The 54,671-nt window shown below is 62.5% G+C and carries 57 protein-coding genes and 3 tRNA genes (1 of these 60 running past the window's edge); 24 read left to right on the top strand and 36 right to left on the bottom strand.

The window, feature by feature from the left end; translation table 11 throughout:
* Window positions 1-491 precede the first annotated feature (491 nt).
* Entirely contained in the window at window positions 492-656 is a 165-nt protein-coding gene (locus B3C1_RS20430) for a hypothetical protein (RefSeq protein WP_008483189.1), read from the top strand.
* A 25-nt stretch (window positions 657-681) separates the two neighbouring features.
* Here the strand turns inward: B3C1_RS20430 and B3C1_RS04400 are convergent, their stop codons facing one another.
* The 7 genes from B3C1_RS04400 to pxpB are packed head-to-tail and all read right to left on the bottom strand — an operon-like array spanning window position 682 to window position 5,828.
* Window positions 682-1,278, bottom strand: coding sequence for an arylesterase (locus tag B3C1_RS04400; protein WP_008483190.1), 597 nt, complete (start codon window positions 1,276-1,278; stop codon window positions 682-684).
* A 10-nt stretch (window positions 1,279-1,288) separates the two neighbouring features.
* A complete protein-coding gene (pcp, locus tag B3C1_RS04405; RefSeq protein WP_008483191.1) occupies window positions 1,289-1,927 on the bottom strand; it encodes a pyroglutamyl-peptidase I in 639 nt (212 codons plus the stop codon).
* A complete protein-coding gene (locus tag B3C1_RS04410; RefSeq protein WP_008483192.1) occupies window positions 1,924-2,865 on the bottom strand; it encodes a DUF979 domain-containing protein in 942 nt (313 codons plus the stop codon). Before B3C1_RS04410 ends, pcp begins: the two co-directional genes overlap by 4 nt.
* The gene (locus B3C1_RS04415; protein ID WP_035481150.1) at window positions 2,855-3,568 is read right to left on the bottom strand and encodes a DUF969 domain-containing protein; all 714 of its coding nucleotides are present in this window, start codon (window positions 3,566-3,568) and stop codon (window positions 2,855-2,857) included. The genes B3C1_RS04410 and B3C1_RS04415 overlap by 11 nt, the downstream gene beginning before the upstream one ends.
* Window positions 3,565-4,302, bottom strand: coding sequence for a 5-oxoprolinase subunit PxpA (gene pxpA, locus B3C1_RS04420; protein WP_035481202.1), 738 nt, complete (start codon window positions 4,300-4,302; stop codon window positions 3,565-3,567). The genes B3C1_RS04415 and pxpA overlap by 4 nt, the downstream gene beginning before the upstream one ends.
* Window positions 4,292-5,203, bottom strand: a complete 912-nt coding sequence (locus B3C1_RS04425; protein ID WP_008483195.1) for a 5-oxoprolinase subunit C family protein — start codon at window positions 5,201-5,203, stop codon at window positions 4,292-4,294. The genes pxpA and B3C1_RS04425 overlap by 11 nt, the downstream gene beginning before the upstream one ends.
* A complete protein-coding gene (gene pxpB / locus B3C1_RS04430) occupies window positions 5,196-5,828 on the bottom strand; it encodes a 5-oxoprolinase subunit PxpB (RefSeq protein ID WP_008483196.1) in 633 nt (210 codons plus the stop codon). The genes B3C1_RS04425 and pxpB overlap by 8 nt, the downstream gene beginning before the upstream one ends.
* 140 nt (window positions 5,829-5,968) lie before the next feature.
* Here pxpB and B3C1_RS04435 point away from each other — a divergent pair, with 140 nt between their 5' ends.
* Both B3C1_RS04435 and B3C1_RS04440 read left to right on the top strand, forming a co-directional pair.
* Entirely contained in the window at window positions 5,969-6,658 is a 690-nt protein-coding gene (locus B3C1_RS04435; RefSeq protein WP_008483197.1) for an ABC transporter ATP-binding protein, read from the top strand.
* Complete coding sequence (locus B3C1_RS04440; protein WP_008483198.1) at window positions 6,645-9,131, top strand: ABC transporter permease; 2,487 nt, start codon at window positions 6,645-6,647, stop codon at window positions 9,129-9,131. Before B3C1_RS04435 ends, B3C1_RS04440 begins: the two co-directional genes overlap by 14 nt.
* Here B3C1_RS04440 and B3C1_RS04445 read toward each other — a convergent pair.
* On the bottom strand, window positions 9,128-10,441 hold the full coding sequence (locus B3C1_RS04445) for an NAD(P)/FAD-dependent oxidoreductase (protein ID WP_035481153.1): 1,314 nt from the start codon (window positions 10,439-10,441) through the stop codon (window positions 9,128-9,130). The two genes, B3C1_RS04440 and B3C1_RS04445, sit on opposite strands and share 4 nt — an antisense overlap.
* Window positions 10,428-12,410, bottom strand: a complete 1,983-nt coding sequence (gene lodA / locus B3C1_RS04450; protein WP_008483200.1) for a CTQ-dependent lysine 6-oxidase LodA — start codon at window positions 12,408-12,410, stop codon at window positions 10,428-10,430. Before lodA ends, B3C1_RS04445 begins: the two co-directional genes overlap by 14 nt.
* A 238-nt stretch (window positions 12,411-12,648) precedes the next feature.
* Here lodA and B3C1_RS04455 point away from each other — a divergent pair, with 238 nt between their 5' ends.
* The 5 genes from B3C1_RS04455 to B3C1_RS04475 are packed head-to-tail and all read left to right on the top strand — an operon-like array spanning window position 12,649 to window position 17,618.
* The gene (locus tag B3C1_RS04455; RefSeq protein WP_008483201.1) at window positions 12,649-13,083 is read left to right on the top strand and encodes a protein tyrosine phosphatase family protein; all 435 of its coding nucleotides are present in this window, start codon (window positions 12,649-12,651) and stop codon (window positions 13,081-13,083) included.
* Window positions 13,083-13,283, top strand: a complete 201-nt coding sequence (locus B3C1_RS04460; protein WP_008483202.1) for a YgaP family membrane protein — start codon at window positions 13,083-13,085, stop codon at window positions 13,281-13,283. The genes B3C1_RS04455 and B3C1_RS04460 overlap by 1 nt, the downstream gene beginning before the upstream one ends.
* Before the next feature lie 9 nt (window positions 13,284-13,292).
* Complete coding sequence (locus B3C1_RS04465) at window positions 13,293-14,225, top strand: efflux RND transporter periplasmic adaptor subunit (RefSeq protein WP_008483203.1); 933 nt, start codon at window positions 13,293-13,295, stop codon at window positions 14,223-14,225.
* Entirely contained in the window at window positions 14,218-17,322 is a 3,105-nt protein-coding gene (locus B3C1_RS04470) for an efflux RND transporter permease subunit (protein ID WP_008483204.1), read from the top strand. Before B3C1_RS04465 ends, B3C1_RS04470 begins: the two co-directional genes overlap by 8 nt.
* 29 nt (window positions 17,323-17,351) lie before the next feature.
* The gene (locus B3C1_RS04475) at window positions 17,352-17,618 is read left to right on the top strand and encodes a metal-sensing transcriptional repressor (RefSeq protein ID WP_008483205.1); all 267 of its coding nucleotides are present in this window, start codon (window positions 17,352-17,354) and stop codon (window positions 17,616-17,618) included.
* Window positions 17,619-17,646: 28 nt separating this feature from the next.
* On the opposite strand, the gene B3C1_RS04480 is transcribed toward B3C1_RS04475, so the two are convergent.
* Genes B3C1_RS04480 through B3C1_RS04490 form a run of 3 tightly spaced genes read right to left on the bottom strand, consistent with a single transcriptional unit; the run spans window position 17,647 to window position 19,139 of the window.
* A complete protein-coding gene (locus tag B3C1_RS04480; RefSeq protein ID WP_035481208.1) occupies window positions 17,647-18,252 on the bottom strand; it encodes a DUF1294 domain-containing protein in 606 nt (201 codons plus the stop codon).
* 26 nt (window positions 18,253-18,278) lie between these two features.
* The gene (locus B3C1_RS04485) at window positions 18,279-18,719 is read right to left on the bottom strand and encodes a hypothetical protein (protein ID WP_008483208.1); all 441 of its coding nucleotides are present in this window, start codon (window positions 18,717-18,719) and stop codon (window positions 18,279-18,281) included.
* A gap of 3 nt (window positions 18,720-18,722) precedes the next feature.
* Window positions 18,723-19,139 (bottom strand): hypothetical protein, encoded by a 417-nt coding sequence (locus B3C1_RS04490; RefSeq protein WP_008483209.1) that lies wholly within the window; start codon window positions 19,137-19,139, stop codon window positions 18,723-18,725.
* 220 nt (window positions 19,140-19,359) lie between these two features.
* Between B3C1_RS04490 and B3C1_RS04495 the strand changes: the two genes are divergently transcribed.
* Entirely contained in the window at window positions 19,360-19,608 is a 249-nt protein-coding gene (locus B3C1_RS04495) for a DUF6489 family protein (RefSeq protein WP_008483210.1), read from the top strand.
* Between the two features lie 4 nt (window positions 19,609-19,612).
* On the opposite strand, the gene B3C1_RS04500 is transcribed toward B3C1_RS04495, so the two are convergent.
* The 5 genes from B3C1_RS04500 to B3C1_RS04520 form a co-directional block, all read right to left on the bottom strand.
* Window positions 19,613-19,903: a helix-hairpin-helix domain-containing protein gene (locus B3C1_RS04500; protein WP_008483211.1), complete on the bottom strand. Its 291-nt coding sequence runs from the start codon at window positions 19,901-19,903 to the stop codon at window positions 19,613-19,615.
* A gap of 24 nt (window positions 19,904-19,927) precedes the next feature.
* Window positions 19,928-20,296 carry a pYEATS domain-containing protein gene (locus tag B3C1_RS04505; RefSeq protein WP_008483212.1) on the bottom strand — a complete coding sequence of 123 codons (369 nt, stop codon included), beginning with the start codon at window positions 20,294-20,296 and terminating at the stop codon, window positions 19,928-19,930.
* A 4-nt stretch (window positions 20,297-20,300) separates the two neighbouring features.
* Window positions 20,301-20,891 carry a hypothetical protein gene (locus B3C1_RS04510; protein ID WP_008483213.1) on the bottom strand — a complete coding sequence of 197 codons (591 nt, stop codon included), beginning with the start codon at window positions 20,889-20,891 and terminating at the stop codon, window positions 20,301-20,303.
* A gap of 73 nt (window positions 20,892-20,964) precedes the next feature.
* Complete coding sequence (locus B3C1_RS04515; RefSeq protein ID WP_035481159.1) at window positions 20,965-21,654, bottom strand: phytanoyl-CoA dioxygenase family protein; 690 nt, start codon at window positions 21,652-21,654, stop codon at window positions 20,965-20,967.
* Window positions 21,655-21,702: 48 nt separating this feature from the next.
* A complete protein-coding gene (locus B3C1_RS04520; protein ID WP_008483215.1) occupies window positions 21,703-22,101 on the bottom strand; it encodes a hypothetical protein in 399 nt (132 codons plus the stop codon).
* Window positions 22,102-22,451: 350 nt separating this feature from the next.
* Here B3C1_RS04520 and B3C1_RS04525 point away from each other — a divergent pair, with 350 nt between their 5' ends.
* Entirely contained in the window at window positions 22,452-24,179 is a 1,728-nt protein-coding gene (locus tag B3C1_RS04525) for a hypothetical protein (protein ID WP_156804448.1), read from the top strand.
* Between the two features lie 46 nt (window positions 24,180-24,225).
* Here B3C1_RS04525 and B3C1_RS04530 read toward each other — a convergent pair whose 3' ends face one another.
* From B3C1_RS04530 to B3C1_RS04550, 5 genes are all read right to left on the bottom strand, one after another.
* The gene (locus tag B3C1_RS04530) at window positions 24,226-25,173 is read right to left on the bottom strand and encodes an MBL fold metallo-hydrolase (RefSeq protein ID WP_008483217.1); all 948 of its coding nucleotides are present in this window, start codon (window positions 25,171-25,173) and stop codon (window positions 24,226-24,228) included.
* A 38-nt stretch (window positions 25,174-25,211) separates the two neighbouring features.
* Window positions 25,212-25,748, bottom strand: coding sequence for a hypothetical protein (locus tag B3C1_RS04535; RefSeq protein WP_008483219.1), 537 nt, complete (start codon window positions 25,746-25,748; stop codon window positions 25,212-25,214).
* An 85-nt stretch (window positions 25,749-25,833) separates the two neighbouring features.
* A complete protein-coding gene (locus tag B3C1_RS04540) occupies window positions 25,834-26,214 on the bottom strand; it encodes a hypothetical protein (protein WP_008483221.1) in 381 nt (126 codons plus the stop codon).
* 9 nt (window positions 26,215-26,223) lie between these two features.
* The gene (locus B3C1_RS04545; protein ID WP_008483223.1) at window positions 26,224-26,574 is read right to left on the bottom strand and encodes a hypothetical protein; all 351 of its coding nucleotides are present in this window, start codon (window positions 26,572-26,574) and stop codon (window positions 26,224-26,226) included.
* 133 nt (window positions 26,575-26,707) lie between these two features.
* The gene (locus tag B3C1_RS04550; protein ID WP_008483224.1) at window positions 26,708-27,601 is read right to left on the bottom strand and encodes a TIGR01777 family oxidoreductase; all 894 of its coding nucleotides are present in this window, start codon (window positions 27,599-27,601) and stop codon (window positions 26,708-26,710) included.
* 120 nt (window positions 27,602-27,721) lie between these two features.
* Here B3C1_RS04550 and B3C1_RS04555 point away from each other — a divergent pair, with 120 nt between their 5' ends.
* Window positions 27,722-28,759 (top strand): AI-2E family transporter, encoded by a 1,038-nt coding sequence (locus B3C1_RS04555; protein ID WP_008483225.1) that lies wholly within the window; start codon window positions 27,722-27,724, stop codon window positions 28,757-28,759.
* Here B3C1_RS04555 and B3C1_RS04560 read toward each other — a convergent pair.
* A complete protein-coding gene (locus B3C1_RS04560) occupies window positions 28,729-29,313 on the bottom strand; it encodes an LON peptidase substrate-binding domain-containing protein (RefSeq protein WP_008483226.1) in 585 nt (194 codons plus the stop codon). The two genes, B3C1_RS04555 and B3C1_RS04560, sit on opposite strands and share 31 nt — an antisense overlap.
* Before the next feature lie 69 nt (window positions 29,314-29,382).
* On the opposite strand from B3C1_RS04560, the gene B3C1_RS04565 reads away from it, so the two are divergent.
* Window positions 29,383-30,000, top strand: coding sequence for a lysoplasmalogenase (locus tag B3C1_RS04565; protein ID WP_008483228.1), 618 nt, complete (start codon window positions 29,383-29,385; stop codon window positions 29,998-30,000).
* A gap of 30 nt (window positions 30,001-30,030) precedes the next feature.
* On the opposite strand, the gene B3C1_RS04570 is transcribed toward B3C1_RS04565, so the two are convergent.
* From B3C1_RS04570 to gloB, 3 genes are all read right to left on the bottom strand, one after another.
* The gene (locus tag B3C1_RS04570) at window positions 30,031-31,506 is read right to left on the bottom strand and encodes a S10 family peptidase (protein WP_237750964.1); all 1,476 of its coding nucleotides are present in this window, start codon (window positions 31,504-31,506) and stop codon (window positions 30,031-30,033) included.
* A gap of 109 nt (window positions 31,507-31,615) precedes the next feature.
* A complete protein-coding gene (locus B3C1_RS04575; RefSeq protein ID WP_035481167.1) occupies window positions 31,616-33,202 on the bottom strand; it encodes a lytic transglycosylase in 1,587 nt (528 codons plus the stop codon).
* Window positions 33,203-33,231: 29 nt separating this feature from the next.
* Entirely contained in the window at window positions 33,232-34,017 is a 786-nt protein-coding gene (gene gloB, locus B3C1_RS04580; protein WP_035481169.1) for a hydroxyacylglutathione hydrolase, read from the bottom strand.
* Between the two features lie 53 nt (window positions 34,018-34,070).
* Here gloB and B3C1_RS04585 point away from each other — a divergent pair, with 53 nt between their 5' ends.
* On the top strand, window positions 34,071-34,814 hold the full coding sequence (locus B3C1_RS04585) for a class I SAM-dependent methyltransferase (RefSeq protein WP_008483233.1): 744 nt from the start codon (window positions 34,071-34,073) through the stop codon (window positions 34,812-34,814).
* Here B3C1_RS04585 and B3C1_RS04590 read toward each other — a convergent pair.
* Both B3C1_RS04590 and rnhA read right to left on the bottom strand, forming a co-directional pair.
* Window positions 34,765-35,535 (bottom strand): HAD-IIA family hydrolase, encoded by a 771-nt coding sequence (locus B3C1_RS04590; protein ID WP_008483234.1) that lies wholly within the window; start codon window positions 35,533-35,535, stop codon window positions 34,765-34,767. The genes B3C1_RS04585 and B3C1_RS04590 overlap by 50 nt on opposite strands.
* A 1-nt stretch (window position 35,536) precedes the next feature.
* A complete protein-coding gene (rnhA, locus tag B3C1_RS04595; protein WP_008483235.1) occupies window positions 35,537-36,001 on the bottom strand; it encodes a ribonuclease HI in 465 nt (154 codons plus the stop codon).
* A 75-nt stretch (window positions 36,002-36,076) separates the two neighbouring features.
* Between rnhA and dnaQ the strand changes: the two genes are divergently transcribed.
* The 5 genes from dnaQ (at window position 36,077) to B3C1_RS04620 (ending at window position 38,445) form a co-directional block, all read left to right on the top strand.
* Complete coding sequence (gene dnaQ / locus B3C1_RS04600) at window positions 36,077-36,808, top strand: DNA polymerase III subunit epsilon (protein WP_008483237.1); 732 nt, start codon at window positions 36,077-36,079, stop codon at window positions 36,806-36,808.
* Window positions 36,796-38,004: a hypothetical protein gene (locus tag B3C1_RS04605; RefSeq protein WP_156804450.1), complete on the top strand. Its 1,209-nt coding sequence runs from the start codon at window positions 36,796-36,798 to the stop codon at window positions 38,002-38,004. The genes dnaQ and B3C1_RS04605 overlap by 13 nt, the downstream gene beginning before the upstream one ends.
* A gap of 80 nt (window positions 38,005-38,084) precedes the next feature.
* Window positions 38,085-38,161, top strand: a tRNA-Asp gene (locus B3C1_RS04610).
* Window positions 38,162-38,226: 65 nt separating this feature from the next.
* Window positions 38,227-38,303, top strand: a tRNA-Asp gene (locus B3C1_RS04615).
* A gap of 65 nt (window positions 38,304-38,368) precedes the next feature.
* Window positions 38,369-38,445: transfer RNA gene (locus B3C1_RS04620), tRNA-Asp, on the top strand.
* 319 nt (window positions 38,446-38,764) lie between these two features.
* Here B3C1_RS04620 and B3C1_RS04625 read toward each other — a convergent pair.
* The 5 genes from B3C1_RS04625 to fadE form a co-directional block, all read right to left on the bottom strand.
* Window positions 38,765-41,887, bottom strand: coding sequence for an efflux RND transporter permease subunit (locus B3C1_RS04625; RefSeq protein WP_008483239.1), 3,123 nt, complete (start codon window positions 41,885-41,887; stop codon window positions 38,765-38,767).
* A gap of 11 nt (window positions 41,888-41,898) precedes the next feature.
* Window positions 41,899-43,035, bottom strand: coding sequence for an efflux RND transporter periplasmic adaptor subunit (locus B3C1_RS04630; protein ID WP_008483240.1), 1,137 nt, complete (start codon window positions 43,033-43,035; stop codon window positions 41,899-41,901).
* Between the two features lie 223 nt (window positions 43,036-43,258).
* Window positions 43,259-43,909 carry a hypothetical protein gene (locus B3C1_RS04635; protein ID WP_008483241.1) on the bottom strand — a complete coding sequence of 217 codons (651 nt, stop codon included), beginning with the start codon at window positions 43,907-43,909 and terminating at the stop codon, window positions 43,259-43,261.
* A gap of 117 nt (window positions 43,910-44,026) precedes the next feature.
* Window positions 44,027-44,470, bottom strand: coding sequence for an azurin (azu, locus tag B3C1_RS04640; protein WP_008483242.1), 444 nt, complete (start codon window positions 44,468-44,470; stop codon window positions 44,027-44,029).
* Window positions 44,471-44,661: 191 nt separating this feature from the next.
* Entirely contained in the window at window positions 44,662-47,127 is a 2,466-nt protein-coding gene (gene fadE, locus B3C1_RS04645; RefSeq protein ID WP_336391104.1) for an acyl-CoA dehydrogenase FadE, read from the bottom strand.
* A gap of 149 nt (window positions 47,128-47,276) precedes the next feature.
* Here fadE and lpcA point away from each other — a divergent pair, with 149 nt between their 5' ends.
* The 3 genes from lpcA (at window position 47,277) to B3C1_RS04660 (ending at window position 49,532) form a co-directional block, all read left to right on the top strand.
* A complete protein-coding gene (gene lpcA, locus B3C1_RS04650) occupies window positions 47,277-47,858 on the top strand; it encodes a D-sedoheptulose 7-phosphate isomerase (RefSeq protein WP_008483244.1) in 582 nt (193 codons plus the stop codon).
* 271 nt (window positions 47,859-48,129) lie between these two features.
* Window positions 48,130-48,663 (top strand): hypothetical protein, encoded by a 534-nt coding sequence (locus B3C1_RS04655; RefSeq protein ID WP_035481173.1) that lies wholly within the window; start codon window positions 48,130-48,132, stop codon window positions 48,661-48,663.
* 92 nt (window positions 48,664-48,755) lie between these two features.
* A complete protein-coding gene (locus tag B3C1_RS04660) occupies window positions 48,756-49,532 on the top strand; it encodes a class II glutamine amidotransferase (protein ID WP_008483247.1) in 777 nt (258 codons plus the stop codon).
* Here B3C1_RS04660 and B3C1_RS04665 read toward each other — a convergent pair.
* The 3 genes from B3C1_RS04665 to purM are packed head-to-tail and all read right to left on the bottom strand — an operon-like array spanning window position 49,522 to window position 51,886.
* Entirely contained in the window at window positions 49,522-50,232 is a 711-nt protein-coding gene (locus tag B3C1_RS04665; protein ID WP_008483248.1) for a DUF3108 domain-containing protein, read from the bottom strand. The two genes, B3C1_RS04660 and B3C1_RS04665, sit on opposite strands and share 11 nt — an antisense overlap.
* Window positions 50,211-50,849 (bottom strand): phosphoribosylglycinamide formyltransferase, encoded by a 639-nt coding sequence (gene purN / locus B3C1_RS04670; protein ID WP_008483249.1) that lies wholly within the window; start codon window positions 50,847-50,849, stop codon window positions 50,211-50,213. Before purN ends, B3C1_RS04665 begins: the two co-directional genes overlap by 22 nt.
* Window positions 50,846-51,886, bottom strand: a complete 1,041-nt coding sequence (gene purM / locus B3C1_RS04675) for a phosphoribosylformylglycinamidine cyclo-ligase (protein WP_008483250.1) — start codon at window positions 51,884-51,886, stop codon at window positions 50,846-50,848. Before purM ends, purN begins: the two co-directional genes overlap by 4 nt.
* A 156-nt stretch (window positions 51,887-52,042) precedes the next feature.
* On the opposite strand from purM, the gene upp reads away from it, so the two are divergent.
* The 3 genes in view from upp to B3C1_RS04690 are tightly spaced (at most 52 nt apart) and all read left to right on the top strand, a layout consistent with a single transcriptional unit that may run on beyond the window.
* Window positions 52,043-52,669, top strand: a complete 627-nt coding sequence (gene upp, locus B3C1_RS04680; protein WP_008483252.1) for a uracil phosphoribosyltransferase — start codon at window positions 52,043-52,045, stop codon at window positions 52,667-52,669.
* Between the two features lie 52 nt (window positions 52,670-52,721).
* Complete coding sequence (locus B3C1_RS04685; RefSeq protein ID WP_008483253.1) at window positions 52,722-53,966, top strand: uracil-xanthine permease family protein; 1,245 nt, start codon at window positions 52,722-52,724, stop codon at window positions 53,964-53,966.
* Between the two features lie 51 nt (window positions 53,967-54,017).
* Window positions 54,018-54,671, top strand: the 5' portion of a protein-coding gene (locus B3C1_RS04690) for a DUF2066 domain-containing protein (protein WP_008483254.1). The gene runs 348 nt beyond the window's last position; the window shows 654 of its 1,002 coding nt (coding positions 1-654); its start codon is at window positions 54,018-54,020; the stop codon falls past the right edge of the window.

Consider the following 54,671-nt stretch of genomic DNA (forward strand, 5'->3'; position numbering starts at 1 on the left):
TGCTCATACACAGAAAGCACAATGCTATATGCCTTAAAGGCCCGCAGATCGGAGCAGTCCTTGGCGCCGCCTTCCGGGTCGGCCATCCTGGCCTCGCGCTCGGCAGCGCAGAAGCAGTGCTTCTGCTTCGAGCCTCGCCCCGCCTAGCTCCACCAAAACCAAAGGCCGCTCGAAAGAGCGGCCTTTTTCTTTATGGGTGTTTTTCGCCTAAGCCCAGGCCAAGGCGTCACTGACGCCTTTTTATGTGCGCTCACCCCTCCGGCTTACAGAGCCAGTGCTGCACCTGCCTCTGTGCCTTCCCCTTGCGGTTCATCCCCATCCCTAACCTTGGGCCACGCAGGCCCTTTTGAGGCGTCCAAGGGGCCGCAACAGAGCGTTTCTTTTCAACCCCTTACCCTTTGCCATCCCGGATGCTTTTATTGATCCAGCCCGTGGAGAAAAGCCGCTTTGGGCAATAACATGGAATATAACCAAGTGGAAAGGGGAAGCCGATGGAGGCGTTCTGGGTATCCTTCGGGATCTTTTGTGTCGGGCTGGTGCTGTTGGGGGTGGGTTTTAGCCGCCGCCAGGGCAACGGTGGTGTGCTGCTGATGTGGCTGGGCACCCTGTGCATGCTGGGTATCATCTGCTACCGCATCCTGGTGGCCATCGCCTGAAAAAGGGGCCCTTGGGGCCCCTTTTTTATTGCAAGCTGTCCTTGATGTCCTGCCAAACCGCTTCCATCAGCAGCGGCTGAGCCTGGGCGGTGGGGTGTATGCCGTCGGCCTGGAGCATGCCGTCGCCAAGGTCGATATCCCGGCCGAAAAAGGGCAGCCAGCGGGCCTGTTTTTCCTCGGCCACTTCCTTGAAGGCGGCTTTGAAGCTGTCCAGGTAGCGGGGGCCATAGTTGGGGGGCAGCCAGATCTCCATCACCATGGCGTCGGCACCGGCCGCCTGGCTCAGGCCCACCATCTTGGCCAGGTTCTGCTTCATGGTGGCGATGGGGTAACCGCGCAGACCGTCATTGCCCCCCAGTTCAATCAGCACCAGCTCGGGTTTGTGCTTGGCCAGCAGTGCCGGCAGCCTTCTCAGGCCCCCGGCCGTGGTCTCGCCGCTGATGGACGCATTGACCACCTGCCAGTCTGCTGCCTCGGTTTGCACCTTGTCCGACAACAGCCTCACCCAACTTTGCTCGGCCTTGAGGCCATAGCCGGCACTTAACGAGTCCCCCATCACCAGCAGGGTTTTGGTCCAGCCCAGGGGGCTTATCAGCAACAGCAACAACAACAGCTTACGCATAAGGGCTCCGTCAGTGGGTGGTACCGGCGCTCAGGTGCAGTTCCTCACCGCCGGCCAGCAGGCTGTCTATCAGGCAGCCAAGGGCGGCAACCTGCTGGGCCAGGGGCATGGCCGGGCTGCCCGGGTGGCGCTCGGCCTGCTGCGGCAAATAGGGCAGGTGCACAAAGCCGACCTGGGGCTGCCAGGGCAGGGCCTGGGCCAGGTGGCAGGCCCCGTAGAAAAGATAATTACACACATAGGTGCCGGCGCTGAAGGACAGCTGCGCCTCCAGCCGGTTTGCCTTCAGCTCTGTCAGCAGCCGCTTGACCGGCAGGGTGGAAAAGTAGGCGGCAGGGCCCTTGGGGTTGACCGGCACGTCTATGGGCTGGTGGCCGGCGTTATCGGGGATACGGGCGTCGATAAGGTTGATGGCCACCTTCTCCAGGCTGATGCCGCGCCGGCCCCCGGCCTGGCCTACCGCCAGTATCACCTGGGGCTCAAGGGCCCTGACGGTGTCTTCCAGCACCTGTAGACTCTGGCCGAAGGTGCAAGGCAGCATCAGGCTGGTGACGGCGTCCCGGTAGCCGGCCAGGGCCTTGACGGCCTCCCAGGAGGGGTTGATGGGTTCGGCATCGAAGGGTTCAAAGCCGGTTAACAGGATTTGGGTCACAGCAGCCACCATAACAGCAGGATATTGGCGATGAGCAGCAGCAGGGCCGTGGGCACCTGGGCCTTGATCACCGCGTGTCGGTCATCCAGTTCCAACAGGGCCGCCGGAACCAGGTTGAAGTTGGCGGCCATGGGGGTCATCAGGGTACCGCAATAACCGCTGAACATGCCGATGGCGGCCATCACGGCGGCGTTACCCTGGTACTGGTCGATAAGAAAGGGAATGCCGATACCGGCGGTGATCACCGGAAAGGCGGCAAAGGCATTGCCCATGATCATGGTAAACAGCGCCATGCCGAGGGCATAGGCGACAATGGCCCAAAAGCGCATGTCGTCTCCCAGCACCTGGCCCACCAGGGCCGCCACGGCGTCCCCCACCCCGGCCTTGGCAAAGAGGATGCCGAGGGTGGCCAGCATTTGCGGCAGTAACAGGGCCCAGCCGATGGCGTCCATCAGCCGGCTGTTTTCCCTAAGGCCCTGCACCGGCGCTTCGCGGGTCAGCCAGCAGGCCAGGGCAAAGGCCACAAGGCAAGCCAGGCCCAGGCTGATAAGGGTGGGATTGCCCACAAGGGGCAAACCCTGGTGGGCGGCCAGCCAGGGCAGGGACAGGCTGCCGGCCAGGGTCAGCAAAGGGATGGCCAGGGCCGGCCAAAACAGTTTATGGCCCAGGCGTTTGGCACTTTGCTGGCGCTGCACCGCATCGGGCTCCAGTGCCTTTTTCGGTTTCACCAGGTTAAGGCCCCCCACCAGGCCCATGGCTAGCACCAGGGCGCCGCAAAGGGCCGGGGGCAGCCAGTGGCCAATAAGGAAAAGGCCGCCGTAAAGGCCCCAGAACAGCGCCGAGGGCCAGCGTTTGGGGTGGGCTTTGTCCAGAGCTGTCAGCACCCCATTGGCCAGCAGCAACAGCCCCGCCAGGGCGAAAAACCACTCAATCTGCACCGGACGCTCCTTGCAGGCGCCGGCGCTGGCGGGCCAGTTGCCGGTCCAGGTAGAGCACCCGGCAGCCGTGGATAAAGAGCGCGCAAAGGGCGGTGGGAATGCCCCAGAAGGCAATGTGCAGGGGCTCGACGGCGATGCCGTTTTCGGTCAGGAAGCTGTGCATCAGGATCACGGCGCCAAAGGCCACGAAAATGTCTTCACCGAAGAAGAGGCCGACGTTGTCGGTGGCGGCGGCCATAGCCTTGAGGCGCTGTTGCTCGCCATGGCTCAGGGGGCCAAGGGCCTTGCTGGCCGCCCCTTCCACCATGGGGGCCAGCAGCGGCCTAACCATCTGCGGGTGGCCCCCAAGGCTGGTCAGCCCCAGGGCAGCGCTCAGCTCCCGCACCAGCAGGTACAGGGCCAGCAGCCTGCCGGCCGACACCCGCTTGAAGCGGCTTATCCACTGGCCGGCGTGTTCTCTTAGGCCATGGCGCTCCAGCAAGCCTATTACCGCCAGGGGCAGCACCAAGATAAGGGACAGGGTACGGGTACTGAGAAAGCCTTCTCCCAGGGCGCTGAGGATACCGCCAAAGGGCAGGGCGGCGGCCAGGCCCGTGACCACCCCGGCCAGGGTCACCACCAGCAGCGGATTGGCCCGTAGGGCAAAACCGACGATCACCACCGCCACCCCCAGCAGTGGCCAGTAAGAGACGGCGTCCATCAGGGCGCCCCTATCTGCACGCCAAGGGCGTCCAGGCAGCCCCGTAGCCGCTTGGCCAGGGCCAGGGCATGGAGGTTATCCCCATGCAGGCACAGAGTTTGGGCTTTTAGGGCCACCCATTGGCCCCCCAGGGCCTGCACCTGGCCTTGTTGCACCATGGCCAGCACCTGGGCCTGGACCTGGTCGTCATGGTCCAGCACGGCGCCGCTTTGGCTGCGCGGTTGCAAGCTGCCATCGGCCAGGTAGCGCCGGTCGGCGAAGACTTCCGACACCGCCGTCAGCCCTGCTTTTTCGGCTTCCCTAAGGCTGTGGCTGCCGGCCAGACCGTAGAGCTTGAGGCCAGGGTCCAGGGTTTTGACGGCGGCGGCGATGCAGGCGGCCAGGGCCGGGTCTTTGGCGGCCTGGTTATAGAGGGCGCCATGGGGTTTGACATGGTGCAGCCTGGCGCCCCTGGCCTCGGCCATGGCCTTGAGGGCGCCGCACTGGTAGAGCACCAGATCGGTGACGTCGGCGGGACTGAGGGCCATGGGTGTGCGGCCGAAATTGGCCCTGTCGTCAAAGCTGGGGTGGGCCCCTATGGCGACGCCATGAGCTATGGCCAAGTCCAGGGTACGGGCCATGGTGGCCGGGCCTCCGGCATGAAAGCCGCAGGCGATATTGGCGGAGCTGATAAGAGGCATCAGCTCGGCGTCAAAGGGGGCCTCTTCCCCCAGATCTGCGTTGAAATCAATGCTCAGCAATGAAGGCCTCCAGGTGTGCCAGGTAGTCGAGCTGCTGCTGCCAGGCCAGGCGGGCCTCTGCGGCGGTGGCCGGAATAAAGCCGATATGGCGGCCCGGGCCCAGTTGCCCCAGTTGCCACAGGTCGGCGGCAATCACCATGCCCAATTTGGGGTAGCCGCCGGTGGCCTGGGCATCCATACCGAGGATGATGGGCTGGCCGTTGCCGGGCACCTGCACAGTGCCCGGCAGCACCCCGTGGGAGGGCAGCTCGTCCCCCACCAGGCGGTTGAGTTTGGGGCCGGACAGGCGATAACCCATGCGGTTGGACAGGGAGCCTATGGTCCAGTCCGAATGCCAGAATAGGCCATGGGCCAGCTTGTCAAAGCTGTCGTATTCGGAACCGGGCAGCACCCGCAACCGCCCTGTGCCCGGGGTGCGCACCAGCAGCGGGCCGGCGAAGTCCCCGGCGGGGCGCCAGTCCAGCTCGTCGCCGGTGGCAAGGGGAGCATTAAAGCCCGACCCCAGGTCGGTACTGGCCGACCCCAGCACATGGGGCACCACCAGCTCGCCCGCCAGGGCCAAATAGGCGCGAAAGCCGCGTTTGGGCTGGCGAAAGTGCAGGATTTGCCCGGGCTCCACCTTGAAGCGCCAGCCCGGGGTAATGGGTTCGCCGTTGAAGCTGGCCCCCAGATCGGCGCCGGTCAAGGCCACCCAGCCACTTTGCTGGAAGCGCAGCTGGGTTTGGCCGAAGGTGATCTCAAGGGCCGGGGACAGCGGCGGTTTTTTCAGCAGCAGGTTGGCCACCTGCAAGGCCAGCATGTCCATGGCGCCGCTGGCGGGCACCCCCTGGCTGCGATAGCCGGGGCGGCCACCGTCCTGGATGCAGGCGAGGATCCCCGCTTTTAGGACTTCAATCACGGCTCACCTCGAATTGAATTTGATCCCCCGGTTGCAGCAGCGCCGGCGGAGACTGGTTGATGTCGAACAAGGGGGTGTCGGCATAGCCGATGATCTGCCAGCCGCCGGGGCTTTGGCGCGGGTAGAGGCCGGTTTGCTGGCCGGCGATGGCCACGGCCCCGGCCGGCACCTGTACCCTGGGTTCGGCCCGGCGCGGCATGGCCAGGCGCTTGTCCATGCCGGTGAGGTAGGCAAAACCGGGCATAAAGCCGATGAAAGCCACCTCGTAGGTGGCCTTGGCGTGGCGTTCGACAACGGCCTGCTCGGTCAGGCCGCTGTATTCCGCTACCTGGTGCAGATCCGGGCCCTGGTAGCGCACTTTTATCTTATGAAGCTGGCCGGCCGGGGCTGCCTCGGGGCGCTTGTCCCACAGCGCCAGGGCCTGCTGGGCCAGGGCGGGGATGTCGGCCAGGGGGCTATTTAGCACCAGGGTCAGGTTGCCCATGCCGGGCACTGCCTCACTCAGGGCCGGGGACTGGGCCAACTGCCGGGCCAGCCAGTGCAGCTGGCGCTGTGCGGCCGGGTCGGCTTCTTCCAGAGTTAACACCAGGGCCCTGTCTCCCAGGGCGGACCAGGTCAAAATCATAATGATCCCTCAAATGTCATGGCCTTAACCTAGCGATAACGCCGGCCAATTGCATCCCTGCTGCGACCAACCGCCAGCCTCTTGGCGTTAGATCCAAAGGCGGTTAAGGTCAGTATCAAGGAAGAAAAAGGAACGCCTCCATGACCCAAGCTGTAATCGAAGTTCGCCAGTTGGCCAAGGCCGTCACCAGTGCCGATGGCAGTGCCCTGCCCATCCTCAGCGGTGTGGAACTGGCTGTAAAGGCAGGAGAAACCCTTGCCATCATGGGGGCCTCCGGCTCTGGTAAATCTACGCTATTGGGGCTGTTGGCGGGGTTGGACCAGCCCAGCCAGGGCACTGTGGCCCTGGCTGGCAAAGACATGGCCAGCCTCAGCGAAGACCAAAGGGCGGCGCTCAGGGCCGACCAACTGGGCTTTGTGTTCCAGCAGTTTTTGCTGATCCCAAGCCTGAGCGCCCTGGAAAACGTCATGATGCCCGCCGAACTTCGGGGGGACAAAGACGCCCGGGCCCGGGCCAAGGATCTGTTGGAACGGGTGGGCCTTGGCCAGCGTCTTGGCCATTTTCCGGCCCAGCTCAGCGGCGGCGAGCAGCAAAGGGTGGCCATAGCCAGGGCCTTTATCACCAACCCGGCCCTGCTGTTTGCCGACGAGCCCACCGGCAACCTGGACACCCACACCGGCAGCCATGTGGCAGATCTGCTGTTTGCCCTTAACCGCGACTTTGGCACCACCCTTATCCTGGTCACCCACGACCCGGTGCTGGCCCGCCGCTGCCAGCGGGTACTGAGCCTCAAGGACGGCAAGCTGGAGGCCCTGGATGATGCGGCCTGAGCTGGTAGGGCGTTTTTTCTGGCGGGAGCTGAAAAGGGCCGACGTCCTTATCATGCTGGCCGCCATAGTGCTGGCGGTGGCCAGCGTGGTGTCCCTGGCCCGTTTTTCCGAGGTGCTCAACCAGGCCTTTAACCGCAAGGGCGCCAGCTTCCTGGCCGCCGATCTGGTGCTGCGCCACAGCCAGCCTTTGGACGCCGCCCTTGAAAAGCGCATCGAAGACAGCCCCTTGGCAAAGAGCCGCCAGACCCGCTTTACCACCATGCTTATCCAAGGGGATGCCATGGCCCTGGGGGCCCTGTACGCGGTGGATAAAAACTACCCCCTGCGGGGCCATGTCAAGGTGGCGGGCAGCCCCTTTGGCGAGGTCAGCGAGGTCCAGGGCGGCCCGCCCCCTGGGGAAATCTGGCTGGATAACCGCCTGGCCCAAGCCCTGGGGGCCAACAAGGGCGACAGCATAGAGGTGGGTTATGCCACTCTCAGCCTCAGCCGCTTTTTGATTGAAGCCCCGGACGTGGGCCTTAACGTCTTTGCCGCCGCCCCTCCCGGGCTGATGAACCAGGCCGACCTGGCCGCCACCAAGGTTATCCAGCCCGGCTCCCGGGTGGGCTGGCGCTGGCTGTTCAAGGGCAGCCCCAAGGCCCTGGCGGACTTTGAGGCAAGCCTTGACGATGCCTTGCCGGCCGGCGCCGAATTTACCGACATCACCAGGGCCAATTCCCCCATCAGCGTCGCCCTGCAAAGGGCCGAGCGCTTCTTGTTGCTGTCGAGCCTGATGGGGGTGCTGCTGGCGGCGGTAGCCATAGGGGTGGCGGCCCGGCGTTTTTGTGACTCCCACGTCGACACCGTGGCCCTGATCAAAGCCCTGGGGGGCACCCGCCGCCAGGTGGTGTGGCTCTTTACCGGCCAGCTGCTGCTGGTGCTGGCGGCCGGCTCCCTGCTGGGCCTGGGGTTGGGGCTGGGCTTGGTGCAGCTGTTGCTGGCCCAATACGGCGCCCTGTTGCCGCCGGATTTACCTGGGGCCAGCTGGGAACCGCTGTGGCTGGGGCTGGCGGTAGGGGCCATCTGCACCTTGGCCTTTGCCGCCTGGCCCTTGTGGCGGCTTTTGCAGGTGCCGCCCATCCGGGTGTGGCGGGAAGGGGCAGGGCAGGGGGATCAGGGCCGCGGCCATTACCTGCTGGTGCTGCTGGCGCTGTTTGGCGCCATCGGCCTTTTCACCCGTGACCTGAAACTGACCCTGGCGGTGGCGGCCGGGGTTGGGGTGGCGGTGCTGGCGGTGGCCCTGGCCAGCCTGCTGCTGCTAAAGGCGCTGGGGCGCAGCCGCCACCTGGGGGGCGCCTGGCGACTGGCGGTGGCTGGCCTTGAGCGGCGCCGGGGCGCCAGCCTGGTGCAGCTGGGCAGCTTTACCCTGGCCTTGATGCTGATGATACTGGTGCAGCTGATCCAGTCGGATCTGCTGGCCGATTGGCAAAAGAGCCTGCCGGAAGACGCCCCCAATTATTTCGTGGTGAACGTGGCCCCGGAGGAAGTGGAGGCGGTGCAGGGCTTCTTGCAGCGCTACGGCAGCCAGGCCTCGGATCTCTATCCGGTGGTGCGGGCTCGCCTTACCGCCATCAACGACCAGGCCACGGTGGAGCCGGAAGCCGGCGCAGAGCCGGCCCAGCGCGGCGGCCGGGTCGGCATCGACCGGGAACTGAACCTGACCTGGCGCCAAAGCCTGCCCCCCAACAACCAGCTGCAAGAAGGGAGCTGGTGGCAGCAAGGGGCCGGCGACCAGGTGTCGGTGGAGTCGGGGGTGGCCGAGCGGCTCAAGCTCAAATTGGGGGACCAGGTAACCTTCCGCCTGGGCTCCCAGGACTTCTCGGCCAAGGTCAGCAGTATCCGCAAGGTGGACTGGCAGTCGATGCAGCCCAACTTCTTTATGATTTTCAGCCCCTCGGTGCTGGCCGATTTCCCGGCCAGCTACATTGCCAGCTTCCACCTCGAGGCCCAGCACAGGGCCGAGCTTGGCCAGCTGCTGCGTAGCCACCCCACCCTGACCCTGATTGACGTGGACGCCATCATCAACCAGATCCGCAGCCTGATCAGCCAGGTGGCTTTGGCCCTGCGCTTTGTCTGGCTGCTGGTGGTGGCGGCTTCGCTGCTGGTGCTGCTGGCGGCGGTGCAGGCTAGCCTGGACGAGCGGCGCCGGGACCTGGGGGTATTGCGCACCCTGGGGGCGTCCGACCGCACCTTGCTGCGGGCCCTTGGCCTGGAATTTTTGCTGCTGGGGGGCCTGGCCGGGCTCTTGGCGGGGCTCACCAGCCAGCTCAGCCTCTACCTGCTGCAAACCCAGGTGCTGGATCTGCCGGTGAACCTGCACTGGCCCCTGTCCTTACTGGCCTTGGTGGGGGGCGCCCTGGGGGTGGCCATTCCGGCCCTGCTGCGGCTTTGGCCGTTACTGAGGCGCACGCCGCTGCGGCTTATCCGCAGCTAGGCCGGGGCCAGCAGCTCTTCCATCGCCAGCAGCAGCCGCTCCACCGGCAGGTCCGGCTGCTCGGCGCTGAGACCGGCCAGCAGCTGGTGGGCCGGCTGGGGGCTGGCCGCCAGCTCAAGGAGCCGTCTTGCCACCTTGTCCGGCACGAACAGCGACTCCTGGGCTCTGCCTCTGCCCACCAGTGTGGTGGGGGCCAGCTGCGGCTGGGCGGTACGAAAGCGCCAAAAGTCTGCCCTGGGCCAGCGCTGCTCGGCCTGGTAAATGCGCCAATGGTTGCCAAGGTACTGGCCAAAATCCTGGGCTACGGCGTCGTGGTAGGCCTTTTTGAGCTTACCGTCGCCGAACAGGGCGTCGGCGGCGGCCCTGGCCGCCTGAATGCCGGTGGCCAGGGCCCGGGGTATGCCGGAGGCGGACAAGGGATCGTGGCTGGCCACGGCGTCGCCAGCGGCAACGATGGGAGCCTTGTCTGGCGGCGGCGTGACCCGCGCCGAATAGGCCGGAGAGGCCCTGGGGGTCGGCTGCGGGCCATCTAAGCTTACCAGCCGGCGCAGGTGGCGGGTGCCGGCCAGCAGCGCAAACCAGGCATCGCCCTTGGCCAGGCGCTGCTGTTGGATGAGCCCCTGGTCGCTCATCAAGGACACCGCCAGCCTGCCGTCCGGCAGGGGCGAGCCATACCACCAGCCGTATTCGCAGGCCTCCACCAGGGTGAAGGCCTCGGTCTGCTGGCCGTCGGCCCTTGGCAACCAATTGGCCAGGCCCATCAGGTTGTCGTACCTGACCCTGACCGCCCCGGCTTGCAGCGACCAGGGGGAAGCCCGGCCGGCGGCGTCAATCACGTAACGGCAGGTCAGGTGCCGGAGCTGCCCTTGGGCATCCGTTACCTGTACCTGCCAACCTGCCTCAGTGCGGGCCAGCTGCTCGACCCGGCTTTGAGTCCACAGCTCGCCCCCTTGCTGCTGCACGGCATCGGCCAGCAGTTGTTCGAAGGCCCTGCGGTTCAGGCCCCAGCCGCTGCCGTGCAGGGTGAAAATAAAGTCCAGGCAATGGAGCTCGTCGCTGCCCCAGGCCGCCTGGTTGCCCCAGATGTTGAGTTGTTGCTGGCCGCTGAACGCCTCCCAGACTCCCAGGTAACGCAGCAGCTCCCGGGTGCCGGGGGACAGGGCCTCGCCGACCTTGTCCTGTTGGTAGTCCCCCCTTTCCACCACCAATACCTTGATGTCGGGCCGTTTTCTAAGGGTAAGGGCGGCGGCGGCCCCGGCAGGGCCGCCACCGATGATAAGGACGTCAAAGTCCGGCTTACTTGCTGGCATAGGCATTATTGAGGGCCGCCTGGGCCAGTTGGCTGTAGTTGCGCTCCGTTTCCACCAGGTAGGGAATGGCCTCGGTGCCACGGTTGATGATAAAGCCCAGCATGGACCAGGACTGGATCATCTGGCTGGCGGAGTTGATGCCGCGCTGGTATTCCACATTCTGGCCGGCGGGGATCACCGGTTGCTGGTCGATGTTGCTGACATAGGCGTCCAGCACCTGCTCGTGGGCCTCCAGGGCACCGGTAACCACGTTGAAAGGGCTTTGTGGCGGCCACCAGTAGACGTAGAAGGCCGGGGGCACCTCGATGCCGGAGCCGTCGGCCAGCTGGTTGACGTGGATGTCGGTGATGTTGGGGGTTTGCACCGTGCATTCGTGGAAGTCGGCCATCCAGGGAATGGCCATGCGCTTGGTGAGGTCCCCGGGCTCGCAGCCGCCACCGGCGGTTTCGTCGGCGCTGATGGACAGGCCGTGTTGGATGTAGTGGTTGGCCATTTCCTGGTAGCCGCCGTTGTCATGGGCCAGGGCCAGCTGGAAGGGCTTTTGGTAAATGGGGGCGTTGCGCACGCTCCAGGTCACCTCTATGCCCGGGGAGAAGGGCCCTCCTACGCAGTTGCTGATATCCACCAGATCCAGGGCGGCGCCCGGATCTGGTTCGGCAGCCGGTTCGGTGCAAAAACGGCCGGCCGCCCATTGGTGCAGGTAAAAATACTGGGTGGGGGTCAGGCTCAGGAACTTGTAGATGGGGCCTTGGTTGGTGACCGAGTTGTCGCCGGAGTTCAGTGGCATCAGCGGTACGCCGTCGGCGGCGAACAGCTGGGCCGGGCCCTTTTTCAGCTGGGCGTAATGTTGCTGGTAGTCCTCTGGCAGCAGCGGCAGCCGGAAGTAGTGGAAGTAGGCCCAGCGGTTGGCGGCGTTGGCCGGGGAGTTATCGCGGATATCGAAGTCGGGGTGGGCAAACTCGGTCATGGTGGGCACGTTGGCCACCCATTTATAACCGCCGGGGCGGCGGATGATGGGCAGTACGTCCCGGTCGAAATTGACCACATGCTCGGGGTTGAAGCCCTGCAAGGGGTGGTAGCCGGGCAGTTCGGGGAAATGGCCCTGGGTACCGGGGAACAGGGCCGGGTCGGCGTCCAGCTTGCGAATGGCCACATCGGCCATGGTATCGGCCAGGGTAATGATATTGACCGTCTCGGGGGCGAACTTGGGGCTGCCGACCAGCAGCCAGGCCGAGTCGGCCTCATGGACGCTGCCGTCGCTCAAGGTCACCCGCGCTACCACAAAGCCGTCCGAGATATCGTCCCAGTAGCCGGCAGCGCCGCGAAAGGAGGTGATGTCTGCCGAGCCGGTGACCCTGCCAAAGCCCCCCAAAGCCACCAGGTTGCCTTTGGCGTCCATGCGCAGCTCGCCCAGCACGTCGATTTGCTGGCCACCGGCACTGGCGGGCGGGAAGGAGCCGCAGTGGTAGTCGGCGGGGATGTTGTAGCGGCTGAAGGCCACCTGGCTGTGGGGCTGGGTGATGGAGCGCGGGCCTGGGTCGATGATCAGGGCCTGGCGGGCCTTATGGTCGGTGACATCGGGATTGTTGTGGGGCACATGCTGGTTTGCGTAACTGTTGTGGTGGCCAAATTCCAGATCACCCTGCAGCTCGGAGAAGGTGTACCAGATGGGCTTTTTGTTGGCGATGTGGACAGTCCACTCGATCTTGGCCACCTCGGGGCTGTCCAGGTTGATCTCCTGGCCCTGGCCGTCCTGGTCGTAGCGAAACAGCCTGAATTTGGCGGCCTGGCGCTTGATGGCACCGGTGCGGTCTTTGAAGCGAAGGGGCTCGCCGGGCTGTTCGTTGCCCCATTGGTCGCAGGGGATGGGCAGCCCCCCAGTCTTGGTTGGCGCCAGGTAAAACTCGTCGATGCTGTTGCCGAGCCGGGCAACACCGATACGGGGGTGGATCTCGAAACGTGAGGACATGACATTCATCCCTAAGCTGTCTGATGGCTGCCGCTGCGCGGCAGGGTAGTTCCCTTACGGCTAGGAGGGTGGCACCGGCATGGCCGGGGCACAGGCGTTTAGAGTATTGGTAGCAAGTGGTCAATCTGCAACCAGTGGTCTTTGAAGTGACGCCATTTACGGTCAAAATTATACCCGTGGGGGTATGTTGATCTTGCCGCCTCTAACATATACCCTTGGGGGTATATAGGAGGTGCTTATGTCATTGCCCGTTTCTGCCTGCCATCAATTTTCCGACACCCTGTACTGCGCCGGCCAGCCCAGCGCCGCAGAGCTGGCCGCCTGCCGCGACCAGGGGGTGAAGACCGTTATCAACCTGACCCTTAGCAAGGAACAGCCCTTTGACGAAGCGGCCGAGGCCAAGGCCCTGGGCCTTGGCTACCACCATCTGCCCATCGCCGGCCCCCTGGATATGAACCCGGCCAATTGCCAGGCCCTCAAGGCGCTGCTGGCCGAGGCTCAAGGGCCGGTGCTGCTCCATTGCGGCACCGCCAATAGGGCGGGGGGTATGTTGGCGGCCCTGGCCTATCACTGTGACGGCCAGCCGCTGGACCAGGCCTTGGCCCTGGGCCGCAAGGGCGGCCTGACCCAACTCGAAGGCGCGGTGCGCCAATGTCTGTGTGGAGGTGAATGATGAACGTCGACAAAGTGGTGATGCGATTTGCCGGCCTGATGGTGCTGGTCAGCCTGCTGCTGGCCTGGGCCTTCAGCCCTTACTGGCTGTGGTTGACCGCCTTTGTGGGGGCCAATCTGTTCCAAGCTTCCTTTACTGGATTTTGCCCCCTGGCGATGCTGCTGAAAAAGCTCGGGGTTAAAACCGGCACTGCCTTCTAAGGAGCCAGGATGACCCGCCTGCTTGCCCTTGTGCTGTTGGCCTGGCCGGCCCTGGCTGCGCCATTGACCCTAAAAACCCAGACCCTGGCCGACACCCTGGCCCTGGAAGGCCTGGTGGAAGCCAGCAACAGCGCTACTGTGTCGGCCCAGACCTCGGGCCGGGTGGCCCAGGTGCTGGTGGATGTAGGGGACCAGGTTCCGGCGGGGGCCGTTATCCTCAGGATCCACGCCCTGGAGCAATCCCAGGCCCTGGACCGAGCCAAGGCCAGCCTGGCAGCCAGCCAGGCGGCCCTTACCCAGGCCCGCCAGGAATGGCAGCGGGTGTCGAGCCTGGTGGCGCAAAAGCTGTTGCCCCAGGCCGAACTGGACAAGGCCAGGGCCAGCCTCGACAGCGCCAGCGCAGGCGCCAAGGCGGCCAAGGCGGCGGTAGCTACCGCCGATGAACAGCTGGCCTACACCGAGATCAAGGCCCCCTACAGCGGCGTGGTCAGCGCCCGGCTGGTGGAACCCGGGGAGCTGGTGCTGCCCGGCACGCCGCTGATGAGTGGTTTTGACCCGGCCAGTTTGCGCCTGCACCTGGATCTGCCCGCCAGCCTGGCCAGTGCTGCCCGCCAATACCAGTGGGCCAGGGTGGCCGGCCAGGCCCCGGACAAGCTGCTGTTTTTCCCCACCGCCGACGGCCAGAGCGGCACGGTGCGGCTGCGCCTGCAGCTGGGGCCGGCCTTCGCCGCCATGCCGGGGCAATGGCTGAAGGTGGTGGTCAAAGTGGGTGAGCACCAGGGCCTGCTGGTACCCAAGCGCCTGGTCAAACGCCAAGGAGAACTGCAACTGGTGCGGATGGCCGGCGGCAGCTGGCGGGCGGTGCGGCTGGGGGCGGCCTTGGGGGACCAGCTGGAAGTGCTGAGCGGCCTTGGCGCCGGTGAGGAGCTGGCCGATGACTAAGCTCGGTGTGGCGGGCCGCCTGGCCGCCTGGGGCGAGCGTTCCCGGCTGACGCCGCTGCTGGCCCTGTTCGGGCTGCTGCTGGGGCTGCTGGCCGCCACCATCACCCCCAGGGAAGAAGAGCCGCAAATCGACGTGACCATGGCCGATGTGATGGTGGCTTTTCCCGGCGCCCGGGCCCAGACCGTGGAGTCGGCCCTGGCCACCCCCCTGGAGCAGCACCTGGCGCGGATGAGCGGTATCGACCATCTCTACTCCCAGTCCCGCCCCGGCCAGGCCTTGGTGACGGTGCAGTTCAAGGTGGGGGTGGACCGCCGCCAGGCCCAGACCGAACTCTTTGACGCCCTGGCCTCCTGGTCCGGCAGTGGCGCTTATGGCCAGCCCCTGGTGAAGATCCGTGGCATCGAAGACGTGCCGGTACTGACCCTGACCTTAAGCGGCCAGGGGGATCTCAAGGCCCTGGCCGACACCCTCAAGGGGCCCTTGCAGAACGTGCCCGGGGTTAGGGAACTGACCATCATCGGCGCCGAACCGGAACAGGTGGAGCTGACCCTGGACCAGGGCGCCCTGGCCCGGCTGGGGCTGGATCTTGGCCGGGTTGCCCAGGCGTTGTCGGCCCAGAACCCCAGCATGCAGGCCGGCTACCGCCTGGACGGCGGGCTGATGGTGCCGGTGCAGGCCGGCCACTTTATCGACAGCCTGCACAGCCTTAACAACCTGGTGGTGACAGTGGTGGACGGCCGGCCGGTGTTGTTGTCGCAGTTGGCGCAAATTCACCCCGGCCCCTCGGTGCCCAGCCGCTATGTCTGGACCCGTGAGCGGGGCGGCGAGGCGGCCCCGGCCCTGACCCTGGCCATCACCAAAAAGGCCGGTGAAAACGCCGTGACCGTGGCCCAGGCCCTGCTGGCGCGGCTGGACAGCCTCAAGGCCCAGTGGCTGCCACCGGGGCTCAAGGTGGAGGTCAGCCGCAACTACGGCCAAACCGCCGATGACAAGGCCAACACCCTGATCCACAAGCTTATCTTTGCCACCCTGTCGGTGGTGGCCCTGGTGCTGCTGACCCTGGGGCGGCGCGAGGCCCTGGTGGTAGGCAGCGCCGTGGTGCTGACCCTGGCGGTGACCCTCTTTGCCTCCTGGGCCTGGGGCTTTACCCTCAACCGGGTGTCCCTCTTTGCGCTGATTTTTTCCATCGGCATCCTGGTGGACGACGCCATAGTGGTGGTAGAGAACATCCACCGCCACCTGGCCATGGGCAAATCCCTGAAAACCGCCATCCCCGGCGCCGTCGACGAAGTGGGAGGCCCCACCATACTGGCCACCTTTACCGTTATCGCCGCCCTGTTGCCCATGGCCTTTGTCAGCGGCCTGATGGGCCCTTATATGAGCCCCATCCCCATCAACGCCTCCCTTGGCATGCTGCTGTCACTGCTGATCGCCCTGACCGTCACCCCTTGGCTGGCTCGCCACCTGTTAAAGGACCAGGGCCATGGCCAGGGCGCGCCAAGCCCCCTGGAAGGCTTCTTTGCCCGGCTGATGGGGCCCTTTGTAGCCAGGCGGCGCAACCGCTACCTGCTGGGCTTTGGCCTTATCGCCCTGATTGTGCTGGCCTTGGGCCTGGCCGGGGTGCAGGCGGTGGTCTTGAAGATGCTGCCCTTTGACAACAAGTCCGAACTGAAAGTGGTGCTGGACATGCCGGAAGGCACCAGCCTGGAAGACACCAACGGGGTGCTGCTGGCCATGGCCGATGCCTTGGATGATATCGACGAGGTGACCGGCAGCCAGGTGTATGCCGGTACCGCCTCTCCCATCGGTTTTAACGGCCTGGTGCGCCAATACTATTTGCGCCAGGGGGCCAACCTGGGGGACATCCAGGTCAGCCTCAAGGACAAGCACCAAAGGCGCCGCTCCAGCCACCAACTGGCCCTGGCTATCCGCGCCCGGCTGCTGCCCCTGGCCAACGGCGGCGCCCTTAAAGTCGTGGAAGTGCCCCCCGGGCCGCCGGTGCTGGCGCCCATAGTGGCGGAGGTGTACGGCCCTGACCGCCACCAGGGCGCCCAGGCAGTGCTTGCGGCCCTGGCCGCCACCGACGGCATCGTCGATTTGGACAGCACCCTGGTGGCGGACCGCTCAGAAGAGATATGGCAGCTAGACCGGCAAAAGGCGGCGCTGCTGGGGGTGAACCCCCAGGCGGCGGCCCAGGCCCTGACCGGCGCCCTGTCGGGGCTGGATGTAACCTACCTGGCCCTGGCCGGCCAGACCGAGCCGGTGGCGCTGCGCCTGCGCCTGCCCGGGGCCTTGCAAGGGCAGCTGGCCCAGCTCGAGGGGGTTAGCGTTACCAGCCTGGGCGGCCACAGTGTGCCCTTGGCCGAACTGGTGGCGCGCCAGCGTGTTCCCTTTGACCAGCCCCGTTACCACAAAGACCTGCGGCCCGTGGTCTATGTCACGGCGGATATGGCCGGGGCCCTGGACAGCCCCCTTTACGGCCTCTTTGCTGCCGCCGGCCGCCTTGCCTTGCCCCAAAGCTATACCACCCAGCCGAACCAATGGACGGGGGCCGCCGTCAAATGGGACGGGGAATGGCAGATCACCTTCGAGACCTTTTGCGACATGGGCCTGGCCTACGCCGTGGGCCTGGTGCTTATCTACCTGCTGGTGGTGGGGCACTTTGGCAACTACGCGGTGCCCCTGGTGATCATGGCCCCCATTCCCCTGACCCTTATCGGCATCATGCCCGGCCATGCCCTGCTGGGTGCCCAGTTCACTGCCACGTCCATGATCGGCATGATCGCCCTGGCCGGCATCATAGTGCGTAACTCCATCTTGCTGGTGGAGGTGATCAACAGCGAAGTGGCGGCGGGCCAACCCCTGGAGCAGGCGCTGGTGCGGGCCTCGGCCCTGAGGGCCAAGCCCATAGTGCTGACGGCGCTGGCGGCCATGCTGGGGGCCCTTTTTATCCTCGATGACCCCATCTTCAACGGCCTGTCGGTGAGCCTGATCTTCGGCATGGCGGTCAGCACCCTGCTGACCCTGCTGGTGATCCCCTTGCTCTACGGCGCCTTGCTGCGCCGCACTGGACAGGCCAAGGCAGGTGCAGGATGATGAGCCCCCCTTTACCCCAGGAGCCGCCCATGCAACCCACGGCAGAACAACAAGACAAGATGCTCAAGCGCCTGGCGCGGGTGGAAGGGCAGCTGCGCGGCGTGCAAAAGCTGATCCGCGAACAGGCCGACTGTGAAAAGGTGATGCAGCAGCTCACCGCCTCCCGCAAGGCCCTGGACAAGGCGTTTTTCGAGATGATGGCTTGTGTTATCGAGGGCAATGCCCTGGAGGACAGCGGCGCCGACGCCCAGGAGCGAATGGCGGAAATTCGCCGGCTGCTCACCAAGTACGCCTGAGAAAAAAGGCCGCGTTGTGCGGCCTTTTTCAATGGGGCAATTGTTGCAGTAGCGCCTGGCCTCTGGGGCTTGCCAGCAGCCAGCCCAGGGCGCCAAGGTTCAGTAGCACTGTGGCCCAGAACAGGGCGCGAAAGGCCGTTTTCTTGGACTTGTGGCGGAAAAAGTACTGGGCCATGGCTGCCCCTGGCCAGCCACCGGCCAGGGCCAGCAGGTGCAGGGTATTCTCCGGGGTGCGCCACTGGTTGCGCTGCGCCGCGTGCTTGTCGCGGGCGTAGAGCAGCAGGCTTAACAAGCTGGCGCCAAGGTAGACAAACGCCAGGGCCATGGGCAGCAGCCGCACCAGCCCCAGGGCCAGCATCACCAGCAAAAACACCAACCCCAAGGCTGAGCCAAAGCCGCCGCTTTTGCCCTGGGGCCGCCCTTGGTCTTTGACCAGCCGCACCGCCACCGCCTGGTAGCGGCCACTGGCGTCCTTGGCCAGGCGGTAGTGGATAAGGTCCCCTTCCTGTGGGCGCCGGCCGCGCCCTGCAAAGGCCTTGATGTGCACGAAGGCGCGGGTACCGCCGCCGTTGGGCTCCACAAAGCCAAAGCCCTTGTCGTCGTTCCAGTTGCTCAGCCGTCCCTGGTATCTCATGGTCATTCCGTCAGGCTTTTTCTGCCTTATACCCTTAAACCGCCGGCCAGCACCAGGGCCAGGCTCAGCAGCACCAAACCCAGGTTCACCAAGGCCCTGCCGGCCAAGGGCAGGGCGCCGTAGTCCAGGGCCCAGGCCTTGCTGGCCAGCACCAGCAGGCCCATCAGGGCAAACCAGGGGGTAAACAGCAGGGCCGGGCCGCCCCTGGCCAGCATGGTCACGGCGTCATGAAGGGCGCCGCAGCCCACAAAGGTCAGCCAAAGGGCCAAAGGCCCTGGCAGCCAGCGGCGCAAGGGGCGATAGAGCCGATAACCCAGGTAATAGCTGAAGATGGGGTTCCAATAAACCCAGAAAAGGTCAAAGCCGGGGGCACCCAAGGCCCTTACCAGCATGGCCCCAAGGGACCCTTTGGCGCCAAGGGGGCGGCCGTTTCGTTTTTTGACGTATTGGGTAAGGCTGGGGGTCAAGGCTTACTCCAGGGCCGGTGCCTTGGTTGAGGCGGAGCCATACGCCTTGATGGCCACCAGGCACAGGGCCAGGGCGCTCAGATCCAGGGCTACACGGGTGCCGCTGTCGAGCACAAACATTACCCCCAGCAGGCGAAAATCGCTCAGGGCCAGGTGCGCGCTGGCCAGCTGTATGCCCAGCACCTGTAGCAGGTAGAGGCCGGCGGTCAGCAGCAGGGCTCGGCGCTGGCGGCGCAGCACCAAAATCCCAAGGGCGGCCTTGGCCAGGGGCAGGGCCAGCAGCATCAGCCCCTGGGCCAGGCTAGGGGTAAATAGCTCGCTGCCGGCCGCAATAGCCCGCGAGGCGCCGCCGGCGGCGTCCAGCAGCAACAGGCCTGCCACCAGTTGGGTCCAGGGGGTGTGGCGGGGGAAGGGGGTCATGGGTTACTCCTTTTTTTTGCCGACTCTAGCGCACCTGGCGGCGCCCCGGCAGGGCAAAGTGGTTGCAAATTGTGTCTTGGGGAGCGCTGAGGGGCCTTGAATGACCTTTACTAATCAAATGCTTGCGCCGAGATTGCCATTGCCAAGGGGCCAGGGCTGCACTAGCTTGGAAGGACATGGACCGAGCTTTGGCAAACCCCAACAATCAGGAGGGCTAAGGATGAAAGTCACCATCAATGTGGAATGCACCCCGGAGGAGGCCCGTGCCTTTTTGGGGCTGCCGGATGTCAAACCGGTCCAGGCCGCCATGATGGCCCAATTCGAGGATCGCCTGAAAGCGGGGTTGGAGGGCATGGACCCCCAGACCCTGGCCAAGCAGTGGTTCCCCGGCGCCGATATCAAGGCCTTTGAGGCACTGCAAAAGGCCTTTTGGGCGCAGATGATGGGCAAGGCCACAGGGCAGGGCTAGGGCCCTAGAGATCCGGAAATCGCGCCTTGCGCTCTTGGGTGTAGGCCCACCAGGGCTTGGGGCTGTCCCCTTCCATAAAGGCGGTCACCGACATCAGCACGTCCAGCACGCAAGGGTCTTGGCGGCTGCCGGTCAAGGCGCACAGGCGCAGGTAAAGATCAAAAGGGTCCTGGCCCTTGAGATCGGCCGGGGTCTTGATGCCCAGCAGCCTAAGGTCAGCGGCCCCGGCCTTGCCGATATTAGGAAGATCGGTCAGCGCCTTTAGCCGCGCGCGGCTGACCTTATCGGGGTTCATGGCCCGGCTCCGTCTTTGCGGCCATTAGCATTCTTCCTTTTGCGAGACATCCACATAGTTGTTGCCCTCGTCGGCCGGCAGTTGATAGGCCAGGTTGTGGCTCAGGCGCTGGGTTTGGCCGTTATGCAGGTGCAGTGTCACCTCAATCTGGAACATGCCCCAGGTCCAGAAGGTGATGGAAAAATTGTTACGGCGGTTGGCCGAGCGGCGCAGCGGGTTAGTGAAGGTGGAATGGAGCCGGTATTCGACGAAGCTTATCTGGTCCAGGTCCCGCTCTTCACCGTCTATCCAGACCCCCAGGTGGTAATGGTCACGGCCATTGGGGCTGAACCTCTTGTACTTGATGCGGCCGTCGCTGCTGCGAATGACGTTCTGTTTTATCTGAATATCCATGGCCTTATCCTCGAGTCACTTCGACAATGCCTTCGGCGTCTTCGGTGGGGAATTCGTCAGGGTCCGGCTTGCTGTCCAGGCCCTGGGTAAAGGTGAGCTTGGATATGCCGTGCAGGCGCACCGCCTCCTTGGCCTTGGCCGACCACTGGCCGATGTTCATGATGCGAAGCCCGGTGTACTTCTCGGCCTTTTCGTTGATCTGCTGAATAAACAGGCCCGGGTCCTTGGGGGCCTTGGCGTGGCCAAGGTCTATCACGAAGTTGTAGAGATCCCGCTGCAGGCCGTCCAGGGCCTTTTGGTTCATCCAGGCCTGGGCCGACAACTCTTCCCAGCGAAAATGCTTGTCCACCAGGGTCAAGGAGCCGGTGACCACACCGAACACCGCCACCAGGTATTCGGTGGCCGATACCTGCAGAAAAATGGGCACCGAGCAGACCCCGGTCAAAAAGCCGACGCTGATGGTGGCCCACTTGAGCTTGTCGGCCTGGCGGGCCAGCTGGTCGGCATTGGCCACATAGGCCAGGCGAAAGGTCTCCATGTGTTCCCAGGCGTCCTTGGCACGCATCACCAAGGCGTTGAATTGGTGCTGGTTCATTGCGCTATGTTCCTGTCGTTTCGTCATGCCAGGGGCCTTGATGCGGCTTGGCCCTGTGTCGTTTCTGCCCCCTTCACCCCTGGGCCGGGAACCACTCTGAGGTATCCATGCGCACCCCCCTTAGGGCGGCGCTTTGTTGGTGGGCGCCAAAGAGGGACTTGGCAAAATAGCCCAGCAGCAGGGAGCGGCGCCTGGCACCGCTGCGGTTGACGCTAGCGGCGTGCACCAGGTCGGCGTCAAACACCAGTATGTCCCCCGCCTTACCCTCCAGCTGCATGGCTTTGGCTTCAAAGTCGGCGTCGGCCCGGGCGGCGTCAAATGGACCGCGATGGCTGGCGGGCACCAGGCGGGTGGCACCATTGGCCGGGCCGTAGTCGTCGAGGTAGGCGATGGCATTGACCGTATCCCCCGGCCGCTGGGCCGACAGATCCCGGTGCAGCCGCTGGTAGCCGCCCCCGCCAAGGGGTTCACGCCCCTCCACCTGGGCCAGGAAAAAGTCCTCGCCAATCAATGCCCCCACCACGGCCAGCAGCGGCGGTAAGCGACATAGCGCCTGCACCTTGGGGTCCAAGTCCACCAGGGCATGGCGCCAATCCGGACCCCTGGGCACAGGCCACTGCGCCGAGGGCCTCACCCCTTCATCAAAGGCCTGGCGAAGGCCTGCCAGCCAGGTGGGGGGTATGGCTTGTCTTAATAGGGCGTAGCCCTGCTGCTGGATTTGTTGGCTTTCAAGGGCCAGCTCGGTGAGCCCTGGAGGCGTCATGGCAGTGCCTTTTACCGACACGAGTCCAGTCCTTGCTCTATGGCCGACCTAGTCCTGGCGGTTAAGGCTTTCATTACGTCTTGCCACTATGGCCTGGAGTTCTGACAACAGCTGGTCTGCGTCGGCATCTGACTTTTCGGCTGCCAGGCCAATAATGTCCACTTCATGGCGGGACTGGCGGTTGATGCGCCAGTTCACCTCAAAATCCAGGGCGGCGATAAGGGTAGTGATCACCGCCGCGACGGCGGCGCAGATGGCGGCGACGTCGCTGTGGGATGCAAAGTAGTGGCCATCGAGTTTGCCAATCACTGCCGCCGCCGTGCTGAATACGGCAGAAAGAACCAGCAGAGCGCGGTAGGAGAGCTTCCAGCGCAAGGCGGAGCGGCGGTACTTCTGCGCATATTGTGCGAGCAGGCTGCGCACGTACTGTAGATTTTCCCCTGACATGGTGTTCTTCCTTTCCCCATCTGAAGACAGAGACGGTGGCCCTTTTCTGTAACGGTAGGCCAGCATCGGTTCTATGAGTAAAAAGCAATGTAAACAATTTGGCAACATCCTTGCTGCTGGCTTTAAAAGCGAGGAAAGTCAGCAGCTTGGTTTGCCAAGCTCCGGGCAAGGATGCTTTGGCTACCGCAGTGGTGGGGGACATGGGCAAATATTTAAGTTAGGTCATGCAAGCAAAACCAGGGCGACTAGGCTTGGTAGTTGCCCTGCTTGCCAGGGCAACCGGATATCGCCGTTGCCAAGACTGAGAACCGGCAGGGACGATAAGCATGTACACATCGGAGGTGACCATCATGTCGACAACCGTCAGCTTTTACGGCAACCACAATTTCAAAGACTTTATCGCCAGTTACACCGGGCCCCAGGCACAGCCTGACCCCGGGATCAGCTACATCGACTCCCTCAAGGTCGGCCCCAATACCTGGCTTATCGCTTACCAGCAGCATAACTACGGCGGCGATGCCCTCAAGGTCGGTCCCAATAGCAGCCACTCTGACCTGCACAAGGTCAGCCGGGGCAGTGGCAACTGGAAAAACCAGATCTCCAGTTTTGTGGTGTATGACCACCAGCCCAGCTTTTGGAACAGCAGCAACCAGCCCAAGCTGGACTTGCAGGTTGGCACCCTGATTTTCGCCGAAGACGGCGACTTTGCCGGGGACGCCAGGGTATACAGCGGCAACCACCAGCAAGGGGATCTAAACGAGGTCAACTACACCTCGGTCAGGGACTCCGAGAGCGCCCGGGATATGAAAAACAACATTACCTCCCTAGCCACAGGCCAAAACCAATGGCTGGATGTGTTCGATGACCTCAATTTCTCCGGCAATCGCCTGAAAGTGCCCCCCAATACCGCGCATAAAGATCTGCAAGACGTCCGCAGGGGGGACAATGATGACTGGAAGAACCAGATCCAGAGCTTTCGCTGCTTTGACGCTACCTCAGAACCGGGCCCCTGGAGCCTGGATCTGAGCCAGAGCTACTTTGATGAGCAGTATCCCAACTACTGGGAGGATGACAAGCTGGCCGGTGACGCCATTGACTACCAGACCCAGGATGCCTCCTACCGCATCTACCAACCTGTCTTGTCTTTTCCAAGCAATGGCATGGTCGCCGAGATTGAAATAAACCATATCGTAGCCGCCTCCACCGATGACACCTCCAACCTGACCTTGACCTTCAACGCCGACAAGCAACTGACCCAGGTCCAGCAGGATTGGCAGGCCGGCAGTGCCTTTGAGGTCCCGCCTTGGTTGATCAAGGTGGTCGATGCCGCCGTGGAAATGGAAGGGGTGCTGGCGATGCTGGCCACCGCCGGTATTTCCGAAGAGGCGGCCCAGGACTTTGTGGCGATCTTCGATGCCGCCTGTAACACCTTCAACAAGATCTGTAGCGTTATTGCCAATATCAGCGAGAGTGACGGTGGCCGCTTCTACATGATCCCGGTGAGCTGCCATACCATTGCCAGGGCCTGCCTGGCGGTGACCCAGGGCCAGCCCCAGGGCGACAGCGCCCTTAGCGTCGACTACAACCGCGTCACCAGCATGTTGCAAGGCAGTGGTTGGCAGCAGGCACCGGCAACCAATGGCAATCTGAACAAAAAAACCGAGTACCACTACCAGGGCCATGCCTGCCGCACCTGGTATTACGAGGTGACCCAGATGCGCCAAGGGGCCGGTATGCTGGTGAGCTGTAAGGTGGACCTGGAGGTGTCGTCAGAGTACGACGATCACCTGGTGCTGATGATGGGCTTTGTGGCCAGCGACGCTGGCCCGGTGCCGATGTTTGCCCAGGCCACGGTGCAGTGCCTGGCCAACAAGGACGCTGCCAACCCCAATGTCATAGGCCAGCCTGTCTACAGTACCCAGGCCAGCCCGGTCAGCGACTTTGGGCAGGCGATAGCCGATTCCCTCAGCCAGGTCTACGACCAGGACTTTGGTAGCGACAACGCCAACATGCGGTCCCTGCCGGCCCTGGCCCAGTTTAATGTCAATGCCATGATTGCCGCCGTCACCGGCAACTAAGGTGGTGCCTGCTAAAAAAGGCGGCCTGGGGCCGCCTTTTTTACTCTCACCAGCCGCTTTGGCAACGGCCCTGGCCGTCGAAGGCCAGGGTACGGCCCGATAGGGGCAGGTAGGCCGGCAGGGTTACGGCTTTTAGAAACAGGGCGCTGCGGGTATCGGGCTGCAGTTGGCCCTTTTCGGTGGCCACCTCATTGGCATGGGAGGCAATGACGCTGGCCGGCTTTAACCACTGTTCCACCACGAAGGCCGCTTCCTTCGGGCCTGTGGTGTAGGTATCGCCGATGTTGATCACCGCCAGGCCGGGGCGGTAATAGTCATGCACCACATACTTTTGCTCGGCGCTCAGGCCGGTGTCCCCGGACAGGTAGGCCACCAGGCCATTGCTGAAACGCAGGATAAAACCGGTGGCAGGGCCGGCGTCGCCCTTGATCCCGGCCTCGGCCATGGCGCTGCCCAGGTCGCCGCCAATCCATTCGGGGCCGACGCCATTGCTGTGGATGGCCGGCACTGTGCTGATGGTGACGCCGCCAACCTTGAGTTGGCCGCCAAAGCGCACCAGCAAGGACTGGCGCGGATCGCCCCCAAGGGCCTTGAGTTTGGCGGCAAAAAAGGCTGGCATCTCAGACCCGGAAACCAGCTTGGCTTTTTTGCCCAGGGCAATGGCCACGGCATTGCCGTAGGGAAGGTCCGATTGCATCGGCCCGGTCTGGGCGCAGCCGCTATTGGGGCCCTTGATATGGGCATTACCCAGGTGGTCGCCGTGCAGGTGGCTGACCAAGACCCCATCGATATGGCCAAGGCGCGGGTCGCTGGCACCGGCGACGGTGCGGCCTGGGTCGAACAACAGGCGGGTGCCGTCAGGATCTTCAAACAGCAGGGCCCTGTCCTGGGGGCAAAATTCCCCCTCCTGGCTGCCAAGGGGAGTTACCTTGACCAGGGCGGCCAGGGCCTGACCGGTATTGAGTAACAGCAGGAGGATGAGCAGCTTGGCCATGGGAGCCGTCCTTTGATGGCGTTGACGCCAGTATAGGCTCAGCCCAGGCTCTGGGTCAGTTTGCGCACCACCAACTCGCGGATCTTGGCGGTTAAAAAGTGGCTGGGCACATAGCGCACCGGTGAGCCGCCCCGGCGGCTGGGCCTGTTATCGGCCTGGACATAGGCCAAAATGGCCAGGGCGTGCTGGCGGTCCCAGGCCCAGAGGCACTGGCCCCGGATCTGCCACTGCCAATAGGCATCGGTGGGCCATTGCAGGCGCCGCCGGCTTTGCTGGTGGCAGGCAGGGCAGCGGATAAGGCCCTGGGTCATCAGCGGGTAGCCCCCTTCGCTTTCAGGTACTCCCCCTTCTTGATAGCCGCCGCTTCTTATGTAGGCGCCGCTGGAGCGGGGGGCCTTCCAGCGGTAATGGCTGGGAAAGCGTTCCACCACCAGCCAGTTACTCCAGCGGTGTACCGGCCTGTGTTCGGCGCTGGCATCAAAATGACGGGCCGAGTGAAATTCAAAAGGTTCTTCAAAAAAGGCCTGGCCCTGGCAATGGGGGCAGCGGACCTCGATGGGGGCGGGCAATCTCATCCTGGACAACCTGGGGTAAAAGAGGCTCAAGCCTACGCCAGACCAGCCCTTGCCGGCCAGGTACTTTTCGGGCTTGGGGCCTGAGTCAGTCGCCTTTTTTCGCGTTACGATTGCCAAGCAGATAGCCGGCCACCGTGCCCAGTAGGCCCATCACCGGTGCTATTTGCTGTTGGCTGTACCCCACCACGATCAGGAAGGTGGCCGAGGTGATGATAAGGGGCAGGGCGCAGACTCGCAGTACCTCGTTGGCGTCATGCCCTTTTTTGATCAGGTGGGCCATAAAGCCGAACACGGTGATCCCAAACACCAGGATGATGATGCTAAGGGTAATGGCCAGATCCGGTGACCAAGCCGTGTTGGGGCCCGTATCAGGCGCCAGCCATTTGTCGGTGGTGCTGCCGAGTTCGGCGGTTTTTTGGGTCAGGCTGTCCATCAGGGCCTGGCGGTCTGAGGCTGAGTCGGCCATGGGCTGTCCTTAGGGTTTATTCAGGGTGTCATTGATGTTTTGGAGCAAGGCGGTTTGCAGCTGGATGATGTCTTCGAGACTGCGCACCCGCTTTTCCAGCTCGATCAGCCGTTGGTTCGCGGCGAGTCTGTCCACAGCAACATCCGATGCCATGGCTGCCTCTGGGAACTGGGCGTCAACCAGGCTTCTTGGCACCAGCTTTATCTGGTCGTTGGACAACTGCACTGCGATATAGGGATCGGCCTGCAGGGCCCTGATGTCGTCCAACTGCTGTTGACTGAGTTCGGGAGTTGGCTCGGCGGCCAGAAGGTTGCCAGCCAGTAAGAGGGCCGTCAGGCCCGTTGCTATTGTCTTGATCATCGCCGTCTGCTCCTTTTCCGTCCTTGGGCAGGGACGAGGAGCACGGCCTTGAAAGGCCTTTTCATCATCCCTGATGCCTAAAAAGCAAAGCAGCTGCCGTGGCAGCTTGCCAAGGGGAGGGCGGTATTTTTGATCAGGCTCTCAATTGGGCTGCCAGGGCACCGTCCAGCTCCGGGTGTTGAAACACAAAGCCGGCTTCCAGCAAGCGTTTGGGGATCACCTTCTGGCCGTCCAGCAGCAAGGTGGCCCCTTCTCCCAGCAGTAGCTTGGCTGCCAAAGGCGGCATGGGCAACAGGGTGGGGCGGCCAAGGGCGCGGCCAAGGGCCTGGGTCAGCTCGCTGTTGCTGACCGGGTTTGGGGCCGTGCAGTTGAAAGCCCCGGACAGATCCTCCCTGTCCAGCAGGAAGAGGATGGCGGCAACCATGTCGGTATGGCTTATCCAGCTCATCATCTGTTCCCCCGACCCTATCCTGCCGCCCAGGCCCAGCTTGAAGGGCGGCAGCATCTTGTGCAGGGCGCCGCCACCTTTACCCAGCACCACCCCGGTGCGCAGCAGGCAAACCCGGGTAAATTCCTGGGCTTTAAGGGCACGCTGCTCCCAACCGGCACAAAGGCGGTGGGCAAAGTCGTCGGTGATGGCGCTGTAGCTCTCCGTGACTATGGTATCCGGTGACTGGGGGCCGTAGTAACCGATGGCCGAACCGCTGATAAAGACCCTGGGTGGGGCCTTGGCCATGGCGTTCACCAGTTCTTCGGTGAGCTGCCAGCGGCTGCTTTCGAGGCGCCGCTTCTGGTGCTGGCTCCAGCGCTTGTCGGCTATGGGTTCGCCGGCCAGGTTGATGACCGCATCCATGCCGGTAAGGTCCGGCACATTGGCGCAAAGGCTTATATCCTCGCCCAGCAGAGCCCGGGCCTTGTCGGGGTTACGGGTCAAGGCGGTGATGGCAAAGCGGCCTTTGAGGGCCGCCACCAGGGCCCGGCCGATAAAACCGGTGCCGCCGGTGATGAACAATTGGGGCTTACTCATGATGACCTCCCGGGGCCTTACCTTGAGTATTGAGGAAAAAACCTAGAAACTCATTGTCTTGTCGTCAAGCGCCCGCTCAGCCTCGTTCAGCGGGCGGCGCAGGGAAGGAAAACAGAAACGATGACCCGTTCTTGGATAGTAGGGCTGGCCGCCCTGGTGATAGTGCTGGCCGGCATCAAGCTGTCGGCCGACATGCTGGTGCCCTTTTTGCTGTCGGCCTTTATCGCCATCACCTGCAATCCGCTGGTGAACTGGCTGGCCCGCTTCAAGGTGCCAAGGGCCTTGGCGGTGGTGCTGATCATTGCCCTTATCGTGTTGTTGGGCCTGATGCTGACTGGCCTGGTGGGCAGTTCCCTCAACCAGTTCTCCGCCAATATCCCTGAGTATCGTGCCCGCCTGCTGACCCAATTCAGTTGGGTGACCGATCACCTGGCCCAATACAACATCAACCTCGACCGCCAGCAGCTGCAAACCATCTTGGACCCCGGTGCCGCCATGAGCATGGCTGCCAATACCCTGTCCAGCCTGGGAGGGTTGCTGACCAACTTCTTCCTGATCCTGCTGACCGTGGTGTTCATGTTGTTCGAGGCCAAGAGCCTGTCGGAAAAGGTGCACATGGCCAGCGGCGGCGCCGAACACATCTACCTGGCCCTGGACCGGTTTTTCCGGTCGGTCAATCACTACCTGGCCATCAAGACCCTGGTGAGCCTGTGCACCGGGGCCCTTATCTGGCTGTGGCTCTGGGTACTGGGGGTGGACTTCCCGCTGCTTTGGGGGGTGCTGGCCTTTCTGCTCAACTACATTCCCAACATCGGTTCCATCATCGCCGCCATACCGGCGGTGCTGCTGGCGTTGTTGCAGCTGGGCCTGGGTCATGCGGGGCTGACGGCCCTTGGCTTTTTGCTGGTCAATACCCTGATGGGCAACGGCGTCGAACCCAGGCTGATGGGCCGGGGCCTGGGACTGTCCACCCTGGTGGTGTTCCTGAGCCTGGTATTCTGGGGCTGGTTGCTGGGCACTGTGGGCATGCTGCTGTCGGTGCCCCTGACCATGATCATCAAGATTGCCTTGGAGTCCAATCCCAAGTCGGCCCACCTGGCAATATTGCTGGGGGGCGATCTGCCGGCTCAGGAAGAGGCCAAAGAGGCGCGCAGCTGACGGCACAAGAACAGCAGGGCCGGTTCGCAATTGCTGCCTTCAATCAAGGGTTGGCGCTCGGGTCCTGACAGGGGCAGTATCTCCAGCCAACGGGCGGTGAGCCAGGCGGCGTCGTCAAAGGCCGGCTGGGGGTAAAGTTCCGCCAGCTCCGGATGTTCCTCGAATACCTGCCCCAGCAGTTTTTGCAGCACGGCAGCGCCGTCGGGCAGGGCCAGGGCCGGCCAGTTGTCCAATAGCTGCACCTGGGCCAGGTGCAGTTTGTCCTCTTCCTGGCGGCTCGACAGGATACGGTAGCGCTGGCGCCCTTCCACCGTGATGCCAAGGCGGCCATCGGGCAGGGATTCAAAGTCCACCACTGCCACCAGGGTACCCACGGGGCAGAGCCGCTCGGGGGTATTGAGGGGGGCTTTGGGGTTGGGCATGCAGATCCCAAAGGGCCGTCGGCCGGCCATGGCATCGGCCACCATCCGCAGGTAACGTGGTTCAAAGACCCGCAGCGGCATGCGCCCGCCGGGCAGGATCTGGGTGTCCAGTACAAACTGCGCAACGTCCATCAACATCACTCGTTAGGGGTAGTGCTACCGGTTATACCCCCATTATGCAGGAGCAGATCAGGAGGCGGGATGCTCAACCTTGTCTTTGCAGCCCTGGGGCTGGGCCATATGGCGGCGGCCTACCGGGGACCCAAGTGGTTTTTTTACCTGTCCAAGCCCGGCGCCATGTTGGTGCTGGTGGCCATGGCCCTGGGCCTTGGTGCCAGCGACAGTCCCTATGGGCGCTGGCTGCTGGCCGGGTTGTTGCTGTCCACCCTGGGGGACATCTTGCTGATGTTGCCAAAGGATCGTTTTGTGGCGGGACTGGTGGCCTTTTTACTGGCCCATCTTTGTTACGTGGCGGCCTTCTGGCCTCAGGAGCATGGGCTGCATTGGCCCTGGCTGCTGGCGCTGCTGGTGGTGGCGGCGCTGGTGCTGCGGCTGCTTTGGCCTGGCCTTGGGGCCTTCAAGGGGCCGGTGCTGGGTTACATGGCGGCCATTTTGCTGATGGCCTGGCTGGCCGGCGAGCGTTATCTGGCGGCCCCCGGCAGTGGCACCGCCTTGGCGGCGTTGGGTGCTTTGGTGTTTATGCTGTCCGACAGCGTGCTGGCCCTGGACCGTTTTCGCCGGCCCTTCAAGGCGGCCAGCGCCGTCATCATGGGCACCTACTACGGGGCCCAGTACCTGTTGGTGTTGTCCCTGACATGAAAAAGCCCGGCGATGCCGGGCTTTTTTTACTCAGTAGGCGCTCTTGATAAAGTCGCGCACCGTCTGGTTGAGCTTGATGCGTGAGTCGGGCTGCACGTACATCATGTGTCCGGCCGGGTAGTAGCTGAAGCTGACGTTCTTCTCGATGCTCGGCTCCAGGTCCATGTGGCTGAAGGTGTACTCGGTGGCATAGAAGGGGGTCGCCAGATCGTAATAGCCGTTGGCCACCATCACCTTGAGGTGGGTGTTGGTGCTCATGGCGTGGCGCAGATCCTCGGCGACATTGGTGTAGCCGGCGCGGTCGGTGTCCCAATCCCAGGCGCGGTTTACCTTGCCAGACAGGATCTGGTATTCGCTGTCGTCCTTGAACTTGAGCTCGCGGCGCACGTAGTCGTTAAAGGCGGCGGTGTAGGGGCCCATGATGGCGGTGTAGCTGGGATCGTGCTGGAAGCTTTCACCGGCGGCGTCGCGGTCGATACCGATAAAGCGGCTGTCCAGGCGGCCGACGGTGCGGCGCTGGTCACGGAGCAGTTCCTTGGTGAAGCGGAAGATGCTGATACGCAGGTTGGTCTGGTCCAGGTAGGCCTTGTCCAGGCCGGTGTACTGGTGCAGCTTGTCGATGATCTGCGCCTTCTGGGCGGTGGGCAGCTTGGAACCCTGCATCAGGGCACTGGCGTACTGGCCGCCGGCAAAATCCCGTACTTCCTGCAAGAAGGCCTCCAGATCCTGGGGCTTATTCGGCAAGGCATTGTGATACCAGGCGGTGGCCGCATAGGTGGGCAGGAAGGTGATGTAGGGTAGATCGTTGCCGGTTTCGAAACGGGCGGTCTGGAAGTTGAGGATGCTGGAGATCAGCATCACGCCGTTCATGTAAACCCCCCGGTTTTCCAGCTCGTCCACCACGGCGGCGCTGCGGGTGGTGCCGTAGGACTCACCGGCCAGGAATTTGGGGGAGTTCCAGCGTTCGGCACGGGTCAGCCAGAGGCGGATAAAGTCGGCCATGGCCACCTTGTCGGCCTTGACGCCCCAAAAGTCCTTGCCCTCGGCCTTGCCTTCGGCCTTGGAATAACCAGTGCCCACCGGGTCGATAAAGACCAGATCGGTGGCGTCGAGGATGCTGTCGTCGTTGTCCACCAGGTCAAAGGGGGCATTGGCGGGCTGGGTGACGTCGGGGAACTGGATGCGGCGCGGGCCGAAGGTGCCCAGGTGCAGCCAGACCGAAGAAGAGCCAGGGCCTCCGTTAAAGGCGAAAGTCACCGGGCGCTTGCGCACATCGCTCACATCGTCTTTGGTGTAGGCCACGTAGAAGTAGCTGGCGGTGGGCTCGCCCTTGTCGTTTTTCAGCACCAGGGTGCCGGTGGTGGCCTTGTAGTCCAGCTTGTTGCCGTGGATACGCAGGCTGTGCTCGGTCACCACTTTTTGATCGTTGACGGCGGGGGCCGGGGCTTTATCGGCAGCCAGGGCGGGCGCCATCACCAGGGCCATGCCCAAGAGCAAGGTTCTCACAAGTGCGTTCTCTTATCGTTATGGATTTAGGCCAGTATTGTTGCTGGTGACCTGACTGCAAGAGCAGATACGACAGAAAGCAAAAGGCCCGCGATTGCGGGCCTTTTGGTCAGGAGCGGGTCACATCCACCATCAACTTGAGCACTTGCCCCGGTTGCAGGTAGTTGTCTGCGTCCAACTGATTCCACTTGAGCAGGTCGTTGACCGTGACCTTGAACTTGCTGGCAATCAGGGCCAGGGAGTCACCACGGCGCACCTTGTAACTGACGTTGCGGCTGACACCGCCGCTGGCGCGGGTGTTGGCGTCGGAGCTCAGCCAAACGGTGAGCTTGCGGTTCAGGGACAGGGTGTCCTTGGGAGACATGTTGTTCCAGCGGGCCAGATCCTTGGTGGATACCTGGTACTTGCGGGCTATGGTCCACAGGCTCTCACCACTGCGCACCTGATGGCTGATGGTGGCGCGGCGGTTGGCCACCGCCTGGCTGGGGCGGCCGTCGGCCAACGCCTGGCTGGACAGGGGGATCATCAATTCCTGGCCGACACGGATAATGTTGCCGCTGATGCTGTTGGCCTTACGCAGGGATGGCACGTCCGTTTCGTACAGATGGGCCAGCTTGAGCAGGCTGTCGCCGCTTTTCACCTTGTGGCGGGCCCAGCGCAGCCGGTCTTTGGCGGGCAGGGCGGCCAGTTTGGTGTTGAAGCCCTCGGCTTTGTCCATGGGCAGCAACAGCACCTGGGTGCTGTCCGGGCTGGTGGCCCAGCGGTTAAAACCGGGGTTAAGGGCATGCAGCTTGCTGACACTGATCCCGGCCAGTTCGGCCGCTACCGACAAGTCCAGCTGCTTGTCCACGGTCACCTGGGCCAGGCGCTGCTCGTTGGCCACCGCCTTGAAGTGGGCCTTGCCTTCCTCGCTTTTGAGGATCTCGGCCAGGGCCAGCAGGCGCGGCACATAGGCACGGGTCTCACGGGGCAGATCCAAGGACCAAAAATCGGTGGGTTTGCCCTTTTTCTTGTTGCTGGCGATGGCGCGCATCACCCGGCCTTCACCTGAGTTGTAGGCGGCCAGGGCGTGGAGCCAGTCACCGTCGAACATCTGGTTGAGGTACTTGAGGTAGGCCACGGCAGCCTTGGTAGAGGCCAGCACGTCACGGCGGCCGTCGTACCAGTAGTCCTGTTCCAGGCCAAAGCGCTTACCGGTGCCGCTGATGAACTGCCACATGCCGGCAGCGCGGCCGTGGGAGTAGGCGAAGGGATCGAAGGCGCTCTCGACTATGGGCAGCAGGGTCAGTTCGGTGGGCACCCCGGCCTGTTCCAGCTCATCGACGATGATGTACAGGAAAGGCTCGGCCCGCTTGGATACCCTTTCCAGGTACTTGGGGTGCTTTTTAAACCAGGCCAACTGGGTCTGGATCCGAGGCTGCTGGTTGTCGTAGCTCAGGGCAAAATCGTTGCTGATCTGGTCCCAGAGGTTGTCAAAGGGCGCCACCGCTTCGGCGTCGCCGTCAGCCAGGATATCCACCTCGGAACTCTCAGGCTCGGGGGGCAGGGTTTCGTCGCCAGCCGCAGCTACGGCGGTGTCGTCGGGCGTGTCGGTACTCAGTACCACCGGCAGTTCGTCGGGGGACTCAGTACTGTGGGTCATCTGGCAGCCGGCCAAAAGCACCGGCAGCAGCAAGGCTAATGCTGTCTTTTTCATCAATGTCATTTTTGGGTTGGGGGCCTTGGTCAGCTCATATCCTTGAAGCGTCGCAGCGCCGCAAAAACTTGGACGGCCGTATCACAGGGACCTTCATTGAAGGCTTCCGCTGCTGCCTTGACGGCGGTCTGTTCAACGCGCAAGAAAGGATTGATGGCCTTTTCTTTCGCCAGCGTGGAGGGCAGGGTGGCCAGACCGGCTTGGCGCCAGCGGGCTACGTCCTCCATGTAGGTTTTCAATGCCTGGTTGGTGGGTTCCACTTTCCAGGCGAACCCCAGGTTGGCCTGGGTGTATTCGTGGGTGCAGTAGACCCGGGTTTCCCCGGGGAGCGCCGCCAGTTTTTGCAGCGACTCGAACATCGTAGGAGCGTCACCTTCGAACAGGCGCCCGCAACCTCCGCTGAACAAGGTATCGCCACAAAAGAGCATTCCTTGACCAAAATAGGCGATATGGCCCCGAGTATGGCCCGGAACCGCCAGAACCTGCAAAGTCTCAAGCGTTTGAAGTTGAACCCGATCACCTTCTGACAGGGGCTGGGTAATGCCGTCAATGTCTTCGCTGGCCGGCCCGTAAACAGGCACCGGGTAGCGGGCGCACAGCTCGGCGATGCCGCCGGTGTGGTCCCAGTGGTGATGGGTGATGAGAATGGCGCTGAGGGTCCATTGGCGCTCGGCCAATACTGCCAGCACCGGTTGGGCGTCACCTGGGTCCACCACGGCGATGCTGTCCGGGCCGGTGCGAATGGCCCAGATGTAGTTATCCTTAAAGGCAGGAATGGCAAATACCGGGTCCTGGTGGGGGAGGCTCTTGTTCATCAGGTCCGTCAAAGGCACAGTGTCATTCTCCCTTGGTCAGATGGAAACTGCTGATGCTGTTTAGTCCGGTGAAAAGGCATCAATCCGGCACCATGCCCGAGTCTTGGCAAAGTCTCAAGGATGGCGCCTGGTTCCTGGAACAGGAGGCCTGCCGCCTGAGCCTGTGGTGGCCGCGTTTTTATGGTTATTACCTGGTCAAGGTCGGGCCCTTGGCCAGTGCCTTTGACTGCTCCGCTGCCCGGGTGCAGCGCCAGTGGTATATAGGCCAAAGCGGCCAGGTGCAATGTCAGGGCACCGAACTGCCCCTGCAGGGGCGCAGCGTCGATGTGTTGGTGATGTCCCATAACCTGGAATACAGCACAGACCCTCACCAACTGATGCGCGAAGCCGAACGGGTGTTGGTGGACGGTGGCCATCTGGTGCTGACCGGCTTTAACCCCTTGTCGCTGATGCACCTTTGCGGCTTTTGGCGCAAGACCCCGCCCTTTGATGGCCATTTCTATCACCCCCTGCGCATCAAGGACTGGCTGGCCCTGCTGGGTTTTGAGGTGATCGCCGACGAGCGGTTGCTGTTTGGCCCTTTGCCAGGGCGTAACCCCCAGTGGCTGGAGGCACTGGGAGAAAACTATGCCCATTTCCTGGGTGGCCTCTATGTGCTGGTGGCCCGCAAGCGCAGTATTCCCCTGCAGCTGACCCCGGCCCTTGGCCGGCGCCGCCAGCGCGCCGTGGTGCCGGTGACCGGCACCGTTACCGGGCGCGTAGCCAGGCAGGGAGGGCCCAAAGCCCATCGAGAATGACATCCGGCGCCTTGCCGCCCTGGTCCAGGGCCTGCTGGCGAAACTTGCCGGTGCGCACCAATATGCCGGTTAGACCGGCCTGTTGGGCAGCCCTCACGTCCGTATCCAGATCGTCCCCCACCATGGCCAGTTGCGCAGGGGCCAACCCCAATCTTTCGGCTCCTAGGGCAAAGATGCCCTGCTGGGGCTTGCCGCACACCAGCAACTCGGCGCCGCTGGCTTCTGCCAGCAGCCTGGCAAAGGGCCCTACGTCCAAGCGCAGGCCTTGTGGGCCCTGATAGTAGGTACTTAGCCCCAGGCTGATAACGGGAATGCCGGGATTCTGGTGCAGGCAATTGAAAGCAGCATTGAGGCACCGGTAATCCCAGTCCGGGCCTATATCCCCCAGCACCAGGGCCTCGGGGTGGTGCTGGTCCTGCTGGTAATCGTCAAAAGCGCTTTGAATGCCCTCTGCCACCAATGACCAGAGACGACGGATGCCGCGCTCGGCCAGCAGTGATTGGGCCACGCTCAGGGGGGACAGGATAAACTTGGGGCTGATGTCCAGGCCAAGGCCAACCAGTTTGGCGGCCAGGGCCTTGGGAGTCAGGCGGGTGCTGTTGGTAACAAAGGCCAGGGGCAGGGTGGCTTTCAGTTCCTGGGCCGCTTCCAGGGCACCGGGCAGGGGCTGGTCGTTGACCAGCAAGACCCCATCCAGATCGCAAAGCAGCCCTTCAATCATGTCACCCCTCGAAGCCCGAATCCTCCAGTAAAGTATTGGACTCGGCGGCGGCCCTGGCCAGTTGGTCAACCTTTTCGTTCTCCGGGTGGCCGGAATGGCCCTTGACCCAGTGCCAGCGGATCTCGTGGCGGCCGGCGGCGGCGTCCAGGCGCTGCCACAGGTCCTGGTTCTTGACCGGCTGGCGGCTGGCGGTGCGCCAGCCGTTTTTCTTCCAGCCGGCCATCCAGGAGGTGATCCCTTGGCGCACGTACTGGCTGTCGGTCCAGATATCGATGCTGCACGGCTCTTTGAGGCTCTCAAGGCCGGCGATGGCGGCCAGCAGCTCCATGCGGTTGTTGGTGGTCAGGCGGTATCCTTGGCTCAAGCATTTCTCATGCTGCCGATAACGTAACAGGACGCCGTATCCGCCGGGACCCGGGTTGCCGAGGCAGGAGCCATCTGTGTAGAGGGTGATCTGTTTTCGCACTGGACTTCATTGGTAAGATGCGGGGAATTCGTCAAGTGTGCCTTTCTCGGCGCCCATCAGCAAATCCAAGGTCTTATGAGCGAGCAAATTCATCGTCAGGTGGTGCTGGATACCGAAACCACCGGTATGAACCAGGATGTCGGTCCTCACTGGGAAGGGCACCGCATCATCGAGATCGGCTGCGTCGAGGTGATCAACCGCCGCCTGACCGGCCGGCACTTCCACGTTTACCTGCAGCCGGACCGGCCGGTCGACCCCGAAGCCATCCAGGTGCACGGCATCACCGACGACTTCTTGCGGGACAAGCCCCGCTTTGCCGAGGTGGCCCAGGACTTTATCGAGTTTATTCGCGGCGCCGAGCTTGTTATCCATAACGCGCCCTTCGATATCGGCTTTATGGACCACGAGTTCCGCATGTGGAACCCCCAGCAGCCGGCCACCCAGACTTTCTGCAGCGTCACCGACACCCTGGTGATGGCGCGGCGCATGTTCCCCGGCAAGCGCAACAACCTGGACGTATTGTGCGACCGTTTCTTTATCGACAACTCCGGCCGTACCCTGCACGGCGCTTTGCTCGATGCCGAGATCCTGGCCGACGTCTACCTGGCCATGACCGGTGGCCAGACCAAACTCAACCTGGTGACCGGCGGCGACAGCAGCGAAGAGGGGGCAGGGGGCATACGCCGCCTTGACCTGCAGCCGGGCGCCTTGCGGGTGGTCAGGGCGACGGACACCGAGCTGGCTGCCCACGAGCAGCGGCTGGACCTGGTTCAGAAGAAAGGGGGCAGTTGTTTGTGGCGAGGTTGACCCCCTGGGCCCTGGCCCTTTTTGCCCTGCCGGTGGCAGCCGAGACGGTGACCCCGGATCCCAAGGCCCCCACCTTTTTGCAGACCCTGTTCCAAGTGGAGCAGGCGCCGCTGGTCAAGGTGTTTCGCCGGGAGGCTGGCTCAGATCCGGTGATCCTGGTGGGGCCGAGGGGCGATAAACTCTACGAGAGCCGCCATCCCGATGCCGTGCGCTGGTACAGCAATACCAGCCTGGATATTGTCAGCATCGAAGATCCCGAGTTGGGACCCTGGCAGGCCCTGGGCAAGGTTGAGGCCATTCTCGACTACCAGGGCATCGCCTTTGCAGAGCCCGCCTGGCCAAGCCCCCGTTACGCCGGGGAGGAGGTACGGCTTTGTCAGCCTTACCAGGAAGCGGCTCATGCCCTGACTCCCGAAGAAGTGCAGCACCTGGTGGTGGCCCGCACCTGGCTGACCAGTGCCCACCTGGGCCAGGACGACAACTTCGGCTTCAGTTCCAGTGCCAAGGTGAGCCTGCAACCGGACGGCAGCCTTTACTGTGCCCGTTTCAGCCTGCCGGATCTGGCCGGCCATTACCGTTGGCATCTGGAGAACAAGGCCGGTTTTGACAAACAGGCCTTCTCCCATGATCTGGAACTGAAAAAGGTCCCCTTCGAGGTGACCCTGCCGCCCCCGGCCGACGTGCTCAGCCCTCACCTTTACCAGTTGCACCTGCTGGCTGATGACATATTGGCGGGCTCGGTAAGGGCCCGGTTGGTGCTGCACCTGGGGGACAACCAGACCACCACCCGTATCCTGCGCCTGGATGAAAAGGGCCTGGGTGAGCTGCGCTACCCCCAGGAACCGGGCCAAAACGTCACCGTTACCGGTAGCATCGGCTTTGAAGACAGCAGCGGCCAAACCCGGCAGTTGAAGCTGGCGCCCCGTACCCTGGTGGCGATGCCGCCCAAGCCGGTGGCCGCCCCTAAACCCGAAGTGGTAGTGGAAGCTAAGTCGTCAATTTCTGGCCTGTGGTGGCTGCTGGCCCTGCTGCCTGTACTTTTTGGCAGCATATGGTGGCTGTTAAGGCGCAGAAACGGCGAGAAAGCTGTGTCTGAAAGCGTGCTAGAAATGCCGGAAACTCAACCGCAAGCACAGGAAAATGATGGCTTTTTGCTCGATTTGAGCCGTCCTGACGACTTTAACGAAAAAATTTAAGGAAAGGTGTTGACGCTAGGCGCGTACCGCCCTTAGTATTTGCGCCGCACCGGGGGTGACAACCCCAAAAGGTGAAGCGCGGAGTGGTAGTTCAGTTGGTTAGAATACCGGCCTGTCACGCCGGGGGTCGCGGGTTCGAGTCCCGTCCACTCCGCCAACAAACATGAGTCGATTGGGGTTGCACGCCCGGGTCGACGGCGCAAGCCAAAACGAATACAGTGCGGAGTGGTAGTTCAGTTGGTTAGAATACCGGCCTGTCACGCCGGGGGTCGCGGGTTCGAGTCCCGTCCACTCCGCCAACTTACAAATGCCGACCGGGGTTGCACGCCCAGGTAGGCGGCGAAAGCCAAAGCGAATACAGAGCGGGGGGGTAGTTCAGTTGGTTAGAATACCGGCCTGTCACGCCGGGGGTCGCGGGTTCGAGTCCCGTCCACTCCGCCACTTAATCCAAAGCCCGACCATCAGGTCGGGCTTTTTTATTGCCTTTTTTGGGGGCGCTTGCCTTCACCCTGCCATTTGTTCTCCTGCTCTCAGGCTTCCCCAGCGGCCCACTGCGGCGTCCTTTCAGCACCCTCAACCATCCCCCATGCCTATCCGTCTTAAGCTTTTCAGAGTTCGCCTGGCGGCGTTTGGCTAATGCCGTGCGTTGCATGTATTGGCTTGGCAGCCCAGAGGGTGAGCTGAAAAGGCAGGCTATTGTCGGTCTGTAAAAAGGCAAAAAAAAGCGCCCCTAAGGGCGCTTACCGAGAAAACCAAAAGGTTAGGGCTGGTAGTCTTTCTTGCCAAGCTTCAGTGACAGGCGTTCAACCAGCACGAAGAACAGCGGCACGAAGAAGATACCCAAGGCGGTGGAGGCAACCATACCACCCAGTACCCCGGTACCAACGGCGTTCTGGCTACCGGAGCCGGCGCCGCTGCTGATGGCCAGGGGCACAACACCCAGGCCGAAGGCCAGCGAGGTCATCAAAATGGGGCGCAGACGCATCCGTACCGCTTCGAGGGTGGCTTCCACCAGGCCTTTACCGGACTCGAACTGCTCTTTGGCAAATTCGACGATAAGGATGGCGTTCTTGGCACCCAGGCCGATGATGGTCAGCAGCGCTACCTGGAAGTAGACGTCGTTGGCCATGCCCCGGGCGTCGGTGGCGATCAGGGTACCCAGGACCCCAAGGGGGATCACCAGCAGTACCGAGAACGGAATGGACCAGCTTTCATAAAGGGCTGCCAGACACAGGAATACCACCAGGATAGACAGGGCATAGAGGGCAGGGGCCTGGTTACCGGCCAGCTTTTCCTCGTAGGACAGGCCTGTCCACTCCAGGCCAAAGCCCGGGGGCAGCTTGGCCACCAGATCTTCCATCTTGGCCATGGCGTCACCGGAGCTCTGGCCCGGGGCCGCAGCACCCTGGATCTGCACCGCCGGCAAGCCGTTGTAACGTTGCAGCTGGGGCGAACCGTAGGTCCAACGGCCGGAGGAGAAGGCCGAGAAGGGCACCATCTCGCCGCTGGCGTTGCGTACGAACCAGTCGTTCACGTCTTCCGGCTGCATGCGGTAAGGGGCTTCACCCTGCACATACACCTTTTTGACGCGGCCACGGTCGATAAAGTCGTTGACGTAGGTACCACCCCAGGCGGTGGCCAGGATGGAGTTGATATCGCTGACCGACACCCCGAGGGCACCGGCTTTTTCATGGTCGATATCCACCTTGTACTCTGACTTGTCGCTCTGGCCGTTGGGGCGAACCGCCACCAGGCCCGGCTCCTGGGCCGCCATGCCCAAAAGCTGGTTGCGGGCGGCCATCAGCTTGTCATGGCCCTGGGCGTTGCGGTCCTGCAGGTACATGTCAAAGCCGTTGGCGGTACCCAGCTCCAGTACCGCTGGCGGCACGAAGGCGAACACCATGGCGTCTTTGATCTGGAAGAAGGCGCCCATGGCACGGCCGGCGATAGACTGCACGTCGGTGCCGGGAGCGGTACGCTCACTCCAGTCCTTGAGCTTGACGAAGGCAATACCCATGTTCTGGCCCTGGCCGGCAAAGCTGAAGCCACCAACGGTCAGTACCGAGTAGACGTTGTCCTTCTCCTGGGTCAGGAAGTAGTCCTCTACCTGCTTAAACACCTGAGAGGTCTGTTCCTGGGTGGAGCCTTCCGGCAACTGCACCTGGACGAACAGCACGCCCTGATCCTCATCGGGGAGGAAGGAACTGGGGGTGCGGCTGAACAGCCAGCCGACGGCGGCGATGATCACCAGATAGATGATCATGAAGCGGCCACCGCGCTTGAGGATGGCAGCCACGTTGCCCTGGTAGCCCTGGGTGCATTTGTCGAACCAGCGGTTAAACCAGCCGAAGAAGCCGCGCTCGCTGGCGTGGTGGCCCTTCTGGATGGGTTTGAGCATGGTGGCGCACAGGGCCGGGGTCAAAATCAATGCCACCAGCACCGACAGGGCCATGGCCGAGACGATGGTGATGGAGAACTGGCGGTAGATAACCCCGGTGGAGCCGGTCATAAAGGCCATGGGGACGAACACGGCAGACAGCACCAGGCCGATGGCCACCAGGGCGCCGGTGATCTGTTCCATGGACTTCTTGGTGGCTTCCTTGGGGGACAGACCTTCTTCGCTCATCACCCGTTCGACGTTTTCCACCACGACGATGGCGTCGTCCACCAGCAGGCCGATGGCCAGTACCATGGCGAACATGGTCAGGGTGTTGATGGAGTAACCAAAGAAGGACAGCACGCCGAAGGTTCCCAGCAGTACCACGGGCACCGCTATGGTGGGGATCAAGGTGGCCCGGAAGTTCTGCAAGAACAGGTACATGATGAGGAACACCAGTGCCACGGCCTCGATAAGAGTGTGCACTACCCCTTCAATGGACAGCTTGACGAAGGGGGTGGTGTCAAAGGGCACTACCGCTTTGAGCCCGGTCGGGAAGAACTTGGACATCTCCTCGATCTTGGCCTCAACGGCGGCGGCGGTGTCCAGGGCGTTGGCACCTGTGGCCAGGCGAATACCCAGGCCGGTAGCTTGTTGGCCGTTGAAGTTGGTGGTGAAGCTGTAGTTCTCAGACCCCATCTCCACCTTGGCCACGTCTTTGAGGTAGACGTTGGCGCCGTTGCTGCCGGTACGCAGAATGATGTTGCGGAACTGCTCCGGGGTCTGCAGGCGGCTTTGGACCGTGACGGTGGCGTTGAGCTGCTGGCCCTGCACCGACGGCGTACCACCCAATTGGCCGGCAGCCACCTGGGCGTTCTGGGCCTGGATAGCGGCGGTGATGTCGGCGGCAGTGAAGTTGTACTGCTTGAGCTTGAAGGGGTCGAGCCAGATACGCATGGCGTACTGGGCACCGAACACCTGCAATTCACCCACACCCTGCACCCGGCTTAAGGGATCTTTGACGGTCGAGTTGATGTAGTCAGAGATATCGGCCTTGTCCATGGAGCCGTCTTCGGAAACGAAGGCGAGCACCATCAGGAAGTTACGTACCGACTTGGTAACGGTCACCCCCTGGCGCTGCACGCTTTCCGGCAGCAGCGGGGTGGCCAGTTGCAATTTGTTCTGCACCTGGACCTGGGCGATGTCCGGATCGGTATCGGAACTGAAGGTCAGGGTGATGGTGGCCTGGCCGTTGGAGTTACTGGTGGCCGACATGTAGTTCAGGCCATCAATACCGTTCATCTGTTGCTCGATGACCTGGGTAACGGCGTCTTCCACCGTCTTGGCCGAGGCACCGGGGTAGTTGGCGGTGATGGTCACCGTCGGCGGCGCTATGCTGGGGTACTGGGCCACCGGCAGGCGCATGATGGCCAATACCCCCACCAGCATGATGAGAATGGCGATCACCCAGGCAAAAATCGGGCGATCAATGAAAAAACGTGGCATGAATGCTCCCCTTACTGCTGCGCGGTGGCGTCAACCGTGGTTACGGCGGCACCGGGACGGACCTTCTGCAGGCCGTCGAGGATAACCTTGTCGCCGGCTTTGAGGCCGTCGGTGATGCGCCATTGGCCCTTGACCACTTCAGTGGCGTTGACCGGTCTGGCTTCCACCTTGTTGTCGGCGCCCACGACCATGACGCTGGCATTGCCTTTGGCGTCGCGGCTTACCCCTTTCTGGGGTACCAGAATGGCGGCGTCGTCCACCCCTGTGGTGACCATGGCGCGCACGTACATGCCGGGCAGCAGCACACCGTCAGGGTTGGGGAAAATGGCACGCAGGGTCACCGAGCCTGTGGTCTGGTTGACGTTGACCTCGGCAAACTCCAGCTTGCCGGCACGGGAATAGGTGCTGCCGTCTTCCAGGGTCAGGGACACCTCGGCGCTGTCGGCCTGCTTGAGGTTACCGCTGGCCAGCTTGGACTTGAGGGCCAGCAGGGCGGCGCTGGACTGGGTCAGGTCGACATAGATGGGGTCGAGCTGTTGTACCGTGGCCAGCTCCTGGGCCTGGTTGGCGGTCACCAAGGCGCCGGGGGTAACGCTGGACTTGCCGATATGGCCGCCGATGGGGGAGCGCACTTCGGTGTAGTTCAGGTTGATCTCGGCGGTGTTCTGGTTGGCTTCGGCCACCTTGATGTCGGCTATGGCCAACTGGTAGGCGGCTTCGGCATCGTCCAGGTCCTGCTGGCTCACATAGTTGGTTTTCACCAGTTTCTGGTAGCGCTTGAAGGTCAGTTCGGCGGAGCGGGCGTTGGCCTTGGCACGCAGCACGCTGGCCTTGGCGCTGGCCAGGGACGCTTCAAAGGGAGCGGGGTCAATCTGGTACAGAGGCTGGCCTTCCTCGACGGTACCGCCCTCGGTAAACAGACGCTTTAACACCACGCCGCTGATCTGCGGGCGGATCTGGGCTTCCAGGAAGGCCTGGGTACGGCCAGGAAGCTCGGTTTGCAGCTTCACCTGGGCAGGCTGAACCGTCATGATGCCGACTTCCTGAGGGGGCATCTGCTGCCCCTGAGCGGCCTGGTCGGCGGGGCTACAGGCCGACAGGGCTGCGGTGATCGCCAGGGCCAAAATGGCGCTTTTATATTGTCGCATGACAAAACCTCTGTGTTCGAAATGACAATCCTTGAAACAGGAACTCGGGATCTTTGAGTGCCGACATAATATCAGAACGAATGAACGTTCATTCTAAAAAAGCTGTTACAGAGCGTTTCACAGCCTGGAACAAAGGTTGTACCCGGGCGCCATTAGCGTCCCCTGCGGTACAACCTCCCGCCCGTCCACCTACAAAGGTATAGCTGGCTGACGGCCCGGCGTTTTACTCAGCGGGCTGCTGGGCCAGGGTCCGGGCCTGGCGGTCCAGCCACAGGGCCGCCTGGGTCCAGTAGGACTGGGGCAGCTGGCAGGGACGGCTGGCGGTCAGCGCCAGGGGCTCCAGGGTGGCAGCCTTTTCCTGGGCCCTGGCAAAAAGGCCACTGTTACTGCGGTAGACCACATAGTCCTGGCCCTTGTCCATGGGAGCATAGGTGGAGGAGCCAAATTCGGTGTCGACGAGAAAAGACAGGGTATCTAGCCATTGTGGCTGGACCCAGGTTTGGGGCGACAAGGCGTAGGCCTTGTGCGGTAAGTCATTGCTTTGCTGGATGTTACGATAACGCCCTTCCACCCTCTCCAGGCGGTATTGGGGTTCGAAGCCCATCAAGGTCAGCCAGTGAGGCCACTTGATAAAGCGGGCGTCCAGGCGCCAATCGTCCCCTTTGATGGGAAAGCTGCGCTCTTGGCATTGGTCGGTGGTGCGCAGGTGCAACTGATAATGCTGCTCGCCCAACTTGTCAAAACGCAGCCAGGCCACAGGGGCCTCGTCGGTGAGGCGTTCATAGGTGTGGTAGAGGGCGAAAAACAGCAGGCTGCTGACCAACAGGCCACTGAGCAGGGTAAGCAGGAAAAGGCGCCAGAGCCACTTCAACAAGGGAGTATCGTCCTTGGTATTGTCTGTCTGGCCCTTACCCTAACCCAAGCAGAGGCTTGGCGTCACCAAGGGGCATAAAAAACCCGGCCTGAGCCGGGTCTGTTGGCAAGGGGCTTGTTATTGCACAACCAGCTTGCCGTGCATGACCGCAAAGTGGCCGGGGAAGGAGCAGAAGAAGCTGTAATCGCCGCCTTTTTTCAGGCTGGCCATATCCAGGGTCACGGCGGTTTCCTCACCGCCGCCGATGATGGCGGTGTGGGCCAGTACCCTGGCGTCGCCCTCTGGCAGATAGTCCTTGTCCAGGCCCGCCTGGGCACCGGCCATGGCCAAGGCCTGGTAGTCGGCGCTCTGGCTCAGCACCCAGTTGTGGCCCATGGTGTTCTTGGGCAGTTTACCCACGTGCTTGAGAGTGACGGTGAAGCTCTTACAGCTGGCCGGTACCGTGATCTCCTTGACGTTAAACTGCATGGCGTCGTTACCTTCCACCACGGTGGCGCATTCGTCGGCCATCACAGCCGGGGTCCCCAGGGCCAGAAGCAGGCCAAAAATCGCTTTTTTCACAGTTAACCTCCGTTATCGATGTCATGCCCAGGCTGCCAGGGGCGCCGGGTCATTGCCATGTTATAGGTCAAAACTCGGTGTTAGGCCGGGCCTTAGGCCTCTGCCTGTTGGCAGGCAAAGGCCGAGGTGCCCCTTTAGGATACAAAAAGCCCCGCCGAAGCGGGGCTTTTATTTTCAATCGGTTAGCTCGCTTATGCAGCTTTACCGGCGGCCTTTTTCTCTTTCTTGACCAGATCCTTGTCGGCGGCCAGGTAGAGCGGGTCGAAGTCGTCGACGTTGATGGCGCGCAGGCGGCCTTGTTCGGCGCGGCGCAGAAGGGCGGCTTCGTCCTCGCCGATAAGGCCAAGGGCCAGGCCTTCGCTGGCCACTTCATCCAGACGCCAGAACAGGCGCTTGGGATCGGTGGCCTTGGCTATCTTGTTGAACAGCGGCTCCACAGCCAGAACGTCGTCCAGGGTCTGCTCCAGCATGCCCACAACGTTGTTGTCGACGCGGGTCAGGTACTGGCTTTGGCCCAGGCGGGTACGGACGTCGGAGGGCTGTTGCAGCAGGGTGGCCACTTTATAGTCCAGCTTGTCGCTGGGACGGCTGACCGGGCGGCCCCAAGGCAGGATAACCAGGCGCAGGAAGCCACCAACCCATTTGTTGGGGAAGTTGCGCAGCAGCTCGTCCAGGCTGTCTTGCAGCTTGGCCAGGGCGTCTTCCACGGCCCATTGCAGCAGCGGCAGATCTTCGCGGCGACGGCCTTCGTCGTTAAAGCGCTTGAGGGCGGCAGAAGCCAGATACAGTTGGCTCAGCAGGTCACCGAGGCGGGCAGAGACCCGCTCGCGGCGCTTGAGCTCGCCACCCAGCACGCCCATGGCCACGTCCGACAGCAGGGCCAGGTTGGCACTGAAGCGGTTCATCTGCTGGTAGTAACGTTTGGTCTGGTCCCTGAAGGGGCTGGCGCTGAAACGGGCACCGGTCAGGCCCAGCCACAGGGAGCGGAAGAAGTTGGACATGGCAAAGCCGATGTGACCAAACACGGCCTTGTCGAAGGCTACCAGAGCCTGCTTCTTGTCTTCGATGGCGGCGGCTTCCAGCTCGGCCAGCACGAAGGGATGGCAGCGGATGGCGCCCTGGCCGTAGATCATCATGGAGCGGGTCAGGATGTTGGCCCCTTCCACTGTGATGGCTACGGGAGCCCCCTGGTAACCACGGGCAACGTAGTTTTCCGGGCCCATGCAGATACCTTTGCCGCCGTGGATGTCCATGGCGTCAATGATGCCTTTTTGCATGCGGTCGGTGAGGTGGTACTTGACGATGGCGGTGATAACAGAGGGCTTTTCACCAAGATCCAGGCCGGTGGTGGTCAGTTCACAGGTGGCGCCCATCAGGTAGGCGCTGCCGCCCAGGCGGGCCAGGGGCTCTTGGATACCTTCCATCTTGCCGATGGGCAGGCGGAACTGGCGACGGACCCGGGCATAGGCGCCGGAGGCCAAAGCCAGGGACTTGATACCGCCTGTGGCGTTGGAGGGCAGGGTGATGCCACGGCCAACGGACAGACATTCCACCAGCATGCGCCAGCCTTGGCCGGCCATTTTCGGGCCACCGATGATGTAGTCGATGGGTACGAATACCTCGTTGCCGCGAGTCGGACCGTTTTGGAAGGGCACGTTCAGCGGGAAGTGGCGGCGGCCGGTTTCACAGCCGGGGGTGTTGGTGGGAATAAGGGCGCAAGTAATGCCCAGGTCTTCCTCACCGCCCAGCAGGCCGTCAGGGTCACGCAGTTTGAAGGCCAGGCCCAGCACTGTGGCCACCGGGGCCAGGGTGATGTAGCGCTTGTTCCAGGTGATTTTCATCCCCAGCACTTCTTTGCCTTCCCACTCGCCTTTGCAGACCACGCCAAAATCGGGAATGGCACCGGCGTCGGAGCCGGCTTCCGGGCTGGTCAGGGCAAAGCAGGGGATCTCCAGGCCTTTGGCCAGGCGGGGCAGGTAATGGTCTTTCTGCTCCTTGGTGCCGTAGTGCTGCAGCAGCTCACCCGGGCCCAGGGAGTTGGGTACGCCGACGGTGGAAGACAGCACCATGGACACGCCGGTCAGCTTTTGCAGGACCAGGGACTGGGCGTAGGCGGAGAATTCCAGGCCGCCGTACTCCTTCTTGATGATCATCGCGAAGAAGCCGTTGTCCTTGAGGTATTGCCACACTTCTGGGGCCAGATCGGCCCGTTCGTGGGTGGTCTCCCAGTCGGAGACCATGCGGCAGACTTCCTCGACGGGACCGTCGATAAAGGCTTGCTCTTCAGCAGACAGATGCGGTTTGGGGAAGGCGTGCAGCTTGTTCCAGTCGGGGTTGCCACGGAACAGCTCACCGTCCCACCAGGTGGTACCGGCTTCGATGGCTTCGCGCTCGGTGCTGGACATTTCCGGCATGATCTTGCGGTACAGCTTCAGGAAGGGACCGGAAATGTAGTTGTGGCGGATGCTGGTGATGTTCAGGGGCACCAGTACCAGCAGGGCGATCAGCCACAGCCAGATGGAGACGCCACCAAACAGGCTGCCGGCCAGCAAGGCCGCGAAGGTGGCGACGGTGAAGGTCATCAGGGAGGCCCGGTGGTAGGCGAGGGCCCAGGCACCACCGAGGACCACCAGGGTCCAGAATAAAGTCAACACGATTCCCTCCTTTACGGGGTTCTGTTTTCTAAGAGGTCAGACCTCTATGTTGTTGCCACTTTTTACTGGATACGGCGCAGTGAATCAAGAAGGATTTGTTCATTATGGCTGGTTATAATCGTCAACTTAACTGCCCATACAGGAAGTCGAAGATGGACTTGAAAGACATAGTACGCCAGCAACTGGTTGAAGCCGCCGACGTACTGGCCAAATTCAGCGCCGACCAGGCTCAGCTGAATGCCGTGGCCGATGCTGCCCACCTGCTGGCCGAACAGTTCAAGGCCGGCGGCAAGGTGATCTCCTGCGGTAACGGCGGCTCCCACTGCGATGCCATGCATTTTGCCGAAGAACTGACCGGGCGTTTTCGTGATAACAGGGCCGGTCTGCCGGCCATCGCCATTTCCGACCCCAGCCACCTGTCCTGTGTCGGCAACGACTACGGCTTTGATTATGTGTTCTCCCGTTACGTTGAAGCGGTGGGCCGGGAAGGGGACGTGCTCTTTGGTCTTTCCACCTCGGGCAACTCGGGCAACATCATCAAGGCGGTGGAAGCGGCCAAGGCCAAGGGCATGAAGGTGATCCTGCTGACCGGTAAAGACGGCGGCAAGCTGGCCGGTATGGCCGACGTGGAAGTGCGGGTGCCCCATTTTGGTTATGCCGACCGCATCCAAGAGATCCACATCAAGGTGATCCACTCCATCATACTGATGGTCGAACAGCTGATGGCGGACTAAAGACCGCCTCTTCACCAACCCGGCTTAGGCCGGGTTTTTTATTGGTTGATCCTGGCACTGGTCTGCGCTGTTGGTGTCGTCAATCCTTTTTACCTGTGACGTTAAGTTAGCCTTTTGGAAGTGAGCGCTAGGGTATGGCGAAGCCCGGTTGGGGCGGAAGTTGGCGGAAGTAAAGCTTCCTTGGCATTTTCATTTATTTAACATGTGTCTTTGCCTTGGATGTTGTATTATGCGCCTCCCTCTCTATTGCCATGACAACAAGGAAGTAAAAATGAAAAGGATATGGATGCTGTGCGCCGTGCTGTGGCTCAGCGGCTGTGCGACCGACCCGGCTTATAGCTGGCGTGCCTCCCAGGGACAAAAGCTGGAGCAGGTGTTGGTTTGGGTAGCCAGCCAGGACGGCAGCAACCGCAGCGCCCTTACCGCCGAGTTGACCGAGCGCCTCAAGGCCCAGGGGGTCAATGCCGTCGCCGGGGACCAGGCCTTGGAAGAATTGGTCAAAGGCGGCCGTGCCATGCCCTTGATGGCCGACTTGCGTTCACGCCACCTGTCCCATGTACTCCTGGTCAGCGAGCAGCGCCACAACGCCAATGGCCTGGCCCCGGAGCGTTTTGCGCCGCTGTGGGTGGTCTACCCTGCTTTGTACCGTGCCAGCGAAGAGCTGAGCCAAAGCAGCCAGAACCCGTTGGCCGGCTGGCAGATGAACCTCTATGACGTTGCCAGCAGCCGTATGGTCTGGGCAAGCCAGGTGGAACAGGGCACTGAAGGCCTGATGGCCCAGTTGGCCTACGCCAATCACCTCTAAGGGATATCCAGGGGGCCGGCAGGTCCCCTGTTACTTTCAGCTGCGGCTCTTGCTATCCTCGCTGTCGCCGACGTTTTCCAGGGATAGCCGCCATGTGTGAGTTGCTTGGCATGAGTGCCAATGTGCCGACCGACATCTGTTTTAGTTTTACCGGCCTTATCAAACGTGGAGGGGATACCGGGCCCCACAAAGACGGCTGGGGTATCACCTTCTACGAGGGCAAGGGTTGTCGGACCTTCAAAGACCCTGACGCTTCCCACTGCTCCCCCGTAGCCGGTTTTTTGCGCGACTATCCCATCAAGAGCTGCGCCGTGGTGTCCCATATCCGCCAGGCCAACAGGGGCAAGGTGGGGTTGGAGAACACCCATCCCTTTACCCGGGAGCTGTGGGGCCGCAACTGGACTTTTGCCCATAACGGCCAGCTAAGCGGCTACCAGGCCCTGGCCACCGGCACCAGTATTCCGGTGGGTCAAACCGACTCGGAACGGGCCTTTTGCCATCTGCTGCACCGCATTCGTACGCGCTTCCCCGAAGGACCCCCGGCCAAGCCACAGACCTTCTGGCGCTTTGTGGCCAAGGTGGCCGAGGAACTGAAGGCCTTGGGGGTCTTCAACATGCTGCTCACCGACGGCCGTTACCTGATGGCCTATTGCTCCACCAAACTGCAATGGCTGACCCGGCGCGCCCCTTTCGGTGCTGCCAAGCTTATCGACGAAGACATGGAAGTGGACTTTGGCGCCCTGACGACGCCCGATGACGTGGTAACGGTGATCGCCACCACTCCCTTGACCGAAGGGGAGCCCTGGGCCGCCATGGCGCCAGGGCAGTATGTGGTGTTTCGCTTGGGAGAGGTCTACCTCAAGGGGTAGTGGTGTCGGCTTTGGCGCGCTGGTAGTCGCTGATCACCAGCTCCATTTGTTCCACCCCGTCCTTGGCCTGCCAGAGGCGGACCAGGGTGTAGTCGAGGCTGGGAGCCAGCCAGAAGATGGTCTGGCGGCTGGAGCCTTCGCCCCTGTCTCGCTCCACCCTCAGGGTGTCCAGTTCGCCAAGAGGAGTGCTGATGCGCTCTTCACCCACCACCTCGAAACGGTATTCCTTTTCCTTGAGTTCCTTGACCACCCGGTAGTTGACCTTGTCCTTGCCGGCGGCCAAGTCCAGGGCCAGCTGCTGCTGGTAGGAGAGGGGGTCGAAAACGGTGCCTTGGACTTCGATGCCGGCGCCGCCGCTTTTGACGGTATTGCCGTCAAAATCCAACACATCGCTTTCATCCGGCCCAGTGCCGGAGCGGCTGTACTCGTAATGGCTAGCCAGGATCTGACCGTCTTCGACGGTAAAGGTGGAGGCTTCCTGGCGCTGGTCGGTGAAGATAAGCCAGCGCAGATCAGAGGCATTTTTCAGTTCGTAGTGGTCCCCAACCCAGCTGAGGCTGCGGGTGCCGACGCCAAGGGCTTTGCCTTTGCGCAGGATCTTATAGGTGGCGTCGTAGGTGGCGGGAGATGAAGCGGCAAAAACCGGCAGCGAGGTTATCGCTGCCAGTGTCAAAGAGATCAGTGTGTTGCGTAACCGCATGGCGGTAAAACCTGTCCGTCAAGCCAGGCCTTACCTTCGCCCATTTGCAATCTGCCGTCAACGAACCAGCCACAGACCATGGGATAAAGGACATGTTCTTTGAGGTGAACCTTGTGGGCCAGGCTGTCGGCGTTGTCGCTGCTGTCGACGGCCACCTTGGCCTGGGCGATGACAGGGCCACCGTCCAGCTCGGCGGTGACGAAATGCACCGATACGCCATGCTCGTTGTCACCTGCGTCAAGGGCCCGCTGGTGGGTGTTGAGGCCCTTGTACTTGGGCAGCAGCGACGGGTGAATGTTGAGCAACCTGCCTTCGAAGGCGCCCACAAACACCGGGGTCAGGATGCGCATAAAGCCGGCCAGTACCACCAGGTCGGCGCCAAAGTCGTTGACCGCCGCCACCAGGGCGGCGTCGTAACTTTCCCGGTCGGCAAAGCCTTTGTGGCTCAGTACCTGGGTGGCAATACCGGCCGTGGCGGCGCGGGTCAGGCCGTAGGCATCGGCCTTGTTGGAAATGACCCCCACCACCTGGCCGTTAAGGCGGCCCTCGCCGCAGGCATCGATGATCGCCTGCAGGTTCGAGCCGCTACCGGATATCAGGACGACAATACGTTTCAATGGATCTCTACCGCTTTGTCGCCGTCGGCGCGCTTGGCGATGGTACCGATGTGCCAGGGTTTTTCACCTTGCTCGGTCAGCACCGCCAGGGCTTCTTCCAACTGGGAGTGCGGTACCACCAGCACCAGGCCGACGCCGCAGTTGAAGGTGCGGTACATCTCTTCGCGGGTGACGTTGCCTTCGGCTTGCAGCCAGTTGAAGATGGCCGGCCATTGCCAGGAGGCTTCGTTGACCACGGCCTTGGCGTCGGCGGGCAGGACTCGGGGGATGTTCTCCCAGAAGCCGCCACCTGTGATGTGGGACAGGGCCTTGACCCGGACCTTGCGGAACAGCTCCAGCACCGGCTTGACGTAGATACGGGTGGGTTCCAGCAGCAGGTCAGCCAGGGGTTTGCCGTCGACTATGGTGTCGGCCTTGGCACCGGCCACTTCGACAATCTTGCGTACCAGGGAATAGCCGTTGGAATGGGGGCCGGAAGAGGGCAGGGCGATCAGAGCATCCCCTTCGTCCACCCCGGAACCGTCGATGATCTTGGACTTTTCCACCACACCGACACAGAAGCCGGCCAGGTCGTAGTCGTCCCCTTCGTACATGCCGGGCATCTCAGCGGTTTCACCGCCGATCAGGGCGCAGCCGGACTGCTCACAGCCGTTACCGATACCGGCAACCACCTGGGCGGCCACATCCACGTCCAGCTTGCCGGTGGCGTAGTAGTCGAGGAAGAACAGGGGCTCGGCACCCTGAACGATGAGGTCGTTCACGCACATGGCCACCAGGTCGATACCGACGCCGTCGTGGCGGTTCCAGTCCAGAGCCAAGCGCAGCTTGGTGCCGACACCATCGGTGCCTGCCACCAGTACCGGCTCCTGGTAGCCGCTGGGGATCTGGCACAGGGCGCCAAAACCACCCAAGCCTCCCATCACTTCAGGGCGGCTGGTGCGGCGAGCCACCCCTTTGATCCGTTCTACCAGGGCGTTACCTGCATCAATGTCTACACCGGCGTCTTTGTAGGACAGTGACGTGCGTTTTTCGCTCATCGTCTTCCTCTAGGGCATGTTAGGGGATTTTTGGGCGGGCGTATTGTAGCTGGGCCGAGTTCAAGTTGAAACGTTTTCCTCGCGGCTTTTTCCGTTGTCGAGCCTGGGGCTGGCGGGTAAAATTAGGGGATTTTGTGCCAGTTATAAGGAAGCGCCATGAAGATCTGTGAAGTCAAACATCCCCTGGTCCAACACAAGCTGGGCCTGATGCGTGAAGCTGACGTCAGCACCAAGCGTTTCCGGGAACTGGCCGCCGAAGTGGGCAGCCTGCTCACTTATGAGGCGACCAAGGATTTTGAGTTGGAAACCGTGACCATCGAAGGTTGGAACGGCCCGGTGGAAGTACAGCAGCTCAAGGGCAAGAAAGTGACAGTGGTTCCCATCCTGCGTGCCGGCCTCGGCATGATGGACGGCGTACTTGAGCACATTCCTTCTGCCCGGGTGTCGGTGGTGGGCATGTACCGCAACGAAGAAACCCTGGAGCCGGTTCCCTACTTTGAAAAACTCTGTGGTGATCTGGAAGAGCGGGTGGCCCTGGTGATCGACCCCATGCTGGCTACCGGTGGCTCCATGGTCGCCACCATCGACCTCCTAAAAAAGCGCGGCTGCAAGCACATCAAGGTACTGGTGCTGGTGGCGGCCCCCGAGGGCGTCAAGGCCTTGGAAGCGGCCCACCCCGACGTTGACCTCTATACCGCCTCCGTCGACCAATGCCTTAACGAGCAGGGCTATATCATTCCCGGCCTGGGCGACGCCGGCGACAAGATCTTCGGTACCAAGTGATCACCAAACCCGGCATTGGCCGGGTTTTTGTTAGCCAAGAGACAACAAGAATATGACCCCGGATCCTTTCCACATCAATGACCCTGTCAAGCGTGCCCTGGTGGGTGGGCAGATGCTGTTTGTGGCCTTCGGCGCCCTGGTGCTGATGCCGCTGCTGACCGGGCTCGACCCCAATGTGGCTTTTTTCACCGCCGGCCTTGGCACCCTGGTATTCCAGCTGGTGACCAAACGCCAGGTACCGGTGTTCCTGGCCTCCAGTTTTGCCTTTATCTCCCCTGTTATCCTGGGCACCCAACAGTTTGGCCTGCCCGCCACCCTGGGGGGCCTGGCTGCCTGCGGCCTGGTTTATGTGGCCCTGTCGGCCTTTATCAGGGTGCGGGGTGTGGGCTTTATCGAGCGGGTGCTGCCCCCTGTGGTGGTGGGCCCCATCATCATCGTTATCGGCCTGTCCCTGGCCCATGTGGGTGTCAACATGGCCATGGGCAAGGCCGGCGATGGCAGTGCCCAACTGGTGCCCGCCGACAAGGCGCTGATGGTGTCCATGTTGTCTCTGACGACCACGCTGGTGGTGGCGACCTTTGCCCGTGGCATTTTCAAGCTGATCCCCATACTGGCCGGCATAGTGGTGGGATACGCCCTGTCTTTGGCCCTGGGCCTGGTGTCTTTTGACAAGGTGGCCGCCGCTCCTTGGCTGGCCCTGCCTCAATTCACCATGCCGGAGTTTCGCTGGGAGGCGATCCTTTGGATGTTGCCGGTGGCCATAGCACCGGCCATAGAGCATGTCGGCGACGTGCTGGCCATCGGCACGGTCACCGGTAAGGATTATGTGAAAAAGCCCGGCCTGCACCGCACCATGCTGGGAGATGGCCTGGCCACCACCCTGGCGGCCTGCTTCGGTGGCCCGCCCAACACCACCTATTCGGAGGTGACCGGCGCCGTGACCCTGACCAAGAGCTTTGACCCGCGCATCATGACCTGGGCCGCCGTCTTTGCGGTAGTGCTGGCCTTTGTGGGCAAGCTGGGGGCGGCGCTGCAGTCCATTCCTTCCGTGGTGATGGGCGGCATCATGGTGCTGCTGTTCGGCTCCATCGCCGCCGTGGGCATCAATACCCTGATCCGCGCCCGGGTCGACCTGGGGCAGCCCCGCAACCTGGTGATCACCTCAGTGGTGTTGGTATTCGGTGTGGGTGGCATGGTGGTGGGGCTGGGCTCCTTCACCCTGCAAGGCATCAGTTTGTGCGCTCTGGTGGCCATTTTGCTGAACCTGGTGTTACCCAAGGAACAAGCTGCATCTTGAGTCAGGGGGGCGGCCCCCCTATGATCGGGGGATGCCGCTTCGGAGAACGTCATGAAAGCCTATCTTTTTGTTTGCCTGGCTCTTTTTTGTACCCAGGTACTGGCAGTGCCGGTCAATGACCTGTACCGCAGTCAGGTCGTGGTCACCAGCCAGACCGACAGTGCCCGCAACGACGCCATCAAGGCCGCCATGGCCCAGACCCTGGTGCGGATCACCGGATCCAGCGATGCCGCCAGTGCGCCGGCCCTGGCCGACCTGCTTAAGGACCCCAGTCCTTTCCTGCTTTCTTACCGCTATGAGCAGGAAAAAGGCGAGCTGGTACTCTATGCCGCCTTCGACCAGCGCCCCCTGGAGCAAGCCGTCTGGCAACGGGGCTGGCCGGTTTGGGGCAGTGACAGACCCACCACCTTGCTGTGGATAGCCGCCGAGCAGGGTGGCCAGCGTGACCTGGTCAGCGACGCCTCCAGCCCGCTGTTGGCCAAGGCCCTGGCCGAGGAAGGCAAAGTGCGGGGGCTGCCGGTGCTGCTGCCCTTGTGGGATCTGGACGATAAGCTCAAGCTCGACGTGCTGGATGTCTGGGGCCGCTTTCGCGAGCCGGTCAGCGACGCCTCCAGCCGTTACAAGGCCGAGCAGTTCGTGATTGCCAAGGCCAGCCAAGACGGTGCCGGCTTCAGGGTGAGCTGGCAACTGGAAGGGGCCTTGCCT

The organism is Gallaecimonas xiamenensis 3-C-1 (assembly GCF_000299915.1).
In the GTDB taxonomy this organism is placed as follows: Bacteria; Pseudomonadota; Gammaproteobacteria; order Enterobacterales; family Gallaecimonadaceae; genus Gallaecimonas; species Gallaecimonas xiamenensis.

What these genes read in the sequence shown, in the direction of transcription:
- B3C1_RS04575 (WP_035481167.1), bottom strand. Translation starts at nt 33,202, where the DNA reads ATGAAAAAGACAGCATTAGCCTTGCTGCTGCCGGTGCTTTTGGCCGGC.
- B3C1_RS04445 (WP_035481153.1), bottom strand. Translation starts at nt 10,441, where the DNA reads ATGCCAGCAAGTAAGCCGGACTTTGACGTCCTTATCATCGGTGGCGGC.
- B3C1_RS20430 (WP_008483189.1), top strand. Translation starts at nt 492, where the DNA reads ATGGAGGCGTTCTGGGTATCCTTCGGGATCTTTTGTGTCGGGCTGGTG.
- B3C1_RS04515 (WP_035481159.1), bottom strand. Translation starts at nt 21,654, where the DNA reads ATGACGCCTCCAGGGCTCACCGAGCTGGCCCTTGAAAGCCAACAAATC.
- B3C1_RS04475 (WP_008483205.1), top strand. Translation starts at nt 17,352, where the DNA reads ATGCAACCCACGGCAGAACAACAAGACAAGATGCTCAAGCGCCTGGCG.
- B3C1_RS04655 (WP_035481173.1), top strand. Translation starts at nt 48,130, where the DNA reads ATGAAAAGGATATGGATGCTGTGCGCCGTGCTGTGGCTCAGCGGCTGT.
- B3C1_RS04495 (WP_008483210.1), top strand. Translation starts at nt 19,360, where the DNA reads ATGAAAGTCACCATCAATGTGGAATGCACCCCGGAGGAGGCCCGTGCC.
- lodA (WP_008483200.1), bottom strand. Translation starts at nt 12,410, where the DNA reads ATGTCCTCACGTTTCGAGATCCACCCCCGTATCGGTGTTGCCCGGCTC.
- B3C1_RS04540 (WP_008483221.1), bottom strand. Translation starts at nt 26,214, where the DNA reads ATGGCCGACTCAGCCTCAGACCGCCAGGCCCTGATGGACAGCCTGACC.
- gloB (WP_035481169.1), bottom strand. Translation starts at nt 34,017, where the DNA reads ATGAACAAGAGCCTCCCCCACCAGGACCCGGTATTTGCCATTCCTGCC.
- B3C1_RS04545 (WP_008483223.1), bottom strand. Translation starts at nt 26,574, where the DNA reads ATGATCAAGACAATAGCAACGGGCCTGACGGCCCTCTTACTGGCTGGC.
- B3C1_RS04460 (WP_008483202.1), top strand. Translation starts at nt 13,083, where the DNA reads ATGAACGTCGACAAAGTGGTGATGCGATTTGCCGGCCTGATGGTGCTG.
- B3C1_RS04525 (WP_156804448.1), top strand. Translation starts at nt 22,452, where the DNA reads ATGTCGACAACCGTCAGCTTTTACGGCAACCACAATTTCAAAGACTTT.
- B3C1_RS04590 (WP_008483234.1), bottom strand. Translation starts at nt 35,535, where the DNA reads ATGATTGAAGGGCTGCTTTGCGATCTGGATGGGGTCTTGCTGGTCAAC.
- upp (WP_008483252.1), top strand. Translation starts at nt 52,043, where the DNA reads ATGAAGATCTGTGAAGTCAAACATCCCCTGGTCCAACACAAGCTGGGC.
- B3C1_RS04550 (WP_008483224.1), bottom strand. Translation starts at nt 27,601, where the DNA reads ATGAGTAAGCCCCAATTGTTCATCACCGGCGGCACCGGTTTTATCGGC.
- B3C1_RS04630 (WP_008483240.1), bottom strand. Translation starts at nt 43,035, where the DNA reads ATGCGACAATATAAAAGCGCCATTTTGGCCCTGGCGATCACCGCAGCC.
- B3C1_RS04470 (WP_008483204.1), top strand. Translation starts at nt 14,218, where the DNA reads ATGACTAAGCTCGGTGTGGCGGGCCGCCTGGCCGCCTGGGGCGAGCGT.
- B3C1_RS04585 (WP_008483233.1), top strand. Translation starts at nt 34,071, where the DNA reads ATGCTGTTTAGTCCGGTGAAAAGGCATCAATCCGGCACCATGCCCGAG.
- B3C1_RS04665 (WP_008483248.1), bottom strand. Translation starts at nt 50,232, where the DNA reads ATGCGGTTACGCAACACACTGATCTCTTTGACACTGGCAGCGATAACC.
- B3C1_RS04500 (WP_008483211.1), bottom strand. Translation starts at nt 19,903, where the DNA reads ATGAACCCCGATAAGGTCAGCCGCGCGCGGCTAAAGGCGCTGACCGAT.
- B3C1_RS04490 (WP_008483209.1), bottom strand. Translation starts at nt 19,139, where the DNA reads ATGACCCCCTTCCCCCGCCACACCCCCTGGACCCAACTGGTGGCAGGC.
- B3C1_RS04480 (WP_035481208.1), bottom strand. Translation starts at nt 18,252, where the DNA reads ATGAGATACCAGGGACGGCTGAGCAACTGGAACGACGACAAGGGCTTT.
- B3C1_RS04520 (WP_008483215.1), bottom strand. Translation starts at nt 22,101, where the DNA reads ATGTCAGGGGAAAATCTACAGTACGTGCGCAGCCTGCTCGCACAATAT.
- B3C1_RS04530 (WP_008483217.1), bottom strand. Translation starts at nt 25,173, where the DNA reads ATGGCCAAGCTGCTCATCCTCCTGCTGTTACTCAATACCGGTCAGGCC.
- B3C1_RS04660 (WP_008483247.1), top strand. Translation starts at nt 48,756, where the DNA reads ATGTGTGAGTTGCTTGGCATGAGTGCCAATGTGCCGACCGACATCTGT.
- B3C1_RS04400 (WP_008483190.1), bottom strand. Translation starts at nt 1,278, where the DNA reads ATGCGTAAGCTGTTGTTGTTGCTGTTGCTGATAAGCCCCCTGGGCTGG.
- B3C1_RS04510 (WP_008483213.1), bottom strand. Translation starts at nt 20,891, where the DNA reads ATGAACCAGCACCAATTCAACGCCTTGGTGATGCGTGCCAAGGACGCC.
- pxpB (WP_008483196.1), bottom strand. Translation starts at nt 5,828, where the DNA reads ATGATTTTGACCTGGTCCGCCCTGGGAGACAGGGCCCTGGTGTTAACT.
- B3C1_RS04555 (WP_008483225.1), top strand. Translation starts at nt 27,722, where the DNA reads ATGACCCGTTCTTGGATAGTAGGGCTGGCCGCCCTGGTGATAGTGCTG.
- B3C1_RS04560 (WP_008483226.1), bottom strand. Translation starts at nt 29,313, where the DNA reads ATGGACGTTGCGCAGTTTGTACTGGACACCCAGATCCTGCCCGGCGGG.
- dnaQ (WP_008483237.1), top strand. Translation starts at nt 36,077, where the DNA reads ATGAGCGAGCAAATTCATCGTCAGGTGGTGCTGGATACCGAAACCACC.
- B3C1_RS04440 (WP_008483198.1), top strand. Translation starts at nt 6,645, where the DNA reads ATGATGCGGCCTGAGCTGGTAGGGCGTTTTTTCTGGCGGGAGCTGAAA.
- B3C1_RS04625 (WP_008483239.1), bottom strand. Translation starts at nt 41,887, where the DNA reads ATGCCACGTTTTTTCATTGATCGCCCGATTTTTGCCTGGGTGATCGCC.
- B3C1_RS04435 (WP_008483197.1), top strand. Translation starts at nt 5,969, where the DNA reads ATGACCCAAGCTGTAATCGAAGTTCGCCAGTTGGCCAAGGCCGTCACC.
- B3C1_RS04465 (WP_008483203.1), top strand. Translation starts at nt 13,293, where the DNA reads ATGACCCGCCTGCTTGCCCTTGTGCTGTTGGCCTGGCCGGCCCTGGCT.
- B3C1_RS04535 (WP_008483219.1), bottom strand. Translation starts at nt 25,748, where the DNA reads ATGAGATTGCCCGCCCCCATCGAGGTCCGCTGCCCCCATTGCCAGGGC.
- purM (WP_008483250.1), bottom strand. Translation starts at nt 51,886, where the DNA reads ATGAGCGAAAAACGCACGTCACTGTCCTACAAAGACGCCGGTGTAGAC.
- lpcA (WP_008483244.1), top strand. Translation starts at nt 47,277, where the DNA reads ATGGACTTGAAAGACATAGTACGCCAGCAACTGGTTGAAGCCGCCGAC.
- B3C1_RS04505 (WP_008483212.1), bottom strand. Translation starts at nt 20,296, where the DNA reads ATGGATATTCAGATAAAACAGAACGTCATTCGCAGCAGCGACGGCCGC.
- B3C1_RS04455 (WP_008483201.1), top strand. Translation starts at nt 12,649, where the DNA reads ATGTCATTGCCCGTTTCTGCCTGCCATCAATTTTCCGACACCCTGTAC.
- B3C1_RS04565 (WP_008483228.1), top strand. Translation starts at nt 29,383, where the DNA reads ATGCTCAACCTTGTCTTTGCAGCCCTGGGGCTGGGCCATATGGCGGCG.
- B3C1_RS04685 (WP_008483253.1), top strand. Translation starts at nt 52,722, where the DNA reads ATGACCCCGGATCCTTTCCACATCAATGACCCTGTCAAGCGTGCCCTG.